This window comes from Xenorhabdus sp. SGI246 (assembly GCF_040838225.1).
Taxonomy (GTDB): domain Bacteria; phylum Pseudomonadota; class Gammaproteobacteria; order Enterobacterales; family Enterobacteriaceae; genus Xenorhabdus; species Xenorhabdus indica.
The window spans coordinates 1-57,671 of the sequence record NZ_JBFPEZ010000031.1 but is presented as its reverse complement, the minus strand read 5'-3'; the positions used below and the strand labels follow the sequence as shown (position 1 = coordinate 57,671).

The 57,671-nt window shown below is 41.8% G+C and carries 59 protein-coding genes (1 of these 59 running past the window's edge); 23 read left to right on the top strand and 36 right to left on the bottom strand.

Annotated features, from left to right (window positions below; translation table 11 throughout):
• A protein-coding gene (locus ABLA85_RS08100; protein ID WP_367962960.1) for a fimbria/pilus outer membrane usher protein crosses the window boundary here: on the top strand, positions 1-23 show its 3' portion. The gene continues 2,518 nt to the left of window position 1, outside the view; the window shows 23 of its 2,541 coding nt (coding positions 2,519-2,541); the start codon falls outside the window, past its left edge; the stop codon is at positions 21-23.
• Between the two features lie 48 nt (positions 24-71).
• The gene (locus tag ABLA85_RS08095) at positions 72-1,091 is read left to right on the top strand and encodes a fimbrial protein (RefSeq protein WP_367962958.1); all 1,020 of its coding nucleotides are present in this window, start codon (positions 72-74) and stop codon (positions 1,089-1,091) included.
• Positions 1,092-1,152: 61 nt separating this feature from the next.
• Here the strand turns inward: ABLA85_RS08095 and hrpA are convergent, their stop codons facing one another.
• A complete protein-coding gene (gene hrpA, locus ABLA85_RS08090; RefSeq protein ID WP_367962957.1) occupies positions 1,153-5,079 on the bottom strand; it encodes an ATP-dependent RNA helicase HrpA in 3,927 nt (1,308 codons plus the stop codon).
• Between the two features lie 219 nt (positions 5,080-5,298).
• Between hrpA and ABLA85_RS08085 the strand changes: the two genes are divergently transcribed.
• On the top strand, positions 5,299-5,937 hold the full coding sequence (locus tag ABLA85_RS08085; RefSeq protein ID WP_367962955.1) for an FMN-dependent NADH-azoreductase: 639 nt from the start codon (positions 5,299-5,301) through the stop codon (positions 5,935-5,937).
• Between the two features lie 35 nt (positions 5,938-5,972).
• Here the strand turns inward: ABLA85_RS08085 and ABLA85_RS08080 are convergent, their stop codons facing one another.
• The 3 genes from ABLA85_RS08080 to ABLA85_RS08070 form a co-directional block, all read right to left on the bottom strand.
• Positions 5,973-6,293 carry a YdbL family protein gene (locus ABLA85_RS08080; RefSeq protein ID WP_047682090.1) on the bottom strand — a complete coding sequence of 107 codons (321 nt, stop codon included), beginning with the start codon at positions 6,291-6,293 and terminating at the stop codon, positions 5,973-5,975.
• 11 nt (positions 6,294-6,304) lie between these two features.
• A complete protein-coding gene (locus ABLA85_RS08075; protein WP_367962953.1) occupies positions 6,305-6,514 on the bottom strand; it encodes a YnbE family lipoprotein in 210 nt (69 codons plus the stop codon).
• Between the two features lie 79 nt (positions 6,515-6,593).
• Complete coding sequence (locus ABLA85_RS08070; protein ID WP_367962951.1) at positions 6,594-7,100, bottom strand: DUF4334 domain-containing protein; 507 nt, start codon at positions 7,098-7,100, stop codon at positions 6,594-6,596.
• On the opposite strand from ABLA85_RS08070, the gene ABLA85_RS08065 reads away from it, so the two are divergent.
• Entirely contained in the window at positions 7,093-7,320 is a 228-nt protein-coding gene (locus tag ABLA85_RS08065; protein ID WP_367962949.1) for a His/Gly/Thr/Pro-type tRNA ligase C-terminal domain-containing protein, read from the top strand. The two genes, ABLA85_RS08070 and ABLA85_RS08065, sit on opposite strands and share 8 nt — an antisense overlap.
• Positions 7,321-7,395: 75 nt before the next feature.
• On the opposite strand, the gene ABLA85_RS08060 is transcribed toward ABLA85_RS08065, so the two are convergent.
• Positions 7,396-9,849 (bottom strand): YdbH family protein, encoded by a 2,454-nt coding sequence (locus ABLA85_RS08060; RefSeq protein WP_367962947.1) that lies wholly within the window; start codon positions 9,847-9,849, stop codon positions 7,396-7,398.
• 309 nt (positions 9,850-10,158) lie between these two features.
• Between ABLA85_RS08060 and ABLA85_RS08055 the strand changes: the two genes are divergently transcribed.
• Both ABLA85_RS08055 and ABLA85_RS08050 read left to right on the top strand, forming a co-directional pair.
• On the top strand, positions 10,159-11,154 hold the full coding sequence (locus ABLA85_RS08055) for a 2-hydroxyacid dehydrogenase (protein WP_367962945.1): 996 nt from the start codon (positions 10,159-10,161) through the stop codon (positions 11,152-11,154).
• Between the two features lie 23 nt (positions 11,155-11,177).
• The gene (locus ABLA85_RS08050; protein ID WP_367962943.1) at positions 11,178-11,612 is read left to right on the top strand and encodes an META domain-containing protein; all 435 of its coding nucleotides are present in this window, start codon (positions 11,178-11,180) and stop codon (positions 11,610-11,612) included.
• Between the two features lie 483 nt (positions 11,613-12,095).
• Here the strand turns inward: ABLA85_RS08050 and ghoS are convergent, their stop codons facing one another.
• The 5 genes from ghoS to ABLA85_RS08025 all read right to left on the bottom strand — a co-directional run bounded on the left by ghoS (position 12,096) and on the right by ABLA85_RS08025 (position 15,116).
• Complete coding sequence (gene ghoS / locus ABLA85_RS08045; RefSeq protein ID WP_367962941.1) at positions 12,096-12,395, bottom strand: type V toxin-antitoxin system endoribonuclease antitoxin GhoS; 300 nt, start codon at positions 12,393-12,395, stop codon at positions 12,096-12,098.
• A 158-nt stretch (positions 12,396-12,553) separates the two neighbouring features.
• Complete coding sequence (locus tag ABLA85_RS08040) at positions 12,554-12,991, bottom strand: YcgN family cysteine cluster protein (RefSeq protein WP_340620623.1); 438 nt, start codon at positions 12,989-12,991, stop codon at positions 12,554-12,556.
• Positions 12,992-13,009: 18 nt separating this feature from the next.
• Complete coding sequence (locus ABLA85_RS08035; protein ID WP_367962938.1) at positions 13,010-13,666, bottom strand: fumarylacetoacetate hydrolase family protein; 657 nt, start codon at positions 13,664-13,666, stop codon at positions 13,010-13,012.
• A gap of 47 nt (positions 13,667-13,713) precedes the next feature.
• On the bottom strand, positions 13,714-14,796 hold the full coding sequence (locus tag ABLA85_RS08030) for a lytic transglycosylase domain-containing protein (protein WP_367962936.1): 1,083 nt from the start codon (positions 14,794-14,796) through the stop codon (positions 13,714-13,716).
• 47 nt (positions 14,797-14,843) lie between these two features.
• Positions 14,844-15,116, bottom strand: coding sequence for a YcgL domain-containing protein (locus tag ABLA85_RS08025; protein ID WP_367962935.1), 273 nt, complete (start codon positions 15,114-15,116; stop codon positions 14,844-14,846).
• Positions 15,117-15,250: 134 nt separating this feature from the next.
• Between ABLA85_RS08025 and minC the strand changes: the two genes are divergently transcribed.
• From minC to minE, 3 genes are read left to right on the top strand one after another with little or no spacing between them, the layout of a single operon-like run.
• A complete protein-coding gene (gene minC / locus ABLA85_RS08020) occupies positions 15,251-15,934 on the top strand; it encodes a septum site-determining protein MinC (protein WP_367962933.1) in 684 nt (227 codons plus the stop codon).
• A gap of 23 nt (positions 15,935-15,957) precedes the next feature.
• A complete protein-coding gene (gene minD / locus ABLA85_RS08015; RefSeq protein ID WP_367962931.1) occupies positions 15,958-16,770 on the top strand; it encodes a septum site-determining protein MinD in 813 nt (270 codons plus the stop codon).
• A 3-nt stretch (positions 16,771-16,773) separates the two neighbouring features.
• On the top strand, positions 16,774-17,043 hold the full coding sequence (minE, locus tag ABLA85_RS08010) for a cell division topological specificity factor MinE (protein ID WP_038269249.1): 270 nt from the start codon (positions 16,774-16,776) through the stop codon (positions 17,041-17,043).
• A 191-nt stretch (positions 17,044-17,234) separates the two neighbouring features.
• Here the strand turns inward: minE and rnd are convergent, their stop codons facing one another.
• The 5 genes from rnd to ABLA85_RS07985 form a co-directional block, all read right to left on the bottom strand.
• The gene (rnd, locus tag ABLA85_RS08005; protein WP_367962929.1) at positions 17,235-18,365 is read right to left on the bottom strand and encodes a ribonuclease D; all 1,131 of its coding nucleotides are present in this window, start codon (positions 18,363-18,365) and stop codon (positions 17,235-17,237) included.
• A gap of 117 nt (positions 18,366-18,482) precedes the next feature.
• Positions 18,483-20,168 carry a long-chain-fatty-acid--CoA ligase FadD gene (gene fadD, locus ABLA85_RS08000; RefSeq protein WP_367962927.1) on the bottom strand — a complete coding sequence of 562 codons (1,686 nt, stop codon included), beginning with the start codon at positions 20,166-20,168 and terminating at the stop codon, positions 18,483-18,485.
• 885 nt (positions 20,169-21,053) lie between these two features.
• Positions 21,054-21,626, bottom strand: coding sequence for a Slp family lipoprotein (locus ABLA85_RS07995; protein ID WP_367962925.1), 573 nt, complete (start codon positions 21,624-21,626; stop codon positions 21,054-21,056).
• Positions 21,627-21,768: 142 nt separating this feature from the next.
• Positions 21,769-22,464 (bottom strand): tRNA (adenosine(37)-N6)-threonylcarbamoyltransferase complex dimerization subunit type 1 TsaB, encoded by a 696-nt coding sequence (tsaB, locus tag ABLA85_RS07990; protein WP_367962923.1) that lies wholly within the window; start codon positions 22,462-22,464, stop codon positions 21,769-21,771.
• Between the two features lie 63 nt (positions 22,465-22,527).
• Positions 22,528-24,444 (bottom strand): ATP-dependent DNA helicase, encoded by a 1,917-nt coding sequence (locus tag ABLA85_RS07985; RefSeq protein WP_367962922.1) that lies wholly within the window; start codon positions 24,442-24,444, stop codon positions 22,528-22,530.
• A gap of 101 nt (positions 24,445-24,545) precedes the next feature.
• Here ABLA85_RS07985 and ABLA85_RS07980 point away from each other — a divergent pair, with 101 nt between their 5' ends.
• Positions 24,546-24,890: a RidA family protein gene (locus tag ABLA85_RS07980; protein ID WP_367962919.1), complete on the top strand. Its 345-nt coding sequence runs from the start codon at positions 24,546-24,548 to the stop codon at positions 24,888-24,890.
• Positions 24,891-24,962: 72 nt separating this feature from the next.
• On the opposite strand, the gene mdtI is transcribed toward ABLA85_RS07980, so the two are convergent.
• From mdtI to zwf, 3 genes are all read right to left on the bottom strand, one after another.
• Complete coding sequence (gene mdtI, locus ABLA85_RS07975) at positions 24,963-25,295, bottom strand: multidrug/spermidine efflux SMR transporter subunit MdtI (protein WP_367962918.1); 333 nt, start codon at positions 25,293-25,295, stop codon at positions 24,963-24,965.
• 1 nt (position 25,296) lies between these two features.
• Complete coding sequence (mdtJ, locus tag ABLA85_RS07970; RefSeq protein ID WP_367962917.1) at positions 25,297-25,653, bottom strand: multidrug/spermidine efflux SMR transporter subunit MdtJ; 357 nt, start codon at positions 25,651-25,653, stop codon at positions 25,297-25,299.
• Positions 25,654-26,292: 639 nt separating this feature from the next.
• Entirely contained in the window at positions 26,293-27,768 is a 1,476-nt protein-coding gene (gene zwf, locus ABLA85_RS07965) for a glucose-6-phosphate dehydrogenase (protein ID WP_367962916.1), read from the bottom strand.
• A 393-nt stretch (positions 27,769-28,161) separates the two neighbouring features.
• On the opposite strand from zwf, the gene ABLA85_RS07960 reads away from it, so the two are divergent.
• Complete coding sequence (locus ABLA85_RS07960; protein WP_367962914.1) at positions 28,162-29,010, top strand: MurR/RpiR family transcriptional regulator; 849 nt, start codon at positions 28,162-28,164, stop codon at positions 29,008-29,010.
• 176 nt (positions 29,011-29,186) lie between these two features.
• A complete protein-coding gene (pyk, locus tag ABLA85_RS07955; RefSeq protein ID WP_367962911.1) occupies positions 29,187-30,629 on the top strand; it encodes a pyruvate kinase in 1,443 nt (480 codons plus the stop codon).
• A 64-nt stretch (positions 30,630-30,693) separates the two neighbouring features.
• Here the strand turns inward: pyk and ABLA85_RS07950 are convergent, their stop codons facing one another.
• Complete coding sequence (locus ABLA85_RS07950) at positions 30,694-31,242, bottom strand: helix-turn-helix domain-containing protein (protein ID WP_367962986.1); 549 nt, start codon at positions 31,240-31,242, stop codon at positions 30,694-30,696.
• A 102-nt stretch (positions 31,243-31,344) separates the two neighbouring features.
• On the opposite strand from ABLA85_RS07950, the gene ABLA85_RS07945 reads away from it, so the two are divergent.
• Together ABLA85_RS07945 and ABLA85_RS07940 are read left to right on the top strand one after the other, a co-directional pair.
• Complete coding sequence (locus tag ABLA85_RS07945; protein WP_367962909.1) at positions 31,345-32,010, top strand: AzlC family ABC transporter permease; 666 nt, start codon at positions 31,345-31,347, stop codon at positions 32,008-32,010.
• On the top strand, positions 32,010-32,333 hold the full coding sequence (locus ABLA85_RS07940) for an AzlD domain-containing protein (RefSeq protein ID WP_367962907.1): 324 nt from the start codon (positions 32,010-32,012) through the stop codon (positions 32,331-32,333). The genes ABLA85_RS07945 and ABLA85_RS07940 overlap by 1 nt, the downstream gene beginning before the upstream one ends.
• A gap of 67 nt (positions 32,334-32,400) precedes the next feature.
• On the opposite strand, the gene lpxM is transcribed toward ABLA85_RS07940, so the two are convergent.
• The 3 genes from lpxM to znuA form a co-directional block, all read right to left on the bottom strand.
• Positions 32,401-33,369, bottom strand: a complete 969-nt coding sequence (lpxM, locus tag ABLA85_RS07935; protein ID WP_367962905.1) for a lauroyl-Kdo(2)-lipid IV(A) myristoyltransferase — start codon at positions 33,367-33,369, stop codon at positions 32,401-32,403.
• A gap of 156 nt (positions 33,370-33,525) precedes the next feature.
• Positions 33,526-34,854, bottom strand: a complete 1,329-nt coding sequence (gene mepM / locus ABLA85_RS07930) for a murein DD-endopeptidase MepM (protein WP_367962903.1) — start codon at positions 34,852-34,854, stop codon at positions 33,526-33,528.
• A 20-nt stretch (positions 34,855-34,874) separates the two neighbouring features.
• Positions 34,875-35,831: a zinc ABC transporter substrate-binding protein ZnuA gene (znuA, locus tag ABLA85_RS07925; RefSeq protein WP_367962901.1), complete on the bottom strand. Its 957-nt coding sequence runs from the start codon at positions 35,829-35,831 to the stop codon at positions 34,875-34,877.
• Positions 35,832-35,923: 92 nt separating this feature from the next.
• On the opposite strand from znuA, the gene znuC reads away from it, so the two are divergent.
• From znuC to ABLA85_RS07910, 3 genes are all read left to right on the top strand, one after another.
• The gene (gene znuC, locus ABLA85_RS07920) at positions 35,924-36,679 is read left to right on the top strand and encodes a zinc ABC transporter ATP-binding protein ZnuC (protein ID WP_367962899.1); all 756 of its coding nucleotides are present in this window, start codon (positions 35,924-35,926) and stop codon (positions 36,677-36,679) included.
• A complete protein-coding gene (znuB, locus tag ABLA85_RS07915; protein WP_367962898.1) occupies positions 36,679-37,464 on the top strand; it encodes a zinc ABC transporter permease subunit ZnuB in 786 nt (261 codons plus the stop codon). Before znuC ends, znuB begins: the two co-directional genes overlap by 1 nt.
• Positions 37,465-37,990: 526 nt before the next feature.
• Positions 37,991-38,500, top strand: coding sequence for a hypothetical protein (locus tag ABLA85_RS07910; RefSeq protein ID WP_367962897.1), 510 nt, complete (start codon positions 37,991-37,993; stop codon positions 38,498-38,500).
• Positions 38,501-38,554: 54 nt separating this feature from the next.
• Here the strand turns inward: ABLA85_RS07910 and ABLA85_RS07905 are convergent, their stop codons facing one another.
• From ABLA85_RS07905 to aspS, 7 genes are all read right to left on the bottom strand, one after another.
• Complete coding sequence (locus ABLA85_RS07905) at positions 38,555-38,689, bottom strand: hypothetical protein (protein ID WP_367962895.1); 135 nt, start codon at positions 38,687-38,689, stop codon at positions 38,555-38,557.
• Positions 38,690-38,833: 144 nt separating this feature from the next.
• Complete coding sequence (gene ruvB, locus ABLA85_RS07900; protein WP_367962893.1) at positions 38,834-39,841, bottom strand: Holliday junction branch migration DNA helicase RuvB; 1,008 nt, start codon at positions 39,839-39,841, stop codon at positions 38,834-38,836.
• Positions 39,842-39,857: 16 nt separating this feature from the next.
• Positions 39,858-40,475, bottom strand: a complete 618-nt coding sequence (ruvA, locus tag ABLA85_RS07895) for a Holliday junction branch migration protein RuvA (protein ID WP_367962891.1) — start codon at positions 40,473-40,475, stop codon at positions 39,858-39,860.
• Between the two features lie 79 nt (positions 40,476-40,554).
• Positions 40,555-41,076, bottom strand: coding sequence for a crossover junction endodeoxyribonuclease RuvC (gene ruvC, locus ABLA85_RS07890; protein WP_367962889.1), 522 nt, complete (start codon positions 41,074-41,076; stop codon positions 40,555-40,557).
• A gap of 135 nt (positions 41,077-41,211) precedes the next feature.
• Positions 41,212-41,955, bottom strand: coding sequence for a YebC/PmpR family DNA-binding transcriptional regulator (locus ABLA85_RS07885; protein WP_367962887.1), 744 nt, complete (start codon positions 41,953-41,955; stop codon positions 41,212-41,214).
• Between the two features lie 91 nt (positions 41,956-42,046).
• Positions 42,047-42,481, bottom strand: a complete 435-nt coding sequence (gene nudB / locus ABLA85_RS07880) for a dihydroneopterin triphosphate diphosphatase (RefSeq protein ID WP_047682177.1) — start codon at positions 42,479-42,481, stop codon at positions 42,047-42,049.
• On the bottom strand, positions 42,481-44,250 hold the full coding sequence (gene aspS / locus ABLA85_RS07875; RefSeq protein WP_367962884.1) for an aspartate--tRNA ligase: 1,770 nt from the start codon (positions 44,248-44,250) through the stop codon (positions 42,481-42,483). Before aspS ends, nudB begins: the two co-directional genes overlap by 1 nt.
• A gap of 263 nt (positions 44,251-44,513) precedes the next feature.
• On the opposite strand from aspS, the gene ABLA85_RS07870 reads away from it, so the two are divergent.
• From ABLA85_RS07870 to cmoB, 3 genes are all read left to right on the top strand, one after another.
• Positions 44,514-44,912, top strand: a complete 399-nt coding sequence (locus ABLA85_RS07870; RefSeq protein ID WP_367962882.1) for an MAPEG family protein — start codon at positions 44,514-44,516, stop codon at positions 44,910-44,912.
• A 157-nt stretch (positions 44,913-45,069) separates the two neighbouring features.
• Positions 45,070-45,825: a carboxy-S-adenosyl-L-methionine synthase CmoA gene (gene cmoA / locus ABLA85_RS07865; protein WP_367962881.1), complete on the top strand. Its 756-nt coding sequence runs from the start codon at positions 45,070-45,072 to the stop codon at positions 45,823-45,825.
• Positions 45,825-46,796: a tRNA 5-methoxyuridine(34)/uridine 5-oxyacetic acid(34) synthase CmoB gene (gene cmoB / locus ABLA85_RS07860; protein ID WP_367962880.1), complete on the top strand. Its 972-nt coding sequence runs from the start codon at positions 45,825-45,827 to the stop codon at positions 46,794-46,796. The genes cmoA and cmoB overlap by 1 nt, the downstream gene beginning before the upstream one ends.
• 166 nt (positions 46,797-46,962) lie before the next feature.
• Here the strand turns inward: cmoB and cutC are convergent, their stop codons facing one another.
• Positions 46,963-47,709, bottom strand: a complete 747-nt coding sequence (cutC, locus tag ABLA85_RS07855; RefSeq protein WP_367962878.1) for a copper homeostasis protein CutC — start codon at positions 47,707-47,709, stop codon at positions 46,963-46,965.
• Between the two features lie 485 nt (positions 47,710-48,194).
• Between cutC and argS the strand changes: the two genes are divergently transcribed.
• Positions 48,195-49,925, top strand: coding sequence for an arginine--tRNA ligase (gene argS / locus ABLA85_RS07850; RefSeq protein WP_367962876.1), 1,731 nt, complete (start codon positions 48,195-48,197; stop codon positions 49,923-49,925).
• 63 nt (positions 49,926-49,988) lie between these two features.
• Here argS and murJ read toward each other — a convergent pair whose 3' ends face one another.
• Positions 49,989-51,527, bottom strand: a complete 1,539-nt coding sequence (murJ, locus tag ABLA85_RS07845) for a murein biosynthesis integral membrane protein MurJ (RefSeq protein ID WP_367962874.1) — start codon at positions 51,525-51,527, stop codon at positions 49,989-49,991.
• Between the two features lie 229 nt (positions 51,528-51,756).
• The gene (gene rimJ / locus ABLA85_RS07840; RefSeq protein ID WP_367962872.1) at positions 51,757-52,329 is read right to left on the bottom strand and encodes a ribosomal protein S5-alanine N-acetyltransferase; all 573 of its coding nucleotides are present in this window, start codon (positions 52,327-52,329) and stop codon (positions 51,757-51,759) included.
• A gap of 176 nt (positions 52,330-52,505) precedes the next feature.
• On the opposite strand from rimJ, the gene mdtH reads away from it, so the two are divergent.
• Together mdtH and ABLA85_RS07830 are read left to right on the top strand one after the other, a co-directional pair.
• Entirely contained in the window at positions 52,506-53,711 is a 1,206-nt protein-coding gene (gene mdtH, locus ABLA85_RS07835) for a multidrug efflux MFS transporter MdtH (RefSeq protein WP_367962870.1), read from the top strand.
• Between the two features lie 50 nt (positions 53,712-53,761).
• Positions 53,762-54,325: a lipoprotein gene (locus ABLA85_RS07830; protein ID WP_367962868.1), complete on the top strand. Its 564-nt coding sequence runs from the start codon at positions 53,762-53,764 to the stop codon at positions 54,323-54,325.
• Positions 54,326-54,437: 112 nt separating this feature from the next.
• Here ABLA85_RS07830 and ABLA85_RS07825 read toward each other — a convergent pair whose 3' ends face one another.
• The 4 genes from ABLA85_RS07825 to ABLA85_RS07810 all read right to left on the bottom strand — a co-directional run bounded on the left by ABLA85_RS07825 (position 54,438) and on the right by ABLA85_RS07810 (position 57,224).
• A complete protein-coding gene (locus tag ABLA85_RS07825) occupies positions 54,438-54,980 on the bottom strand; it encodes a molecular chaperone (RefSeq protein ID WP_367962866.1) in 543 nt (180 codons plus the stop codon).
• A 96-nt stretch (positions 54,981-55,076) separates the two neighbouring features.
• Complete coding sequence (ghrA, locus tag ABLA85_RS07820; protein ID WP_367962864.1) at positions 55,077-56,018, bottom strand: glyoxylate/hydroxypyruvate reductase GhrA; 942 nt, start codon at positions 56,016-56,018, stop codon at positions 55,077-55,079.
• Between the two features lie 325 nt (positions 56,019-56,343).
• Entirely contained in the window at positions 56,344-56,793 is a 450-nt protein-coding gene (locus tag ABLA85_RS07815) for a lysis protein (protein WP_367962862.1), read from the bottom strand.
• Positions 56,790-57,224: a lysozyme gene (locus tag ABLA85_RS07810; protein WP_367962860.1), complete on the bottom strand. Its 435-nt coding sequence runs from the start codon at positions 57,222-57,224 to the stop codon at positions 56,790-56,792. The genes ABLA85_RS07815 and ABLA85_RS07810 overlap by 4 nt, the downstream gene beginning before the upstream one ends.
• Positions 57,225-57,671: the final 447 nt, after the last annotated feature.

Below are 57,671 nucleotides of genomic sequence, written 5' to 3'. Positions count from 1 at the left end.
TACTGAACGCCACTTGTAAGTAACAGAAATTGAGCATTTATTTGATATTTTACATATTATGGAAACGAGTTATGGTTAATGGCTTAAAATTATTATTGGCGAACATATTTATCATCGGCATGATGAGCAGTTTTGCCAGCGAGGCCAATTATGAGAGTTATGATTGTCGATATTCGCCGGGTTTTCATTCCGGCACAACACGAGTCTCTTTTGGCTCTCAAATAGTCATACCCAAAAATCATCCCATTGGAACAACGATAAAGGAAATCCGTTTAGATCAATTGGATACAAAAGGTCATGTCGTTTATTGCAATAGATTAGTTCCTACATCATGGGATAAACCCGATTTTGCTCCTGCACATTATAATAATGATGCAATTTATGAATCCGGTGTACCGGGTGTCGGAATCCGTATCAATAACTGGGGGCCGACTAACTATGGTATTGATTGGTTTCCTCGAAAATCAACTACCCCATTCACCTGTTCTCCCCCTCCTCGGTGGCCTGATTACAAATATTATTGTGGCCAAACATGGGGGTATTTGACGGTTCAATTAATCAAAATTGCGCCCACTACAGGTTCAGGGGTAATTGAAGGACGGATCCTAACCAGAGCCAGATTTGGGTACGGCAGTATTGTTCACTCTTTTTATTTAGCAGAAACACGTGTTGTTACTCCGACTCCGAGTTGTTCCCTCGCTCGTAAAACAACACTAGTCAATATGGGAGAAATCAGAACGAGTGAATTTCGTGGTATAAACAGTACCGCAGGGACAAAAGATTTCCGCTTAGAATTTAGCTGTGATCCAAACGCCAAAGTCAACATAATACTGGATGGACGCCCGGCAAAAAGTGGCATCAATAATACCTGGGCATTGGATTATGGTAGTGACAACGTCACAGCAACAGGAATCGGTCTGCAAATTTTGTTTTATAATCAACTATTAGAGATACGTAAACCGATTAAAGCAAATGCTGAATACGTCACACACTTTTCATTTCCACTGCAAGCACGCTACATTCAAACTCACCCTCGGATCACACCCGGAAAAGCGGATGTAACAACAACAATTACGTTGACTTACGAATAAATAAGAAGTTAGAAATGGGGCTATAGCACTTTAACAATCAAAATGCTAAGCCCCAAAAACATTATGCAGCAATACTTTCCATTGCTTGCAAAATACGCTTATCAGATATCGGATACGCTGTACCCAATTGTTGAGCAAACAGGCTGATACGCAGTTCTTCGATCATCCAGCGTACTTCTTTCACTTCTGGCAATTGTTTTTGCTGGACAGAAAGTTTCGCTAACCACTGCTGCCATTGTTGCTGGATATTTTCAATCCGGCTCATGTGTGCCCTATCCTTGTTTGGATCAATCGCCAGTTTTTCCAACCGACGTTCGATACCATTCAGATAACGCAGAACATCCGCCAGACGTTTCCAACCGTGGGCTGTGACAAATCCTTTAAAGACCAAACCGGAAATTTGTTCTTTAATATCGGATAAAGCCAGTGCCAAAGCGATATCAACCCGCCCTTTCAAACGCTTATTAATAGCAAAAACCGTCGTCAAGATCTGTTCTACCTGTTTGGCTATTTCAACCACTGTGTCATTCAAATCGGCGCGAACTTTATTCTGTAAACTTGCAAACGCCTGTTCATTCCATGCCGGTCCGCCATTTTCTGCGATTAATCTGTCCACACCACAGGAAATACAGTCATCAATCAAATCCAACACTTTTCCATACGGGTTGAAATAGAGACCAAGTTTGGATTTATTCGGTAATTTTTCGTGCAGGTATTTAATCGGTGAGGGAATATTCAATAACAGTAATCGACGAGTTCCCTCCCACATGGCATTTTGCTGTTCAGATTCCGTTTCAAACAATTTAATACCAATACTGTCTTTCTCATCCACCAACGCAGGAAATGCTTTAACAGAATAACCACCACGTTTCTGCTCATAGCGTTCAGGCAGCTCACCAAAGCTCCAGATATGTAGCCCGCTTTGTTCGATACCATCATCTGCTACCGCCGAAAGTGTTTCCTGTACTTTATCTTTCAGTTTCAACTTCAATGCCGAAAGATCTTTTCCTTCCGCCAGGGTTTTATTTTTTTCACCAATAATGCGGAAAGTCATTTTCAAGTGGTCAGGAACCTGCTCCGGTTGCCATTCATCACGTGACACCGTCACACCTGTCATGCGACGAAGTTCTTTCTCAAGACTATCCAGCAAGGTCGCCTGTGGCTGCGTTACACGCTCCAAAAATGCCTGCGCATAATTAGGTGCGGGGACAAAATTACGCCGGGTTGGTTTCGGCAACGATTTAATCAATGCTACAACCAACTCACGACGAATTCCTGGAATTTGCCAGTCAAAACTTTCATCCCTGACCTGATTTAATACCGGTAACGGAATATGTACAGTGACACCATCCGCATCAGTTCCCGGTTCAAATTGATATGTTAAACGGAATTTCAAATTACCCTGATGCCAGTAATTCGGATAATCCAACGCACTGATTTTATTGGTATCGCCTTTAATCAACATGCTCTTTTCAAAATTGAGCAGTTCCGGCTGATCTTTACTTACCGTTTTCCACCAGCGATCGAAATGACGGGAAGAAACCACGTCTTTGCCAATTCGTTGATCGTAAAAACTAAATAAAGTCTCATCATCCACCATAATATCCCGGCGACGAGATTTATGTTCCAGCTCTTCAACTTCTTCACGTAACTTGAGATTAGCACGGAAGAATGAATGACGCGTCTGCCAATCCCCTTCCACCAGCGCATGGCGGATAAATAATTCACGGCACAGCATCGGATCAATCTGGCTGTAATTGACCAAACGACCAGTCACAATCGGTAAACCATATAATGTCACTTTTTCCGATGCCATGACCGCACCTTGAGATTTCTGCCAGTGCGGCTCACTATAGTGACGTTTGATTAAATGCGCCGCCAGAGGCTCTATCCATTCCGGTTCAATGCGCGCAGCAATACGCCCCCAAAGTCGACTGGTTTCTACCAATTCAGCGACCATCGCCCACTTAGGCGGTTTTTTAAATAATCCAGAGCCGGGAAATACAGAGAACCGGGCATTACGGGCACCAGTATATTCCTGTTTCTCCACATCTTTCTGACCTATGTGAGATAATAACCCTGTCAGTAACGCAACATGAATGCTGCGATAATCCGCTTCCTGACTATTGACTGGAATACCGATCTCTTTAACGACCTGCCGGAGCTGAGTGTAAACATCCTGCCACTCTCTGACCCGCAGATAATTCAGGTAATCCTGACGACAAAGTTTGCGAAATTGGGAACTGGAAAGTGCTTTTTGCTGTTCAACCAGAAAATCCCACAATTTTAGAAAAGCAATAAAGTCAGAGTCTTTATCAGCAAAACGACGATGTTTTTCATCCGAAGCCTGCTGTTTTTCCAGTGGCCTTTCCCGCGGATCCTGAATGGATAGTGCTGAAGTAATCACCATCACTTCCCGCACACAACCATGAGCTCTTGCTTCCAATACCATACGAGCTAGACGAGGATCGATAGGCAATTGTGCAAGCTGTCGTCCTATTTGTGTCAGCCGGTAAATCCCGCCAGATGAGGTTTCCGTATCAATGGCACCAAGTTCTTCCAACAAACGGACACCATCCTGGATATTGCGTTTATCCGGTGCTTCAACAAATGGAAAAGCACTGACATCACCTAAGCCAATCGACGTCATCTGCAAAATAACCGATGCCAGATTGGTACGCAAAATTTCAGGATCGGTAAACTCTGAGCGAGATAAGTAGTCTTCTTCTGAATAGAGTCGAATACAGATCCCATCAGAAACACGACCGCAGCGGCCTTTACGTTGATTCGCTGATGCTTGTGAAATTGGCTCTATTGGCAAACGTTGAACTTTAGTCCGATAGCTATAACGGCTAATACGTGCATACCCGGTATCGATGACATATTTAATTCCAGGAACAGTCAATGAGGTTTCTGCAACATTAGTTGCCAGTATAATGCGCCGCCCAACATGTGATTGGAAGATCCGGTTCTGCTCGCTATTGGACAGGCGGGCAAACAGCGGCAACACTTCAGTATGCGGAAAATTCTGTTTATTGAGTGCATCCGCAGTATCGCGGATTTCCCGTTCTCCACTCATAAAGACCAAAATATCACCAGAACTTTCCCGGCTTAACTCATTTACCGCATCAATAATAGCTTCCAACTGATCCCGATCACTGTCACTATCATCACCAGCCATCGGACGGTAACGGACTTCCACCGGATAAGTACGGCCTGACACTTCAATAACCGGAGCATTATTGAAATGGCGGGAGAATCGCTCAGGGTCGATAGTTGCGGAGGTAATAATGACTTTCAGATCAGGGCGTTTCGGCAATAACTGACGCAGATAACCTAATATAAAATCAATGTTCAGACTACGTTCATGTGCTTCATCGATAATCAGCGTATCGTATTGTAATAGCAAACGATCCTGCTGCAATTCGGCCAGCAAAATACCGTCAGTCATCAATTTGACCAACGTATTGTCGCTAACCTGATCATTAAAGCGAACTTTGTAACCCACTGTTGAACCCAGTGGTGTTTCCAGTTCGTCCGCAATACGGCTGGCAACCGAACGAGCCGCTAAACGACGGGGCTGAGTATGACCAATCAGCCCTTTAACTCCTCTGCCTAATTCAAGACATATTTTCGGGATCTGGGTGGTTTTACCGGAGCCTGTTTCCCCTGCAATAATGACAACCTGGTTATCCCTGATTACTTTATAAATATCGTTTTTCTTCTGGCTGACAGGCAGGTTTTCAGGGTATTTAATCGGAGGGCATGCAATTTGACGATTGGTAACTTTTTGTTTTGCCGTTGCAATATCCGCAGAAATAGATTGCGCTACAGCCTGTAAGGAGGCTTGATTTTTTATTTTTGCTGCTCCTTGCAGACGTTTTTTTAAACGGAACTGATCGCGCAACAGTGTGTGCTCAAGTTCAGCATATAATTCAGCAATGGGTGCTGTCAGAGGTGATTCCACTGTGATAAATCCTTGTGACATTCTTAATTGAATCGCGCTGTCTTTTTTCTTAACACCGCTTTTAGTTATGTTATTACATATTCGGCTGACAAATCTATTGTTCAATAATTTTGAACGCCAATCTCGAAATATTGAGCTATTGTCTGAATGATAACCTCACTAAAATAGCTAACACATAGAAACAATCGGCAATGTATTAGTGGCAATACATTAGTTACTGGTGTTATGAAGGAATTAAAAATGAGCAACGTATTGGTTCTAAAATCCAGCATTATGGCGCAAAATTCACAAAGCAACAAAATGGCTGACTCTTTTGTCAAAGCGTGGCAAGCCAATCATCCAAATAGTCATATTAGCACACGTGATCTGGCTGCAAATCCGGTTCCAGTATTGGATGGCGAATTAATTGGTGCGTTACGTCCAAATGGTACTGAGCTAACAGAGCGCCAGAAAGCAGCATTAGCCTTATCAGATGAACTAATCGCAGAATTAAAAGCGCATGATATTATTGTAATTACAGCCCCCATGTACAACTTCTCTATTCCAACTCAATTAAAAACCTATTTCGATTTGATTGCGCGTGCTGGTGTTACTTTCCGTTATACCGAAACAGGCCCGGAAGGTTTGCTACAAGGAAAACGTGTCATTGTGCTGAGTAGCCGTGGTGGTATTCATAAAAACAGCCCATCCGACTTGATAACCCCATACTTAAGTGTTTTCTTCGGATTTATTGGTATTACTGATGTGGAATTTGTGTTTACCGAAGGCCTGGCTATGGGTGAAGAGTTGGCAAATCAGGCACATCAGAATGCCCACGATGCGATAACTGAGATAGTCGAAAAAATAACACAAAAACAACCAGAAAAAATTGTTGCTTAATCAGGCTTAGCGCGTCAGACAAACCAATGGCGCGCTTATTTCTTCACCCAATTACCATTAATACCAAGCACAAACTCCCCGGCCTCTGCACGATTAACTAATTTTTCACCTGCTATTTTTGCCACCTGATCCGTTGTCATATTGTTCTGAGCGGCAATCTCAGCATATCTTTTTTCCCGCTCACTATTGATTTTTCTGACCACGGATAGTGCATCCTGAGAATGCTTGACCGCTGCCAGATAACCGCTAAATGTTTCTCCTACCAGACCTTGCTGTTTTGCTTCATTTAGCGTCATACCCATAGCAAAAGAGCTGAATAGCAGGCTTAACAAAAGTATTACTCCTGTTTTTTTCATATTCTAACTCCTTAGAATAAATCAGAGTTATTTTTGAGCATATCTTCAACTTGCCGATCAACTTTGATATGAATTTCATGCTCAATTTTGACATTCATATTGATATTGATAGGCTTATCTGGAGTTGCCACTTCCAACCTGACACATCCTGCCAAGCCTGAACAGATCAATACCATACCACTAATAACTATCGAAAATCTGAGTCCACTCTTTGTTATCATTTATCACTCCCGTTTTACATTAGCAGTTAACCCCGTCTGTTGACGAGGTTACAAGAATAAATGGAAACGACTTGTTTTTTTATTTCTCTTCAATGAATTCAACTGGAAAGTCGGATAGTCTTTCAAGATAGAAATAATAATATTTTCCATTAAAAACAATATCAGGAAATCCCTCAATGGACTTCCCATTCATCACACCAAGCAGGGTGTTATCATCAACTTTCCTGAAGTGATCAAAAATAGGTACACCATCATATACCATTGTTGCAGAACATTTTCCTCTAAACTCAACGTCCCAAAGAGATGCTTCACCTTTCATTAGATGATTGGAAAATAATTTCCCATCATCATTAAAACAAACCAGCGGAATTGCATCGAATTTGCTTTTAAACCATTTACCAAACCAATTTATTTTGATCAAGGATTCATGGCCCCAGTGGCCTGTGTTGAAGTCTCCACCCTTCCACTTGCTTAATATTTCATCAACCCGCGCTGCAGGGAGTGAATCAAAAAAATAAAGCAATTCGTTTTCATCTTCAATTTTTTCTCTGGAACGGAGTTCATCGAAAATCTGTTTGATGTTCATATTTAACCTCATGATTAAAAATGTATTAGCTGATCATAATAATCATTCCGTTGCTCATAAAATCAGGCGGTTCCATCAATTAAAGATCTCTAATATTCTCATCATCGGAGAGCAGGAGATGAAAGCACATCAAGTTACATTACGTCGCGGTAAGTCAGTCACGACTATAGATAAAGCCCAATTGCTTGATCTGCTAACTACATACCGAAATGTGTCATAACATGAAATATCTTCTCGGTTATTGATTTGTTCAATGACCGAGTGTTTGGTTTAGAGGTTTAATAAATGAATAATGTTAACTACCTACAAATATATTTTTTTCTAACCATTCTTCCAGATTACTGCCAAAGCGCAGACTGCGCCATAACTGGAATATATTCTCTTCATGGCGATAATTAAGTCTGACTTCTCGTTTTTTATCCACAACTGGATTGACCCCATTGATTTCTGATTGCAGTACCAAAATACCCAGATTATCAAGTGTCACATATGCCTTAGAACGACTAATTTCTAAATAACGCAACCAATCCATCGCCAAACCCGCAGTTAAGTCATTTTTCCCTATAGAATCAACCGTATCCTTGTCCAGCCTTAATGTTAGATCGCCATCATTGGCTACCCACCCTTGCTGAATAATCCACTGTTTATCATTTAATAGCACTGGCAATTCACCGCTAATTTTCCCTGACATGGCAAGTTGTTTAACTTTTAATACGTCGAATAATTTACTCACACTCAACTTGTTAAAGTTCAATACAGCGGCCTGTTTTTGGGGCAGTTGCAATTTATTTAACTTGAGTTTGCCATCCAACATATCAATATTCACATTAGACAAGGTCAGCGGCTGTATTTCAGTTGGAGGATAAAAACCTTGTAAATCCGCTGATACATTGCCCATATCAAACAACCCGTTAACAGACTTTATCCTGAGCTTAACAGATGATGTTACACCTAATTGCCAGATGTGTTCCTGTAAACGCCACGGTAACACAAAATCCACTCCATCAACGTTTCCATTCTTCAGCCACATACCCGCATTTTTTACTACCCAGTGCCCTCCGGCACGTAATCCTTGCCCTCTGACTACCGAAAATGCCGCTTGTGCATAGATATTCCCACCACGCACAGTGATCCCTAAATCAGCAGGGATCAAAGTTTGAAACGCCAGCAAAGATTGTCTCGGCCAACGCGCTTCTCCCCTTAATCTTGTACCATCCCAACGTCCATTAATGGGAATTGGCCCAATCCCCTTCCCGTGCAATTGACCGTTTAACATAAAATTATGGGGTGATTGGCCAGTCAAGGTTGCCCGGAATTCAACAGGAGGCAAAAAACCACCAGAACGAAAATCCGTTCTCAACGTCGAAAATTGCAGATCTCCCATCAATGCAGGTTTGGTGGCCGAACGTTCCCATACCAACGGTTTCATCAACTGTAAACGCGGAGCCTTCATCTGCACAAGGCCATAGTCGATAGTATCAAACCCTGTATTTAGTGCATTTACTGTTATCTGTGATTGTTTCCAGCTTCCTTTACCTGAAATATCCCATTTCGCCTTTAGTGGCGGTAAATCCCCATTTCCCCAATAGTGCCAATTCCAGTTTCCATTATCGGGTATAAAATCTTCGGCATAACCATCAAAATGCAGCCTGAAAGTTCCCCAATAACTCTCTTTTGCTGTGACTATCGCCTGTAAACGGCCAGTGAAACCATTACGGCTTAAATAAGCACCTGCCAAAGGTAAGCGGGCTTCCTTAACAGTAAAATTTTCACTGACTTTTCCCCAGATCCGGAATAGTGATCCGGGCTGGAATATAATTTTAGGTGTAGACAGTGAACCTGTAACAATTGCCGGTAACGACATCGTCATGATCATTTGCCCTCTGTTCATTTGCCCGGTTAACTGAAGAGGAATATGAGCATTCGTTAAGCTGATTGGTGTCGGTTTTATGGAAAGAACAACATTACCCTTACCAAATTTATTCTGAGTGAGCAGATTCATTCTCCCACTCACCTTCATACCATTGAATCCTTTCTCCCACTGTTCAAGGGTAAGATTCACTCCGCCGGATAATGGTTGGGACTCCGTTATCCAACGCCATTTACCATTGCGGATCACAAATTGAGATTGATTGAATGACCATGGTAATTCAGCCCATATCTGTGGTTCGTTTTTTTCATGTACGTTGAGTTGGGTAACTGTGAATTTTCCATTCTGGCCCTGCCATTCCAACGCTATCAGCAAAGGTTCAGAATACTGGCTGTCAGATAACTGAACTGCTATCCGATGTCCTTGAAGTGATGAGTCAAATTTGAGTTTTCCGGCAAATTCCTGCCATGGTGCAGGAACAAAATGATCAATGACCAATTTAATCGCCGGAATAGAAGACAATATTTCGTTAACAGATATGGATAGTGGCGCAGATTGTGTATTTGTCGCTGGTAATTGTGATAAACATGGGCCCTGACTATAAACTTCAGCAATATGTATATCCCAATAGCGCTCTGCGCCCTGCTCATTATGCGAGTATCCGGCAGACAAACCGGATATCCTGAGCAATTCACATTCTTGTATCTTCAACGATAACTGATTAATAAATAATATATTCTTTTCCAACTTTGGTTGAGTTAACGAAAGAGTCATCCCCTGTGGTAACCAATGACTGGCAATCAGTGGCAGCCAACGCGGAAGTGTGAACCAACCAATCAACACTGATAACACCAGCAGTATTATCATCACTGCGAACATTCTTAATATCCTGGTCATCTGTTCTTGAACTCTTCTTTTCAACCTGAACACAACTTCCTGTTATGATAGTCTCATATCAGACTAGTAAGTCAGTTTATTATACAGGTTAGGTATCATAGCTTAACAAGTGCTTTGTTCGAGTATAGCGAGAGATAGTGCTGAAAACCTATCTCAGCAGATGCCATTATTGCCAGCAGTTAACATTTATGTTTAGCAGAGATAAATAGTTAATACATAGCAAAGTGAATTCAACGAGTAGCTCGAATGAAATTAAGAATCACACAATCAATATATGGCGGAGATAATATTATGAAATTAGTCGTTTACAGTACAAAACAATACGATCGTAAACACTTTGAGTTACTCAACCAAAAACTTGGCCTTGATTACCATATTGAGTTCTTTGACTTTCCCCTCAGCCTACAAACCGCGAAAAATGCCGTCGGTGCAGATGCTGTTTGTATTTTCGTTAATGACGATGGTGGGCGCGAAGTCCTGGAAGAGCTGGCAGAAATGAACATTAAAATCCTGGCATTACGTTGTGCCGGTTTCAATAATGTCGATCTGGATGCTGCCAAAGAACTGGGTATTAACATTGTTCGTGTTCCGGCATATTCACCGGAATCCGTTGCCGAACATACCGTCGGGTTGATGCTATGTCTGAATAGACGTATCCACCGGGCTTATCAACGCACTCGGGATGCTAATTTCTCTCTCGAAGGGCTGACAGGCTTCAACATGTATCACCGCACCGCAGGTATTATCGGTACTGGAAAAATCGGCCTTGCAACCTTAAGGATCCTAAAAGGCTTTGGTATGCATTTATTGGCACATGACCCCTATCCAAATCAGGATGCATTAGACCTTGGTGTGAAATATGTGGATTTAGATACTTTGTATGCTGAATCTGATGTGATCTCACTACACTGTCCAATGACACCTGAAAACCATCACTTACTGGATGAAACAGCGTTCAGTAAAATGAAAGATGGTGTGATGATCATCAACACCAGCCGGGGTGCCTTAATTGATTCTATTGCCGCTATCAACGCATTAAAACAGCAAAAAATCGGGGCATTGGGGATGGATGTATATGAAAACGAGCGCGATTTATTCTTTGAAGATAAATCAAACGACGTTATTCAAGATGATATTTTTCGTCGTTTGTCTTCCTGCCATAATGTCTTGTTCACAGGCCATCAGGCATTTTTGACAGAAGAAGCATTAACCAGTATCAGTGAAACAACGTTACAAAATATCCAACAACTCACTTCAGGTGAATCTTGCCCGAATCTTGTTGGATGAAGTAATAAATATCAGGAGATCAAATGAACAGAGCGATTCTATTAGCGGTCGCCACCTTGCTACTTACAGCATGTCAATCTACAGGGGTCAGTGCCACAGGAAATATTACTGCTAAAGATTTACAACACCGTAATTTTGCTTTGGTTAGTGTAAATGGTGAGAATGTCTCCAATAAAGAAGATACAAAATTGTCCATTACGTTTGGTGATAAGATGTTTGTTTCCGGGACAATGTGTAACAACTTTATGGGGGTAGGAAAATTAAAGGATGATGTTTTAACAGTAAGCAAATTAAGCAGTTCTCAGATATTCTGTGTCAATGAAAAACTCAATAAATGGGATCAGGTTATGGTTGATATTCTGACCCAGGGTGCAAGAGTGAGTTTAAAAGACAAGCAATTAATGTTGATGAATAAAAGAAACAAGCTGGTTTATACTTTGAAGAAACCTGTTCAATAATCCAATTAATTAGAGCTATTTTACTTTTTGTTCTACATGCTTAGTCTAATCAAGATTACCCGGTATGCTGTCGGGTAATCTATTCTCTATGCCTTTCTAAGAGAAACCAGCTAATCCCTCATGTTCTTGAAATACGATTAGTTATATCTGGTGTTGGCTATTTTTATGACAATAGAATCCCAATTGTTAATGTTACAGCAACCCAAAATCCTAAAAACTTCATATAACACATCCAGTTACTGTTCATTTTTCTGACTCCCTTATTATCAAGTAACCCTTATTATCAAATAAATAGTAGCAGCAACACATAGACAACATCTTAATTATTTCATACTAAGATTTTACCAACCTTTTTCTATATATTTATTCAATGGTTCAAATACCATTCCATTATTTATTACTTGCGGAATAACCTGAAATGCAAGGAGCTTTATCCAAATAAATTTACTATTTAGGCCATCATGTTTTTATCTATCTGGGCAATTAATTTTCAGGGTGCTCCTTGTCAGGGTATAATGCTGCACTCCAGTTACTGTAAGTACAGACAAATACAGAGGGTTCTTTGCTTGAGTAAGACTTGGCAATGGATTTGATTTTTTCTGCCAGTTGAAGGGACCCTAACGAAGAATTGCCAACATAAGTTCCACTTGGAAGACGATGCCACTTTCCATTAGGGAAACGTATAGATCTACTGAAGTTATTTGCTGTCATTCTCTTATACAGCTTTTCATATCCTGTAGATCCCGTGCCATACAGTTCCACACGAATTAAATAACTTGCCATTTATCTTTCCTTGTCTTAACTGCCGAATAGACAAATTATCAGTTTTTCTTCACTGATAAAAGTGGGAAAAACGAGAAGAAAATCCGGCATTAATGACAATTTAAGCACTTGAGATATCCATTGATATAAAAAACAGTTTATATCAATGGATAAAATGGTTATTCAGGCCTGTTTAAAATATGATCTTCCCAGTCCACAACATCGGATTCACGCACAGCAATGTGCCTGACAGAAATACGCTCTGCGTGCATGGCTGACTTTGAACCACTGACTAACGGATGCCAGGGCAGAAGATTTTTTCCTTCTTCAATCAGACGGTAAGCGCACGTTTTCGGTAGCCATTCAAATGTCACCATATTTTCACGAGTCAATTTGATACAATCAGGTTCATAACTGAAACGATCTTCATAATTTTTGCATTGACAGGTTTTGATATTCAGTTGATTACAGGCGACATTAGTGAAATAAATTTCGTCAGTATCTTCATCCATTAACTTATGCAAACAGCACTGACCACAGCCATCACACAGTGTTTCCCACTCTTGATCAGTCATTTGTTCCAGGGTCTTCACCTGCCAGAAAGGTTGAGACATAATTTCTGTCATTCCTCATTACTAAATCACTCTGGTTGTTAAAACATGCTCATTAAGAGAGACGTTCAGAACATCACCAGATTTCAACTCCCCTACGCCTTCGGGTGTCCCCGTCAGGATAATGTCACCAGGGCGAAGAGTAAAAAATCGTGACATATAGCTAATCAATGGAATGATTGGCATTCGCATGTCACACGTATTGCCGTTTTGACGTAATTCACCATTTACTGCCAGAGAAAGCTGGATATTTTGTGGATCCTCAAAAGCATTAACAGGAATAAAGCCCGAAATCGGGCATGCACCATCAAATGCTTTACTCTTTTCCCAAGGCTGGCCTGACTGTTTAAATTCACGCTGTAAATCACGCAACGTCAGATCCAACGCGACAGCAAAACCTGCAATCGCCTGACTGACCCGCTCTTCGTTGGCATTTTTAAGTGTCGAACCGATTAAAACCGCCAATTCAACTTCATGGTGTACAGCACCCAGCTTCTCTGGAATTGATATGGGCTGACACAAATCACAAAGAGCTGTTTCAGGTTTTATGAATATCACCGGCTCTTCCATTATGTCTGAGCCCATCTCTTTGATATGTTTGTCATAATTACTACCGACACAAACGACCTTATTAGCAGGAAAATTCAGCAATACCCCTTGCCAGTCTTTATGCTGGTACATAGTCTTCTTCCTTAGCTGTTATCAACTAATTTTTCAAGATATGAAACTTAATCAGTAAGGTGATGAATTCTCTGTTCGATACCATCAGCCATCATACTAACACTGAGAGCAAAATAGTAAGAGCGATTCCAATGCATAATAGTACGGAAATTTTGTGTCACCCAAAACGCCCTCGGTTCAGCTCCGTCAGTGATTATAATCCAACCTTTTGTTTTATTAGGTAACTGTGCAAACTCAGGGAAAAAAACACCTAATGCTTGCCATTGTGAAATAGTTTTGCCCTGCTTTACTTTAATTCCTTCTAAAGTTTTATCGAAATTATCCGGTAATGAAACGGCATATCCCCACGGTAACCCTTCCCGCCATCCCTCTTTACGCAGATAATTAGCCGCAGAGGCAAAAACGTCTTCCTTATTGTTCCAGATATCAATTTTTCCATCACCATTGCCATCAGCAGCATAAGTCAAATAGGAAGTCGGCATGAACTGACTTTGTCCCATCGCACCTGCCCAGGAGCTTTTTAATGCCTGATCACCATCAATATATCTATTTTCTATGATATTAAGAGCCGCTATGAGTTGTTTTATAAAAAAAACTTCCCGACGACCTTCAAAGGCCAGTGTGGACAGTGCTGATACAATATCTTCCTTTCCCTGAATACGGCCAAAATCACTCTCCAACCCCCACAAAGCAACGATATAGGATTTTGGGATGTTATATTTACGACTGATCTTCTCTAATTCAGGGATATTTTTTTGATACTGCTCAACACCCTGCTTTATTTTCCATTCCGGCAGAACACGCTTTAGGTATTCATCCAGAGTCACTTTTTTCTCCGGCTGATTGCGATCCGATTTAATAACTCGTGGAATAAAATGAACATCGGCAAATGCACGCGTCAACGTCTTCTCACTGAAGCCTTGCTTTCGTGCCTGTTGCTTTAACAAAGCCACATAAGCAGGAAACTGAGACGGTTCACGGGAAGCAAGTGGGAATTGTTGATCCAACGCTTTGACCTGCATTTGTAATAAAACTGTTGACCCTGAATTCTGCAATATTTTTCCATCGGGTGAAGCACATCCAGTCAGTAATATTACACTCAATAAAGGTACATTGATGGTTAACTTCATGAACCTCTCCTCTTAATTCAGGATCAAGTCACTGCCAGTGACTCTTTTCATAGCCTGGTTGCAGCCAGATGTTCATTGATTAAATTTTCTACCGGAGGGGGAACCTGCAAATAAAATCCTTGCTCGTTCAATGCCACTTTCACTTTTTCAATATCCGCATTGGCTAATTTTTTTCTTTCTGCTAATGAGATCATCATAGAGAACTGTGGTTGACCAAAAGCTTTCAATAATGCTTCAGGAACGCGTGAAAAATCACCCTTTTTTTCAATGTAGAGATAAGTTTGTTCACGTTTTGGACTTCTGTAGATTACACAAATCATTGTCATAAACTCTTTTAAATTAACACTGCGACTTGCTTGAATAATTCAGTAACTATAACATGCTTATTATATTTAAGAATATCGTATCCTTGGGGCTGTTCCAGGGATCTTAACCTTGCTGAGTCTGAATATCGATGTCACAATCGCCAATTGAGCTAAAAGGCAGTAATTTTACGCTTTCGGTCGTTCATTTGCATGATGACCAGCCGGATATCATTCAAAAGGCCATACAAGAAAAAGTAGAGCAAGCGCCTGAATTCCTGAAAAATGCACCTGTCGTTATTAATATATCCCATCTGCCTGTAAGTGCAGATATTTTTGCTCTCCACCGGGTCATTGAGTCTACAGGATTGCGTGTTGTGGGTATCAGTGGTTGCCAGGATGAAGAACAACGGGAAATAGTGCTGAAATCCGGGCTTCCTTTATTAAAGGAAGGAAAAAGCCAGAAAGTTCCTAAAGAAGAAAATAAACCATCTGAACCTATTTTCAGAAAAACTCGTATAATTAATACGCCTGTCCGTTCAGGACAAAGAATTTATGCTCCAAATAGCGATCTTATTGTCACCAGCAATGTCAGCGCTGGTGCAGAATTAATCGCTGATGGAAATATTAATATATATGGTGTGCTACGTGGACGTGTATTAGCAGGCGCATCTGGTGATCAAGAAAGCCAGATTTTCTGCACTCATTTAAACGCTGAGCTAACCTCTATTGCAGGCCAATATTGGCTCAGTGAAGAAATTCCAGAAAATTTTGTCGGTAAAGCGGCAAAATTACGTCTGGTCAATAACGAATTAACTATTGAAACCTTAATCTAGCCCTTATAACAAGGAATCGCTTCATGGCACGCATTATTGTTGTTACATCTGGTAAAGGTGGAGTTGGCAAAACCACTTCAAGCGCGGCCATTGCTACCGGCCTCGCACAAAAAGGGAAAAAAACCGTAGTCATCGATTTTGATATTGGGCTGCGTAATCTCGATCTCATCATGGGATGTGAGCGTCGTGTGGTTTTTGACTTCGTCAACGTGATCCAAGGTGATGCCACGTTAAATCAAGCGCTTATAAAAGATAAGCGCACCGAAAATTTATATATTCTTCCTGCTTCTCAAACTCGGGATAAAGATGCCCTCACACGTGACGGTGTCGAAAAGATCCTGAATGAGTTAACTGAGCAAGGGTTCGAGTTTATTATCTGTGATTCACCAGCAGGTATTGAGAGTGGTGCATTAATGGCACTCTACTTTGCTGATGAAGCAATTATTACAACAAATCCAGAAGTTTCATCTGTACGCGACTCGGATCGAATTTTAGGTATTCTGGCCTCCAAATCACGTCGTGCTGAACGAGGTGAGGAACCTATTAAAGAGCATCTTTTGCTGACCCGCTATAACCCCGGTCGCGTGAACCGTGGTGATATGCTGAGTATGGAAGATGTCTTGGAAATTTTGTGCATCCCTTTACTTGGTGTTATTCCAGAAGATCAATCCGTTTTACGCTCTTCAAACCAGGGAGAACCTGTTATTCTGGATAAAGATTCTGATGCAGGTAAAGCATACGAAGATACTGTTTTACGTTTACTCGGTGAAGAACGGCCTTTCCGCTTCATTGAGGAAGAAAAAAAGGGTTTTTTGAAACGCCTGTTTGGAGGGTAACGCATGGCTTTGTTAGATTTCTTCCTGTCGAGAAAAAAGTCGACAGCCAATATTGCCAAGGAACGGCTGCAAATCATCGTGGCAGAGCGGCGCCGTGGTGATGCTGAGCCTGCCTATTTGCCCGAAATGAAACGCGATATTCTGGCGGTAATTTGTAAATATGTACAAATTGACCCGGAAATGCTTTCTGTACAGTTTGAGCAAAAAAATGATGACATCTCGGTACTGGAACTTAATGTAACATTACCGGAGGTTGAGGAATCGCCAAAATAACGCTATCAAATAGTGCTATTTAATTTATTGTCTTTTCTTTTTCATATTATTTACTATCAGTGAAGATGAAAACGACGCTGTTGCGAAAATAACGTGCCATAAAAATGGTACAGTAATACGTTTGCTTCCCTGCCTGTTTATTAGGCAGGGAAGCAGAGCCTCTATCTCTTAAAAGATATATATCTCAGAAGCTATGACATTGAATAATTTTCCAATATTTCAGCAATAGGCTCAGCCAGCCATTTACCACGCCAGCCCCTAATTAATTCAGGTTGCTGCTCCGGCGATTTCAATTTCCAATGCCAACAGAGCAGTTGATTAATTTGCCGACGAGAAGCTAACAATTCAGCATTAAAAGAATGAGATTCACTCACCTGAACAATCAGTGACTTAATTTCTTTAAACACTTTGCGATAGCCCGGATAATCTACCAGATTCATAATTTGAGCCGGACATTTTTCTTCTGGAATATCTCTGCTTTCTGCAACCATAGCCAGTAACCGGCGCCCATGACAACGGATTTCCTGTCCGCTTAAACCTAGAGCATCTAGCTCTCCCAGTGAGGTCGGCATATAACGGGCTACCTGCCATAAATTTTCTTCACGAATAACAAAATTAACAGCCAAATCTCGTTCACGGGCCTGATTCAAACGCCATGCAGCCAATTTTTTTAAGCAAGCCAATTGTCTTGGACGCAATTGCCAGGCGTTACTGATATCTTTGTAAGCACATTCCGGCATTAATACTTCTTTACGACGCTGGGCAATCAGAGCACTTTCATCTTTTGCCGCCCCCAAATACCCTAGCTGTTCTGTTTTCGCCATCAAAATATCAGCCAGCGGTAATAAGTAGTAAACATCTGCTGCCGCATATTCACACTGTTTTTCACTCAACGGACGAGCCAGCCAGTCAGTACGGGATTCACTTTTATCCAATTCCACATGCAGATATTCTGCAACCAGTGTTGCAAACCCACACGATAATGGATGACCCGTAAACGCGGCCAATACCTGAGTATCGATAATAGGTGCAGGCATACATTGAAAACTATTCCAGAAAACCTCTAAGTCTTCACTGCCAGCATGAATAAATTTTAATACATCCGGATCAGTCAATAATTCTCGCAAAGGTTGCCATTGCGAAATACCAAGGGGATCAATCAGAGAAAGTTGTTCACCATCAAACAGTTGTATCAAACCTAAGTGGGGATAATACGTCCTTGTGCGTACAAATTCTGTGTCCAGTGCAATTCTTGCATGTTGTTTTGCCCGATTGCAGATGGACTGCAACTGAGCATCGGAGGTAATCAACTGATAATTCAAAACATCATTCTCTTAGCCATTCATAGTATATGCACAACAACGCCGGTAAGAACCGGCGTTGTTGATGTGACAAGCAATTTAAAATATTTACCTTTTAAAAACCACTCTTCATGCTATTCACTTCGCGTTGCTTGCTTTCCTTAATTCTTCGTTGCGCAGTTCCTTACGAAGGATCTTACCAACATTCGACTTCGGCAGCTCATCGCGGAATTCAACAATTTTGGGTACTTTATACCCGGTCAGATAGCGACGGCAATGTGTCCTAAGTTCATCCTCTGTCAAACTGGGTTCCTTACGCACTACGAATACCTTGACGGATTCACCTGAGTTTTCGCTTGGAACACCTATTGCTGCCGACTCTAACACTTTAGGATGGGAAGAAACAATATCTTCCACTTCATTCGGATAGACATTAAAACCTGAAACCAGGATCATATCTTTTTTCCGATCAACAATATGTAAAAAGCCTTTTTCATCAATATTGGCAATATCCCCTGTTGCCAGCCAGCCGTCTTTTAACACCTCATCTGTTGCATCAGGACGATTCCAGTAACCTTCCATCACCTGAGGCCCACGCACCCACATCTCCCCCGACTCTCCCTGAAAGACTTCAATTCCTTCATCATCCACCAGCTTAATTTCCGTCGAAGGAACGGGGAAACCAATACTGCCACTATAGTGAGTCAAATTATAAGGATTACATGCAACCACAGGTGCACATTCAGTCAGTCCATAGCCTTCAAGCAGATGACAACCTGTCAGCTTTTCCCATTTATCGGCGACGGCACTCTGCACAGCCATACCACCACCCACAGCCATACGTAATGCAGAAAAGTCTATTTTTTGGAATTCAGGATTATTGAGCCACGCATTAAATAACGTGTTAACACCAGATAATGCTGTAAATTTATAGCGTGATAACTCTTTGATCGTTCCGTTCACATCTCGTGGGTTGGTAATCAGCAAATTTTGTCCGCCTAGCTCAATAAATAACAGGCAATTTATCGTAAGTGCAAAGATATGGTACAGCGGTAATGCCGTAACCACTAACTCCTGTCTGAGGCGTAATAAAGGGGAGAAGTTCGCTTTTATCTGTTCAAGGTTCGCCAACATATTCCGGTGGGTCAACATGGCACCTTTTGCCACGCCTGTTGTACCACCAGTATATTGCAGAAATGCCAAATCTTCGTTACTTAAATCCGGCTTGACATACTGCATGCGATAACCCTTGTGGATGACGCTGCGAAATGAAATGGCATCCGGTAAATGATATTTTGGAACCAGCCGCTTAATATATTTTACGACGAAATTTACAAGAGTCCCTTTTGGGCGAGATAATTGGTCTCCCATGCGTGTCAAAATGACATGTTTAACCGGAGTATTAAAAACTATCTTTTCTAAGGTATGTGCAAAATTAGAGACAAGAACTATGGCTGACGTACCACTATCAGTGAGCTGATGTTCCAGTTCACGCGGGGTATATAGAGGGTTGACATTAACAACCACCATTCCGGCACGTAAGACACCAAAAAGAGCAATAGGATATTGAAGCAAGTTTGGCATCATTAATGCCACACGATCCCCTTTTTTCAGTCCCAATCCATTCTGCAAGTAAGCCGCAAACGCGCGGCTACGTTCTTCCAGTTTACGGAAAGTGACTACTTCGCCCATATTAATAAATGCGACCTGATCGGCATAGCGTGCCACGGCATTTTCAAACATTTCAACTAATGATGAATAACGATCGGGATCGATTTCTGCCGGAACATCTGCCGGATAATGTTTTAGCCAGACTTTTTCCAAGTTGAGTACTCCTGAAATCTAATTGCTGTGCAACCATTGACCATGAAACAAAAACCAGACCTGTATATTTAACAAATTATTAACTCAGCTTACCAGTTTGAAAAGGAACATTGTTCAGGTTGGCGATACACGTCACTAATTTAATACTTCTTTATCGCTGCTAAAAAATAAGGCAGCCCATGCCGCCATATATTTTTGTTATTTATCAATCAGTTAATTATAAAATTAATATTTAGATGTCTAACCCCTTAATTATACACTGATTTAGCTATTTTTGACTAAAACTCACTTCATTATTCCAAATAGTTATAATAAAAATAATCCAATAAATGATAACTATTAAGGGGTATATTTACATACTACGAAGAATATTTGCGCAATACGACAAGTTGATATCATGTTTTCATGATCAAAAACGATTACATCTAGCTACAAAGAAGAGCACTATCTAACCAATTAAAACATGACAACTTTTATTACAAGAAACAAGTGTTATGAGAATAGAGAATATTTTTAACCAATAGAATCACCATAATAAATTATATTTTAATTCAAGGTATTTCGCATAAATGAACCAAGAGAATTATAATGAGTGAAAGAAAAACGATTCTGTTCTCCTGCTTTTTATTAGTCATGGTTTAATGACCGTAGATTTTTTCAATCCCTCTTTTACCTTTTATTTTAAAAGGACTCAGAACGTCACAAGAAGCTATTTATCCAGAGCAGTTACAGCATTTGGTGCGGCAAGTTTTACAATATATCTTTCCTTGGTATCGCTCTCCAGCGAGAAGTAAGTCACTCCTTAAGCAATAATATAAAAATGGCCTCATGATATTTTCAGGCACGAGACCATTTTTTCTTCAATTACTTAATTTAAGCCATTATTCAGTCAAAATCTTTCATATGAGATAGCAAAATTGGAGTATTTCCACCCCAACCCATAAAATAGGGGTTACCATAACCCCAGATATTACCTGTGGAGGGGGCTAAGGAAATACGCTGAACCTCATTCCAAAGTTTAAACCCATTAACATTCATCAAAACATAATCATACGGGCTATCCCCGACTTTTCCTTTCTCCAGCCCCGTAATCAATCCAACAACTGTAACATAATGATCCTGAAAATCACTCGGTTCTAAAAAAGAATTCACGTAAGCATAAAGCCGCCCAAGAGAAGGATTATCAATAAGTGGAGCTGCATCACTTGCCAATGGCAGTGTAGAGATTTCCAATCGTGTGCGTCCCTTCTCATTTAAGACGCTCAATACTTTTCCGCCGAATCTCCCTTCATGCCCTATGTATGAATCCGGCATTTTTTTGACATCAAGTAAGTTTTCTACAGGATTGTTAGTCGTTCCTTTTATTGAGTCAGGAACTGATACACAACCTGTAAGTATCACGGCTCCTATAAATGCAATTAATTGCAGTATGAATCGATAGTGTGTTCCATTGAGCATAAACCCCTCCAATACAGGAAAATCAGCCTGTTTTATATCTTCATCTCATGGACATCGTTTTCTGCCACAAGTTGCATTAACTTCTGTAACTTTCATAATGTCGTCTTTCTCAAATTACTTAAAAATGTATTACCTGAAAATGTTAACGACCTGGTAATTTTTTCCATGTTACCTCATTACGCAAATAAACAGGCTCCGCCGACTCAACAGCTATCGTTTCCCCTGCCTCCCACATCTGAACCGCCAACGGCAGCATATCTTCTGCATGAGGTAAGGTTATGCCACTTGATACCAGAGTTAAGTGACTATCCAATAATTGTGGGTAAGCCTCCCAACCCGTTCCAGCTATCGCCCACTCTCCTGTTAAGGAGTGCATAATGGACTGCACCTGTTCAGGCTTCAAAACTGCCTCTGTCTCATTCCCCAACCATTTGCCTTGTTCATTACGGGTATATTGTGCCCAGTAAACTTCACCCATACGAGCATCAATAGCAACCAATACATTAGGTGCATTTTTCAGACGAAATGCCCCCTGAGCCATCGTTTTCAGAGAAGAAATACCAATCATTGGTAATTCAGCCCCCAATGCCAGCCCCTGAGCAATCCCGACGCCAATGCGCACACCCGTAAAACTCCCCGGTCCCTGACCAAATGCCAGCGCATCCAGTTGTTGTAATTTTATATCGTTCTTGGACAATATTGTTTCTACCATAGGCAGAATACGTTGAGTGTGTTCCCGTGGGGAAATTTCAAACAGTGCCTCAATGCGGCCATCATTCCAAAATGCAACAGAACAAGCTTCGGTTGCTGTATCAATAGCTAAAATCCGTATGGACATGCCTTAACTCCGGCAAGAATAGAATGCGAGATAAGGGATTATACTATCATACCCCCAAAGATTTTACTCTGACTCTGATTGACGGGACTTAAGAAATGCCACGGCTTTCGACAAATCTCGTGTACGGGGAGATAAAGGCAGACTGTTGAGAAAAACTTCACCATACGGGCGCATTACCAATCGGTTATCGCAAATAACCACCACACCATAATCATCAACATCACGGATCAAACGACCAACACCCTGCTTCAGGCTGAGTACCGCATCAGGGATCTGAATTTCATTAAAAGCATCACCGCCCTTAAATTGACAATCTTCAATCCGCGCTTTAAGCAGTGGATCATCCGGTGCTGTAAAGGGTAATTTATCGATAATGACACAAGATAAAGCATCACCCCGCACATCTACCCCCTCCCAGAAACTGCCGGTCGCCACAAGCAAAGCATTACCCGCAGCAAGAAACTGAGATAATAATTGCCCCTTACTGGTTTCACCTTGTACTAATACTGGTAAGGTCATGTTTGCCCGGAACTCTTCTGCCAGACAACGCATCATTTGGTGGGAAGTACACAGGAAAAAACAACGTCCTTTATTGCTTTCGATTAATGGTTTTAGCATACGAGCCAACAATTTTGCTCCACCATGCTGATTAGGTAGTGGCAAATGGCGAGGAACACACAATAACATTTGGCGTTGATAGTCAAATGGACTGGGCAGGAGTAATGTCTGAGCCTGTTCTAATCCCAAACGTGCGGTGAAATGTTCAAGCTGCTCATTAACCGATAATGTTGCCGATGTGAAAACCCAACAACCAGTTTGTTCACGGATCATTTCACTGAATTTGTCGGATACGGACAAAGGCGTTAATGCTAATAAAAAATGCCGTCCATAGCTTTCAAACCAATAACTATAATTGGGTTCATCAACATTAATCAGCCTTTTCAGACGATTACGGTAGATTGTTGCCCGTTCAAAGACAGCATCCAGCATCGTTGAACGTCCCAAAGAGAGTTTCATTACGTCATAACAGAGCTCCAGTGCATCATCCAATCGCACCAATGCACGCTTTATATCCTGTTGTTGCAATGCTTCACGGAAATTACCCCGATAACTATTTTCTCCGAGTGATAAACGAAAATCCTGTGTACTTTGACTCAGACGATCTGCACTTTTTTGTAATTGAGCCTGATCCCTGACTTCAGTACGGTAAGCTATGATGATATCCCGTGATAAGTCCAGCAATTGGCGACTACTCAACTGCTGACCAAAGTATTGACTGGCAATATCAGGGATTTGATGGGCCTCATCAAAAATCATCACTTCTGCCCGTGGAATTAACTCACCAAACCCAGTATCTTTGACGACCGCATCCGCCATAAACAGATGATGGTTGACGATAACAATATCTGCCTCCATCGCTCTGCGGCGGGCTTTCAGAACGAAACACTCCTGATAACTTGGACAATCCCGGCCAAGACAATTGTCGTTAGTACTTGTTACCAACGCCCAGACAGCGCTGTCTTCGGCAATCTGATGACAATTGCTGGTATCTCCATCTTCAGTTTGAGATGACCAGCTTTTCAGCTTAATCACTTCTGACAGCATTTCAGGCTCAAGCTGAGATCCACCAATTGATTGTTGTTCAAGACGCTCAAGACATAAGTAATTTGAACGTCCTTTTAATAACGCCGAATGACCAGAATATTTCAACGCATCAGCGATAGTGGGTAAATCACGATTATAGAGCTGATCCTGTAATGCCTTGGAGCCTGTGGAAATAATCACTTTCTTGCCCGAACGCAATGCAGGCACCAGATAAGCAAAAGTTTTTCCCGTTCCAGTCCCCGCTTCTACCACTAATTGCTGTTGCTTTTGAATTGCTGCTGTAATGGCAGAAGACATTTCCCGCTGGGCATCACGGGGTTTGAAGCCTTGTATGGCTTTGGCAAGTACGCCATTTTTCGCAAAATCGTCTGACACAGATCGTCTCTTTTAATAAAATGAGGCAGAATTATGCCAAGACTGAATAGCAATAACCAGCCAATTCAGCATTAAAACTGTATAAATTAACAGGAGATTTAATGACTATTGAACGCATTGATCCGGATACCCGCTGGTCAGAAGCTGTTATCCACAATGACACCATTTATTATACTAGTGTGCCAGAAAATCTGGATGGAGACATTATTGAGCAAACTGCCGACACGCTAGCTGCAATTGATATCATGTTACAGCGTTTGGGTTCTGATAAGAGTAAAATCATTGATGCAACGATTTTTCTGGCAGACAAAGCCGATTTTAATGGGATGAATGCAGCCTGGGATGCCTGGGTAATTGCAGGCAGTGCCCCTGTACGCTGTACTGTTCAGGCTGAACTAATGAATCCAAAATACAAGGTGGAAATCAAAATCATCGCAGCCCTTTAAGCGGCCATATTTGGTTTATGGCATTGAAAAAGATCTGCTTATTCAATGCCATTTTGTAAAGATGGATTTAATTTATGCCATTTTGATCATAATCATACCGATCAACAATAACACAATTCCCCCCCAACCTTTAAAATTCAGACGTTGATTAAACATGATCCAGCCTGCCGCAACTGTGGCAATAATTCCGAACGCTCCCCAAAGTGCATACGCGATAGAAAGTTCAATACCTTTTACTGCTTGTGCCAATGCACTAAATGCGCCTAAAACTGCCACCAGCGATAAAACTCCAACCCAGAAGCGTTGAAAGCCATTGGAAATTTTCAATAAAATATTTGCCACAATTTCCAGAAAAACAGCCAAGATTAAGAAAGCAGCATGCCACCATTCAAAATGTGCCGACATATTATGCCTCCTTTTCTTTCATTTGTGGTTTTGGTGCCTTTTTAGCCCCGGCTTTAATCAGTGCTATTCCGACTATCAGTAGCGATAATCCTCCCACTTTCATGGGCGAGAGTGATTCGTCGAACCACATCACACTAAAGGCCGTAATAAAAAGAATACCGATCCCTTCCCATAAGGCATAGGCCACACCTAAAGCGACCTTTTTAACCGCAATTGCCAATAGAATATAAGACGTTGTGATCATGGTGTACATCACGATCATACCGGTAAAAACACCCGAAACACTGGCATGCTTCATGGACAACGTACCAATGACTTCTGTCACAATCGCTAATGCAAGAAATATCCAATAAATCATTTTTTCTCCTGAACATACCTTATATAAGTATGCCAAGACATCAAACCATTAATGCCAATAAAATCATCTAAGAACGCGATATCAAACAGCGCTTGATAGTTTGATGTCTTGGCAAGAAATTAATTGACTAATAGTTAACTGATATATAGTCAGAAATTAGAATTTTCCGGAGGAAACCGGATAACAGGAGAAACACCCTAAAGTGCACCGCACCAATAGTGTTCACTGGATAAGATTGCAGAGAGAAATAAGACGTGGGTATTACTTTGGATTTTAGTACTACGTTGAATTTTGACGCTTTTGGCGTTATTCATGATATTTTATTCTTTCATCACACGATAATCACTGTGTGATATACTACGAACCCTCATATAGGTGGTGTAATTAGTTGTGCCATATATCTAACATATACGTAATTGGCAAGCAAGTTTTTTTAAGCTAAACAACTAAACTGTTTCAGTTGGCTGAAACAGTTTGCGAGGCAAGACTTTCCACTACATTAAATTAAATCACCAAGCAATTAATAACACATGTTAATTATTTTAAAATAATTAGTTTCGAGAAGTCAAAAAAGAGTAGACCAAGATAGGATCTGACCGTGAATACGGTCAGATAATATAATAGTAAAAATACAATGTATTATTCGAATTCGTTCCATGAACGCCCATCGCGCGTGATCATAGCAATGGAAGCAACTGGCCCCCAGGTTCCTGCCTGATAAGGTTTTGGTGGTTCATTATCCGCTGCCCAAGCATCCATGATGGAATCAACCCATTTCCAGGCTTCTTCCACTTCATCCCTACGGACGAACAGCGCCTGAATACCGCGCATTGCTTCCAATAGCAAGCGTTCATAAGCATCGGCAAGATGGGTTTGATTGAATGTTTCAGAAAAACTCAAATCAAGTTTTGTCGTCTGCAAGCGATGTTTGTGCTCCAGCCCCGGCGCTTTATTCAGTACTTCAATATCAATACCTTCATCTGGCTGCAAACGGATCGTTAGTTTATTCTGCGGTAGTTGTTGGTAGGATTCAGCAAACAGATTCAATGGCGGCTTTTTGAAATAAACCACAACTTCAGAGCATTTTGCCGGTAAACGCTTACCTGTTCTCAGATAGAAAGGAACCCCTGACCAACGCCAGTCATCAATATCAACCCGAACTGAGACAAATGTTTCAGTTTTACTGGCCTTATTGGCACCCTCTTCTTCCAAATAACCCGACACTTTCTTGCCATGCACGAAACCAGCGGTATATTGCCCACGAACAGTTTTTTCCCGTACGTTGGTTTGATCAATCCGGCGTAATGAACGCAGTACCTTAACTTTTTCATCACGAATGCGATCTGCGGACAAATCAGACGGAGGTGACATAGCAATCATAGTCAAGATTTGCAGCAAATGATTCTGGATCATGTCACGCATCTGACCGGCCTGATCAAAATAACCCCAGCGCCCTTCGATACCTACCTCTTCGGCAACGGTGATTTGCACATGGTCTATCGTGCGATGATCCCAATTATTAACAAACAGAGAATTAGCAAAACGTAACGCCAGCAAGTTCAATACCGTTTCTTTACCTAAGTAGTGGTCAATCCGGTAGATCTGATTTTCATTAAAATACTTTGCTACTTCATCATTAATGGCACAGGAAGAGGCGAGATCTGTACCCAGTGGTTTTTCCATCACAACACGATTGGGTTCTTGATTCAATCCCGCAGCCCCCAATCCATGACATACTGCACCAAATGTACTGGGCGGCATAGCAAAGTAATGAATAGCCGGCAATTTATCCTGATTGAGAATTTTCGCCAGCCGGGTGAAATGTTCTGTTTCATTAACATCCAAATTGCAAAATTCCAGACGTGAACTGAGTTTCTTCCACAATTCCGCATCCAGTTTTTCGGACATAAATGTTGTTAACGCTTCCTCAACCACCTTTTTATAGGCTTTTTTATCCCAGTCAGCGCGACCGACCCCGATAATTCGGGTATCCGGATGGATATAACCCGCTTTTTCCAACTGGTAAAGGGAAGGCATCAATTTCCGGCGTGCTAAGTCTCCTTTCGCCCCAAAAATCACCAAATCACAAGCCTGAGCTGTAGACGTCACCGCCATGTTGCATCTCCTCAATTACGGGATATTGTAATTTTTTTACAGAACTCGCAGGTAATGTACTCTTTTGATTATATGCAGTAAACATCTCATTCTTCGATTATGATGACTTGCATAGATCTCATTTCCCTATTTTCTGTGTAAAAATTTTTATATTTCATATTGTATTATGAATGATATTTGTATCGGAAAGCGGCAATTAATTGAAAATTTACAACGTATAGGAAGTAATCTTACCAAGTTGAAAGTTAGATGTTTGTCATATTTTCATGAAAAATATCAAGTTATTCACTTTTCCCTCTGCCAGCTTTCAGTAACAAGTAGTATATTTTCACGAAAATTACATAGATTTCTCCTGTTAATGAAATCGTTAAAACCGAGGTTGAACTGCGTCTTATGAATACACTAGAACAGCTCCAAAATAGTCTTGATATTTTGAGTAAGTCTGAAAAAAAGGTTGCGCAGGTCATTCTTGATTCACCACATACTGCCATCCACTCCAGCATTGCCACTCTGGCAAAAATGGCGAATGTCAGTGAACCCACGGTTAATCGCTTTTGTCACCGCCTGAATACTAAAGGCTTTCCTGATTTTAAATTACATCTGGCACAAAGTCTGGCGAATGGCACACCTTATGTGAATCGCAATGTGGAAGAAAGTGACAGCGTCACATCTTATACCAATAAAATTTTTGAATCGGTAATGGCTAATCTGGAAACAGTTAAAAGTAATCTAGATATCACAGCCATTAACCGAGCCGTTGACTTACTGACACAGGCAAGAAAACTCTCTTTTTTTGGTTTAGGGGCATCTGCTGCTGTAGCACATGACGCCATGAACAAATTTTTCCGCTTTAATATCCCTGTCAGCTATTTTGATGATATCGTTATGCAGCGGATGAGCTGTATCAACAGTACTGAAGGTGACGTTGTTGTACTTATTTCCCATACAGGCCGTACTAAAAATCTGGTAGACCTTGCCAGACTGGCTCGTAAAAATGACGCAACTGTCATCGCCATCACTTCAACAGGCTCACTACTGGCACAAGAAGCCAGCCTCTCTATTCTGTTAGATGTTCCCGAAGATACTGATATTTATATGCCGATGGTTTCCCGAATTGCTCAACTTACCATCATTGATGTGCTGGCAACGGGTTTTACATTACGCCGAGGCTCAAAATTCCGAGATAACTTGAAGAAAGTCAAAGAAGCACTACGAGATTCGCGATTTGATAAGCATGACTAAGGCAGGAAAATAGACTGTGTTTTTGTTCACTATTTATCAACTCTCCAGCCTGATAGCATAATGGAAAGTTTATCCCCGTCAGTATCATTTATATTGTGGGGTTGATAATCAAAAAAGTTGCATGGTTATCTCACGGTAACCAAAAATCCATACTTCACAGGTAACGGAGTTAATACATGTCCAGACGGCTCAGAAGAACTAAAATCGTTACTACACTTGGCCCTGCTACAGATCGTGACAACAACTTAGAGAAAGTGATCAATGCGGGAGCCAATGTTGTCCGCCTTAATTTTTCTCATGGCACAGCAGAAGATCATGTCCAGCGCGCAAATAGAGTGCGGGAAATTGCAGCTCGTTTAGGTTGCCACGTAGCTATCCTTGGTGATCTCCAGGGGCCCAAAATACGAATTTCTACCTTTAAAGAAGGAAAAATATTTCTGAATGTCGGAGATAAGTTCCTGCTTGATGCTAATCTGAGCAAAGGAGAAGGGGATAAAGAAAAAGTCGGAATTGATTATAAAGGATTACCATCCGATGTGACGCCCGGTAATATCCTGTTACTGGATGATGGCCGGGTTCAATTAAAAGTCCTGAATGTTCAGGGAATGAAAGTTTTTACAGAAGTTACTGTGGGTGGCCCTCTTTCCAATAATAAAGGCATCAATAAACAGGGTGGTGGTTTATCCGCCGAAGCACTGACAGAAAAAGATAAAGCAGATATCCTCACTGCCGCAAAAATTGGGGTTGATTATCTTGCTGTTTCTTTCCCTCGTTCTGCTGAAGATCTGAATTATGCCCGACGCCTGGCACGTGATGCCGGTTGCGAAACACAAATTGTTGCCAAAGTTGAGCGCGCTGAGGCTGTCAGCAACGATGAAATCATTGACGAAATCATTCTGGCATCAGATGTTGTCATGGTAGCTCGTGGCGATTTAGGGGTTGAAATTGGTGATCCTGAGTTAGTCGGTGTTCAGAAAAAACTGATTCGTCGTGCCCGTCAACTGAATCGTGTCGTAATCACAGCAACCCAGATGATGGAATCCATGATCACTAACCCGATGCCAACACGCGCAGAAGTTATGGACGTCGCCAATGCTGTACTTGATGGTACTGATGCGGTGATGCTGTCTGCGGAAACGGCTTCTGGTCAATATCCGGCAGAGACTGTCGCAGCCATGGCTCAAGTCTGCCTGGGAGCAGAAAAAATGCCGGGGATCAATGTATCCAAACACCGTATGGATATTACATTCGACAGCATTGAAGAAGCTATTTCGATGTCTGCCATGTATGCAGCCAATCACCTAAAAGGCGTCAAAGCGATTATTGCCATGACCGAATCAGGCCGTACAGCACGCATGATGTCTCGTATCAGTTCCGGCTTACCTATTTTCTCCATGTCACGCCATGAATCCACCCTGAATCGCACAGCATTATACCGTGGGGTTACTCCGGTTTATTGTAGCGACCACATTGATGGTATCGCCGCAGCAAGTGAAGCTGTCAGCCGCCTGCGTGATAGAGGTTATTTATCTTCCGGGGATTTGGTGCTGGTTACTCAAGGGGATCAAATGGGAACTATTGGCAGCACCAATACCTGCCGGGTGCTTGAAGTAGAATAAAAAAGTGAATTAAATAGTTAAGAAAATTATTCTGCGCGCTACTTTCAGAAGCGCGCAGAATGTATTAATTTTGTTCAGCTACCAGAATTGCCTGTGTATCTGGCTCCAGCGCTTCGAACACATGCTCCTGATCTGCCGGATAGCAGATGTAATCACCTTCATTTAATTCTTCTGGTGCTGCTGTTGGCCCGACGAATGCCCGGCCTTTAGTAATGATAATATGCTCCACCGAACCCAGTGGATGTGGTTTAGAAATACGATCTGCTCCCGGCTGAGTCATCAACAAATAAATGTCACGACGCGCCCCCGGTGGGCAAGTTGCCAGTAAAACTACCTGATAGTTCGCCTGCTCTGCTGTTATTTTAGTGCCCTCACCACGTCTGATCACCTGCGTTTTATTACTTTGTGGCTCCAGCAAACGGGCAAAAGGAATATTCAACGCTACACACAATGCCCAGAGTGTTTCAAGACTGGGGTTCCCGTTACCTGCTTCCAATTGTGACAACGTAGATTTTGCAATATCTGCACGCCGGGCAACCTCTGCCAGAGAAAGGCCAATGCGTGCACGCTCACGAGCTAAACTCTTCGCTATTATGCTGATTGGCTTTGTCATATTATGGCTCCAATGTTCATTAAAACGAACAATATGTTCGTCTTGATTTGCATTTTCATTTTGTTCATTATAATGAAATTTAGTTCGGTATGGGAAAAATAGATGTTCACTCACCATTTCTTCTCCTGTTTGAAAGGGGACATTAAAAAAGCGATATTTCTAGTTTGTCTGGCTGTAGGTGTGGTTGGTGTTTCTTACGGTTCATTGGCTACTGCTTATGGTTTTCCGTTATGGGTTCCTATTGCCTTATCTATATTAGTGCTGGCAGGAGCATCCGAATTTATGTTTATTGGTATTGTTGCCAGCGGTGGTAATCCAATTGCAGCGGCCGCAGCGGGTTTATTGGTGAATGCCCGCCATTTACCCTTTGGGGTGGCTGTGCGCGAATTAGTCGGAAATCGCATGGCAAAGTTCTTAGGCTGCCATATTATGAACGATGAAAGTGTGGTATTCGGAATGTCACAAGCAACTCCCGAACAACGTAAGGCCGCATACTGGTTATGTGGTATCGGTGTCGCCATATTCTGGCCACTCGGTACTCTAATTGGCAGTACCGTTGGCAAATTTATGCCTGCGCCAGAGACTATCGGTCTGGACGCTGTTTTCCCGACAATTTTACTGGCAATGGTGATCCCTTCATTCAAAAATAAAACCTCGCTTATTCGCGCTTCTAGTGGCGCGGCAATTTCGCTCTCTGCCACACCTTTTGCACCCGTGGGGTTACCGGTATTACTGTCACTACTGGGTTTACTGGCGAGGAAAAAATAATGGCAAACTATGTCCTGATTATTATTGGCATTGCGATTCTGTCGCTAGGTACTTATTTAATGCGCTTCGGTGGGGCGAAACTGGGGAACAGGCTTGCATTATCTGAACGTTCTCAGGCCCTTCTTTCCGATGCTGCAACCACGTTGTTGTTCTCTGTAGCACTTGCTGCCACTTTCTACGAAGGTGAACATTTTGCTGGTATGGCACGCGTAATAGGCGTTGCTATTGCAATATTTCTTGCCTGGAAAAAAGTACCACTGATTGTAGTGATTCTGGCAGCCGCACTCATAACGGCACTACTACGCTATATGGGAATAAACTAAAAAGTGGATGTGCATGAAGCAGATGCAAAAATTCAGGGGCAATACACTGCCCCTTTCAATGACCAGATCAGAGATCATTCCTTTTATAAGGCTCAATATCCCCTTCTTTCCGTGTCTTGAGTAGTTTCAATATCCAGGTATATTGTTCAGGGTTAGGCTTTACCAATTCTTCCAACTCCTGATTCATACGACGGGCAATATAAGCATCATTCTGTCCTGCGATATCATCCATAGGTGGGCGAATATAAATATCCAACTGGTGAGTTTCACAATTATAAACCGGGAACAGAGGAACAATGGCAGCCTTACAAACTTTCATCAAACGACCGACAGCAGGCAACGTTGCTTTATAAGTCGCGAAAAAATCAACGAACTCGCTGTGCTCTTCGCCATGATCTTGATCAGGCAGATAATACCCCCAGAATCCCTGACGTACTGATGCAATAAAAGGCTTTATTCCCGCATCACGAGAATGAAGACGTCCACCAAAATGGTAGCGAGCCTTGTTCCACAGATAATCTGCTACCAAATTGCTCTGATGATGAAACATGGCTGATACTGTCTGTCCACGAGCGGCCAATAACATAGCAGGCATATCCACCGCCCAACCATGCGGAACCATAAAAATCACATTCTTACCCTGCTCTTTTAAAGCGTGAATGATCTCCTCACCATGCCACTGAGTTCGCTTAAGCGTAGACTCTGCACCTCTCAAATAAAGTTCCGCCAGCATGACAAAAGATTGTGGTGCGGTGGCAAACATCTTATCGATCAATATTTCACGCTGCCGTTCCGACAGTTCAGGAAAACAATACAGGAGATTAATTTTCGCTCTTCGCCGGGCACTTTTTGCCTTTCTGCCTGCCCAGATACCCATTCTGGCCAGAAAGGGATCACGCCATTTAACCGGGATATAAGCCAACCCCGCTAATATCCCTACACCAGCCCAAAGCCCCCAATAACGAGGATGCAAATAAGATAAATGAAACGTTGGGATGTAACCCAATTTACTATCTGTATCTTTCTCTTTATTCATGAGCTAACTCTGATGGTTCCAACATAGACTTCCAATACCCGCTTTCAATATATTTTTTCCTAATATATTTGTTCCCAATTATGTTCTTTTTCAGCAAAAATAACATAAAGCGGATGATACCAATCATCCGCTTTATGTGTTAGTAACCTGAACGCTTTAATTCAACGACAGTTTCGGTTTAACCTCTTTAACCATCGCAATATATTCCGAACGTTCTTTACCACTTAATCCGCCCGAACGCGGCAGTTTTGCAGTAAGTGGATTAACGGGTTGCTGATTATCCCAAAACTCAAAGTGTAAGTGAGGACCCGTTGAACGACCCGTATTACCTGATAAACCGATACGTTCCCCACGCTTCACTTTCTGACCAGGTCTCACCAACAGTTTTCTCATATGCATATATCGGGTTGTATATTGACGACCATGCCTAATAGCAACGAAGTTACCTGCGGCACCATCAAACTTGGCAACAATAACTTCTCCGTCACCAACAGCCAGAACAGGCGTTCCTACAGGCATAGCAAAATCAACCCCTTTATGGGCTGTAACCCGTCCTGTAACAGGATTTAAGCGACGAGGATTAAAAGGAGAAGATACCCTGAATTGTTTTGTTGTTGGAAAACGTAAAAATCCCCGTTCCAAACCTGATGCATTACTATCGTAGAAGCGACCATCTTCTGCACGGAACGCGTAATAATCATTACCGCCACTTTGCAAACGAACACCCAACAGTTGGCTCTGTTCACTTTTCCCATCGAGCATTTCACGGGACATCAATACAGAAAACCGATCACCTTTACGTAATCGACGGAAATCTATCTGCCATTGTAATGCTTTGGTCACTTCCCTGATTTCACTACTGGTTAAACCCGCCGATAAAGCACTACCCGTGAAACTGCCATCCACAGCACCGGCAATGACATTATTAATCCATTCTCCCTTCTGATATTCCTTTGTCTCTTTGAAAACATCACCCTCACGGGTATAAATGCGCGTTTCACGACGCGATACTCCCCAAGTTAACGTTTTCAGACTGCCATTATCGTCAATAGTCCATGATAATGACTGACCAATACTTAAATCACGCAGGGCCTTATTTTGATTTGCCAACAAAGCGACATCAGCCGAATCTATACCAAACTGGTTTAAAATAGAACTTAAAGTATCACCACGAGAAACAACATACTGGTGGGGAATATTTGCCGTTGTATCAGCGCCACTCTCCTCATCCCTAATTCCCTCATCCGAGAATTGTTCATTACCATCATCTATCGTGTCATCTGTCGCATCAGAGATACTATTACTATCGGGAGTTGTGAGGATAATGTTCCCCGTTCTTTCCATTCTTTCTTCTTGTTCGTGATAAACAACCGGCCGCCACACAGCTATAGCCAAAGTAACCAAAGTCAGAGAACCAAGCATAATCTTGTGTGGTTTAGGCAGGTTGTTATATACCAGAACGATAGTTTTAACTATCTGCTGCACTAATAAAATTCCTTATTATTCTAATTCAGGCAGCCAAGGTATTGCTCCGACAGTTGAGTTATAAATTTCATGTAACTGTCTTTATTCAATACGATGCCACTTCCCAATGGGTCAAGTGTTCCAATACGCACATTAGTACCTTTTGCTACGGCATGAATGACGGCTGGCCTGAATTGAGGTTCAGCAAAAATACACTTTGCTTTTTGCTCAACCAATTGTGTTCGTATGTAATGTAGTCTTTGCGCACCAGGTTGTATTTCAGGGTTCACAGTAAAAACACCCAATGGTGACAACTGATAGTGTGTTTCAAAGTAACCATAAGCGTCATGAAAAACGAAATATCCCTGTCCTAGCACGGGTTTCAGAATATGGGTAATATTCTTGTTAGTTTGTACAAGCTGTCCATTGAATTTACGTAGGTTTACTTCTAGTTGTTGTTTCTGTTGAGGATACAGCTCAACAAGCCGGGAATATATCGCCTGAGCGGCTTTCTCCGCAATTTCTGGTGATAGCCAAATATGCATATTATATTGGCCGTGGTGGTGATGTTCGTGATCGGTTTCATGTTTATGCTGATTCGATTCATTTGAATCATGTTCACCTTCGCTATTTTTCAGTAATAGAGGTTTAATAGTAGGTAAATCCGCCAATTCCAATTGTTTATTCTGTGCAATTTTTTCTATTGGCTTTGCTAAAAATATTTCCATATCTGGGCCAATCCAGACAACCAAATCCGCCTGATTAAGTTTGCGGATATCTGAAGGTCTCAAAGCGTAATCATGTGGAGAAGCTCCATCAGGTAAAAGCACCTGAGTATCTGTTACACCGTCAGCAATCGCGGCAGCAATAAAACCTAATGGTCGTATAGATGTGACGACATCTGCCTGAACAGAGTAATTAATGCCCATTGTTAATACAGTAACCAATACTACCTGACGAAAAAATGTATGCGCGTATTTTTGTGGTTTGTGTAACATAATATGAATATTCCATGCATTGAATCTAAAAATGTTATATTATAACATTCCAATGATTCTGCAAGACACTTTTAACATGTCTGTTATGTAACATGTCAACTATGATTACCCTAAAAAACATTACGGTTAAATTTGGTAGCCGCAAGGTATTAAACAATATCTCTTTCAACCTTACACAAGGTAAGATCTTAACGTTAATCGGCCCCAATGGAGCAGGTAAATCAACGTTAGTACGCATCGTTCTGGGTTTAATTCGCCCAACTTCCGGTACTATTGAACACAACCATACGTTAAGGATAGGATATGTCCCGCAAAAACTTAATCTTGATCCCACCTTACCTTTGACCGTTAAACGTTTCATGATGCTAAAACCGGGGGTAAAATCAGCAGATATCATCCCTGTTTTGGAACGAGTCAACGCTACACATTTATTGCAATACCCCATGCAGAAGCTATCGGGTGGAGAAACCCAACGGGTTTTACTTGCCAGAGCATTACTCAATCATCCTCAACTTCTGGTTCTTGACGAACCGACACAGGGTGTGGATGTGAATGGTCAGTTAGCACTTTATGATTTAATCAATCAAATCAGAACAGAACTTAATTGCGCTGTCCTTATGGTATCTCATGACCTGCACTTAGTGATGGCGAAAACAGACGAGGTTTTATGCCTTAATCAACACATTTGCTGTTCGGGTACTCCTGAAGTGGTATCCATGCATCCAGAATTTATTGCAATGTTTGGTCGTCATGGTGCAGAACAACTGGCAGTTTATCGCCATCATCACAATCATCATCATGATCTAAGAGGAAAAATCATTTTGAAAAAGGGTGGAGAGCCACGTTAATGATCGAACTACTACTTCCGGGTTGGCTGGCCGGAATTTTATTGGCAATTGCCGCAGGGCCTCTTGGATCTTTTGTCGTTTGGCGCAAAATGTCCTATTTTGGCGATACATTGGCACATGCATCATTGCTCGGTGTAGCATTCGGATTTTTATTAAGTATTAATCCATTTTATGCTGTTATTGCTGTTACGCTAATATTGGCCGTTGTTTTAGTCTGGCTGGAAAAACGCCCACAACTCGCTGTTGATACCCTGCTAGGGATCATGGCCCATAGCGCCTTGTCATTAGGCTTAGTGGTTGTCAGCTTTATGACCAGTATTCGGGTTGATCTGATGGCTTATCTATTCGGTGATTTACTCTCTGTGACTTATGAAGATCTCTGGATGATTTCAGCAGGTGTTACAACTGTTGCAGGGTTATTAATATGGCAATGGCGGGCTTTACTGTCGATGACGGTCAGTCAGGATCTGGCTTTCGTGGATGGCATTAAAATTCAACGGCTGCGAGTACTGTTGATGCTGGTGACAGCTCTGACTATTGGGCTGGCAATGAAATTTGTCGGTGCACTGATTATCACCTCTCTGTTAATTATTCCCGCCGCTACCGCCCGCCGTTTCGCCCGTACACCTGAACAAATGGCAATTTTCGCCATTGGTATAGGTATACTCTCTGTTACTGGCGGACTGACTTTATCCGCATTTTATAACACACCAGCAGGGCCTTCTGTTGTCCTTTGTGCTGCCGTGTTATTTGCATTGAGTTTAACGTGTAAAGCAAGAAGTTAATCATTCAAGTTAATAGAAAAATCTCGATTCTCTGATTAGATAAACACGAGGGTTATGATCTTAATGATGATGACCCTTTTTCTTTAAGACCAAATTTCAAGATAAAAAATAAATTTTATGCCACTCTAACATCACAAATATGTAATCCAATGAATCCATAAAGCAAATATTCAACACTAAGCCAATACTGATAATGACTAAACCTCTATTCGACAATGAGCCATGTAATTTTTGGTAATTGTAAAATTAATTTCAGGCAAAAGAGATTTCCCTTTCAAGGAAGTCTCTAAACCCGCACTATAAAAACAATATCAGTGAGTTAAATATGATAGATCTCATCTTTATGCATTAATGTCTTCATTTTCTTCATCTTTTGGAATTACCTTGTGAATATTGACATCAAGGTCAATATGTGAGTATATAAATATATTCACCAATATTTTCTATCACTGTTTACACCCAAGTCCTGAAATATATCCACTAATTGAATAGAATATAAGAGGAAGATCTATTTAAGGAGTTTATTATGAGTGATGAAGACGATGAAATGTCATTTGAAGAGCTATTTGATATTCTTCTATCAAATAAGCTTAATATGACAAAACCAGAAAATTTACTTCCAGTACAGAAAAATAAATTATTGCAGCGCCCTGCCAAGCCTGAAGCACTTTATTATCTGGAAAAAACTGAAAAATATTTTCTAATAAATTATATAACTAAAAAGCCCAAATTGGCTGATGGGCGATACATTTTTATCATTTCCGCTGACGATCCTCATACCATATGCTGTGCACGAAATGCGCGAGATCCTGATTACCATTGGCATGATGTAGTTGATGGACATACGTCGATAGGCTACAGAAAGCCAGTACGTTATGCGGGAACCTTATTATTTCGTCAAGGTGATTTGATAATCTGGTCAAATTCTAGTGGACATTACCGACCTTCTTTAGAGCTGAGGTACATGCTGACTCCTTATGTTAGACGTTTACTGCCTGATGAAAAATTTAGCCACACATTATTCGCTAAACATTAAATTAATATTGTTCTTTTGCTACCTCTCAGCAAAATTGGCAATCCTAATAGTTCATTATTCAACCCGAGACTTCTGCCTACAAAGGTCTTGCTGATATTCCATCACCCGTATGCGTTGGGTACGCAGTGGCTGTGCCAGAGCATTAAAAGAAAGAATGCTGAAAATAATAACGCTCAGTGTTTTTTTCATGTTTTTCTCTTTGATTGTGTGTGCAAATAAAAAACCCCGCAATCGCGAGGCTTGATAAGTCAAAAAACTGTGTGACATTACCATCACTTTCTCGTCACGGTAGCATGATTTTTGCCTATACGTTAGTTATTTTTCAAGTAATTTTTACTCGCTTTCTTTGCTTAAACCAAAGTGTCGATAGGCATGATTGGTTGCAATACGGCCTCGAGGTGTGCGCTGAATGAAACCTTGCTGAATTAAAAACGGCTCCAAAACATCCTCTATAGTTTCCCGCTCTTCACCAATTGCTGCCGCAAGGTTATCCAAGCCAACCGGCCCACCCATAAATTTATCAATAATGGCAACCAGTAATTTACGATCGAGGTAATCAAAGCCCGCTGAATCCACATTCAGCATATCAAGGGCTTTCGCAGCAATGTCGCCGTTAACGGAACCATCACCTTTTACCTGAGCAAAATCACGTACCCGGCGCAGTAAACGGTTTGTAATACGGGGCGTTCCACGAGAGCGCATCGCAATTTGTCTTGCTCCGTCATCTGAAATGCTCAACCCTATATAACGAGCACTGCGGGAAACGATGCTTTGTAAGTCATCTACATTATAAAATTCAAGGCGTTGTACAATACCAAACCGATCGCGCAAGGGAGAAGTCAAAGATCCTGCACGGGTTGTTGCCCCGACTAAAGTAAACGGAGGCAGATCAATTTTGATTGAACGAGCGGCAGGACCTTCCCCAATCATGATATCCAGTTGATAATCCTCCATTGCCGGATAGAGAATTTCTTCTACAACCGGAGACAACCGATGGATTTCATCAATAAACAGAACATCATGAGGTTCAAGGTTTGTCAGCATGGCGGCGAGATCGCCAGCTTTTTCTAATACTGGCCCTGAAGTTGTGCGGAGATTAACCCCCATTTCGTTGGCAACAATATTTGCCAGCGTGGTTTTACCCAATCCAGGCGGACCGAAAATCAGCAGATGATCCAGCGCGTCCCCCCGTTGCCGCGCAGCCTGAATAAAGATCTCCATCTGTTCACAAACATGAGGTTGACCAACATATTCAGACAGCAATTTGGGCCTGATAGCACGATCAATAGCTTCATCATCTTGCAGAACTTCTGCTGAGACCAAACGGTCAGCTTCAATCATCACTTAACTCCTGCAATTACAGAGCCGCACGAAGCGCTTCTCGGATAAGCGTTTCACAATCTGTACCCGGTTTAGCAACTTTGCTAACCATCCGGCTGGCTTCCTGCGGCTTATATCCCAATGAAACTAATGCGGCCGCTGCTTCTGCTTCAATATCAGCATCAGAATTAACCGCTTGAGTTGCCGCTGGTAAATTAATGTCACTATTTTGGTTAAACAGATCGCCCTTAAGCCCTTTAAAGCGGTCTTTCATTTCTACCACTAACCTTTCCGCTGTTTTTTTACCGACTCCGGGCAGCTTAACCAGAGAAGTAATGGCTTCCTGCTCAATGGCTGTCACGAATTGTTGGGCAGACATGCCAGAAAGGATCGCCAGTGCCAGTTTCGGCCCGACGCCATTGACTTTAATCAGTTCGCGGAAAAGTGCACGCTCTTGCTTATCATTAAAACCATATAATAATTGAGCATCTTCACGCACAATAAATTGAGTAAATAAAATAGCTTCTTGGCCAATTTCAGGTAGTTCATAGAAACAGGTCATTGGCATATGAACTTCATAACCGACACCATTCGTTTCTAATAAAACCAATGGTGGCTGTTTTTCCAATACAGTTCCTCTCAAACGCCCTATCACTACTTACCCCCTGAAAATAAAATAAATGATTTGATACAGCTTATAGCATAAAAAAAACTGGACGTATATCCAGGCAAAATTATTTCAGACGCCCTCGCGTCAAATTTAATCGTGGATTACCTACACGGAGTAAATTTTGGCTCAGATGACAATGTGTAATTGCAATCGCTAAGGCATCTGCCGCATCAGCCTGTGGATTAGCTGATAGTTTCAGCATCGAACGTACCATATGCTGAACCTGGCTCTTATCTGCTGCACCAGTCCCAACAACCGTCTGTTTAACTTGACGCGCCGCATACTCAAATACAGGAATAGACTCATTAACCGCAGCCACAATCGCTACACCACGAGCCTGTCCCAGTTTCAAAGCGGAGTCTGCATTTTTTGCCATAAAAACTTGCTCTATTGCAAAAGCATCAGGTTGGAACTGGGTAATAATTTCGGTAATACCTGCATAGATCCGCTGCAAACGGCCAGGAAGATCATCAACTTTTGTTCGAATACAACCACTACCAAGATAAATAAGTTGTCGTCCCTGCTGGCGGATAACACCATACCCTGTCACTCTGGAACCAGGGTCAATACCAAGAATAACCGCCATATCTATTTATTCACCTGTAGTATGGAATAAAAAAATGGAATAAAAAAAGTGGAACAAAAAAACATGGAATAAAACGTTAGAGAAAGTGCCCTGACACGAGGTGCACTTTCTCTACGCTGTGAATCCTGATGTTGATTACAGCAGAGCTGCAACTTCATCAGAGATTTCACCATTATGGTAAACCTCTTGAACGTCGTCAGAATCTTCAAGCATATCAATCAGACGAAGCAATTTAGGCGCAGTTTCCGCATCCAGTTCCGCTTTGGTAGATGGGATCATAGAAACTTCAGCAGAATCCGCTTTGAAACCTGCTGCATCCAGCACATCTTTAACATCACCAAAAGTCTCTGGTGTAGTGTAGACGTCGATCGCACCATCATCATAAGTTTCAACATCATCAGCACCTGCTTCCAAAGCCGCTTCCATTACAGCATCTTCATCCAGGCCCGGTGCATAAGAAATCACGCCCTTTTTGGTGAACAGATAAGCAACAGAGCCATCAGTACCCAGGTTACCTCCCGTTTTGGTAAATGCGTGACGAACATCAGAAACTGTACGGTTGCGGTTATCGCTCAGGCACTCGACCATTACAGCAGTCCCCCCCGGTCCATAACCTTCATAAATGATAGTTTCCATATTATCTGACTCATCATTACCAACCCCACGGGCAATGGCGCGGTTTAAAGTATCACGAGTCATGTTGTTGGACAGTGCCTTATCGATTGCAGCACGAAGACGTGGGTTAGAAGCAGGATCACCTCCGCCCAAACGTGCAGCGGTTACCAATTCGCGGATAATTTTGGTGAAAATTTTACCGCGTTTTGCATCCTGCGCAGCTTTACGATGTTTCGTATTGGCCCACTTACTATGACCTGCCATGAAAATATCTCCGATAAAACGTTTATTACCCTACACATCCCAATCTGCTTGCTTTGTTCACTGCAAATTGAAATCCATCAGGCTTGATAGACTAAATAACAAATTCTTCAATTGCCTGCCGATTGCTCCATGACTTAGTCAACTTAGCAGCCTCTTTCGCGACCAGCCATTGATAAGTCAGGTGTTCTGTCAGCAAAATTTCACGCTCTTCAGGTAACGCTAACAAAAACCAATGTTCTTTGTTTCGCGTCACACCGGGAGCATATCGATAACGTAAATGTGAAAAAATCTCATAATAAAGACAGCGCTGACAATCTATCAGTTCAAAATCCGCTCTGGCAATATCAATACCGATCTCTTCCTGTACTTCACGCAATGCTGCCTGATAAGGCGTTTCGTCCTCTTCCAAACTACCAGTAACAGATTGCCAGAAATCAGGATCGTCCCGCCTTTGTAACATTAGCACCCTTTTGCTGTCGGCAGCATAGATAACAACCAGTACAGATTCAGGGCGCTTATAGTTCATTATTCGCTCTCTTTTTTAGTCACTGAAATGGCTAACTCTTCCAGTGCCGCCGGATTGGCGTAGCTTGGTGCTTCAGTCATCAAACATGCTGCCGCTGTTGTTTTCGGGAATGCGATAACATCACGGATATTATCAGTATCCGTCAATAACATAACGAGGCGATCCAGACCAAAAGCCAGCCCGGCATGAGGAGGAGTACCGTATTTCAGTGCATTCAGAAGGAAACCAAATTTTTCCTGCTGTTCTTCTTCATTGATACCCAGAATGCGGAATACCGCCTGCTGCATGTCATTACGATGGATACGGACAGAGCCGCCACCCACTTCATAACCATTGATAACCATATCATAAGCATTGGCGATGGCAGATTCCGGTTTGCTTTCCAGAGCTTCGGCTGACATATCACGTGGAGAAGTAAATGGATGATGCATTGCAGCCAACCCACCTTCCCCGTCGTCTTCAAACATCGGGAAGTCAACGACCCAAAGTGGTTTCCAGCTTGCCAGATCAGTCAGATTCAGATCACGGCCTAATTTCAAACGCAGTGCACCCATTGCATCAGTGACCCTATTTTTCTGACCTGCGCCGAAGAACAGAATATCGCCATTCTGTGCATTAGTGCGGGACAACAGACCCTCAACCACTTCTGCAGACAAAAACTTAGCAATCGGGCTTTGGACACCTTCCAGACCTGCTGCACGATTGTTGACTTTCATCCATGCCAACCCTTTCGCACCATAGATGCCAACAAATTTACCGTATTCGTCAATTTGCTTACGGCTCAGTTCAGCACCACCCGGTACACAAATTGTTGCTACGCGCCCTTTTGAATCGTTTGCAGGTTCTGCGAAAACGGAAAATTCCACTTCTTTGACCAGATCAGCTACATCAACTAATTCCAGCGGGTTACGCAGATCCGGTTTATCAGAACCAAAGCGACGCATAGCTTCAGCAAACGTCATGATTGGGAACGTTCCTAAATCGACACTACGGACTTCCAGCCATAACTCACGGATCATTCTTTCCATGATTTCACGAACCTGCTCAGAAGTCATAAATGAGGTTTCGACGTCAATCTGAGTAAATTCAGGCTGACGATCTGCACGCAGGTCTTCATCACGGAAACATTTTACAATCTGATAATAACGGTCAAAACCGGACATCATCAGTAATTGTTTAAATAACTGTGGAGACTGAGGCAATGCATAAAATTTGCCTTTATGAACACGGCTTGGTACTAGATAATCCCGCGCACCTTCTGGTGTTGCTTTAGTCAGCATTGGTGTTTCCACATCCAGAAAACCAGCATCATCCATAAAACGACGAACAAAGCTGGTAATTTTTGCACGGGATTTTAAGCGTTGTGACATTTCAGGACGACGCAGATCAAGGTAACGATATTTCAGACGCTGTTCTTCACTGTTATTTTGATTGCTGTCCAGTGGCAATGGTTCTGAACGGTTGAAAATTTCAAGGCTTTCAGCGAAGACTTCAATTTCTCCTGTCGCCATATCTTTATTGATCTGGCTGTCAGGACGGGCACGTACAGTCCCCGTAATTTGAATACAAAACTCATTACGCAGTTCAGAAGCCTGAGCAAATGCGTCTTTTTTATCCGGATCAAAGAATACCTGAACGATACCTTCGCGATCTCGCATATCAATAAAAATCAGGCCACCCAAATCACGACGACGGTTTACCCAACCACAAAGAGTCACTTTTTGGCCTTCATGGGCCCGGCTCAACTGCCCACAATAATTAGTACGCATACAATATCCTTTTACTCAGCTCGTTATGCATTCTGCTGCGGAAATTTTGGCATTGTTCTTTTAGGAAGAATTGTCAAAAAAGAGGTCATTATACTGGAAATTCCATCCAGAGATAAGGCTATAACACGGTTCCTGCCAAGACAATTTTTTCTATCGGATAAATCAAATAGGATTTATCATTAAGTATTATGATTTATAGCGACAGTTTTACTTTTGAGGTTTATCATCAGTTAGCCGTTTTTGGTTAGGCAATGGAGTTATAAATGGTTAGCTCACTTTATATCGTATTGGGCGCATTACTGGTAATTAAACTGTCTTTTGATGTGATTAAATTAAGAACACAGTATCGGGTTACATATGGTGATGGTGGTTTTTACGAATTACAGACAGCCATTCGCATTCATGGTAATGCTGTTGAATATATCCCTATTTCTCTACTTTTATTATTGATAATGGAGATGAATGGCGCAGCAGTATGGATGCTGCATATCTGTGGCATATTGTTACTTGCAGGCAGGTTATTACACTACTATGGCTTGTACCATCGTGAGTTCCGCTGGCGGCGAATGGGCATGGGAGCAACATTTATGTCAATGATAATAATGATTGTGGCTAATATATACTATTTGCCCTGGGAACAGATATTTTCTCCTTATTCGTAATTCGTCACCTATATTTAACTGACAAAGAAGCCAATTATTGATTCGAATTGGCATCTTTTTAGCTGCTTAAAAGGTTCTGTTGGATTAGCACTTTCTGCCTTTTCTTGCATTCTGTTAGAATAGCCAATTCTTAATTGTTTCCAAAACCAATGTTGTTATGTCAAATCAAGATCCTCACAATCAACGGGACAGTCTGTTATCTACTCCAATCGCTAAATTAGGAGACTGGAGTTTCGACGAACGTGTCGCCGAAGTCTTTCCAGACATGGTGAAACGTTCCATTCCTGGTTACTCAAATATCATTTCTATGATTGGTATGCTGGCAAGCCGCTTTGTGACTCCGGGCAGCCAGATTTACGATCTCGGTTGTTCTCTCGGTGCAGCAACCTTATCCATTCGCCGCAATATCAATGCTGATGGCTGCCGCATTATCGCTATTGATAATTCACCCGCCATGATCGAACGCTGTCGCCGTCATATTGACGCTTTCAAAGCAAAAACTCCCGTTGAGGTGATCGAGCAGGATATTCTTGATACCGACATTCAAAACGCGTCAATGGTGGTACTAAATTTCACATTACAATTCCTTCATCCAGAGGATCGCCAGAAAATATTAAACAAAATCCATGCCGGGATGAAACCCGGTGGTGTTTTGGTACTGTCTGAAAAATTCAATTTTGAAGATCAGAATATTGGTGAATTATTATTCAACATGCACCACGACTTCAAACGAGCCAATGGTTATAGCGAACTAGAAATCAGTCAAAAACGTAGCATGCTGGAAAATGTCATGCGGACAGATTCTATTGAAACCCACAAAACTCGCCTGAAAAAATCTGGTTTTCAACATACAGAAGTGTGGTTCCAGTGTTTCAATTTCGGCTCACTATTAGCTATAAAAGGAGCTGAATAATGATCGATTTCGGTAACTTTTATCAGCTAATTGCTAAAAACCATCTGAGCCATTGGCTAAATTACCTGCCCGCCCAATTAAGTGACTGGCAGAAAACATCATTGCATGGTCAGTTTGGTTCGTGGATAAAAATTCTGGAAAATTTGCCTGTTATCAAACCCACTCATGTTGACCTGAAAAATGGGGTTATTACTACACATGAACCCGATCTATCAGAAGGGGAAAAAACGCGTATCCACAATATCCTGAAACTTCTGATGCCATGGCGCAAAGGGCCTTTTTCATTTTACGGTATTGAAATTAATACCGAATGGCGTTCTGACTGGAAATGGGATCGTGTTCTGCCTCATATTTCTTCTTTAGAAGGTAAAACTGTACTTGATGTCGGTTGTGGTAGCGGTTATCACATGTGGCGCATGGTAGGTGAAGGCGCTGAATTAGCGGTAGGTATCGATCCTACCCAACTTTTCCTTTGCCAATTTGAAGCAGTCAGAAAACTATTGGGTAATGACCAACGTGCGCATCTTCTTCCACTAGGTATTGAACAATTACCTGAGCTGAAAGCTTTCGATACCGTATTCTCTATGGGGGTACTTTACCATCGCCGCTCTCCCCTTGATCATCTGTGGCAACTAAAAAATCAACTGGTTTCTGGTGGTGAACTGGTACTGGAAAGTTTGGTGATCGACGGTGATGAAAACCACTGCCTCATTCCAGGTGAGCGTTACGCGCAAATGCGAAATGTTTACTTTATTCCTTCAGCTAAGATGTTAAAAACATGGCTAGAAAAATGTGGTTTTGTTGATGTCAGAATTGTTGATCATGCAATTACAACAATCGATGAACAACGCCGAACAGCGTGGATGAAAACAGAATCTTTGGCAGATTTCCTTGATCCATCAGATCAAAGTAAAACAATAGAAGGATACCCAGCACCATTGCGTGCTGTTCTCATTGCCCGCAAGCCTTAATCCTGCAAAAAATATATAAATAACATATTGATGTGTGAATTGCCCCATTATGGCAGTTCACACTTTCAATCAATATTCAGATGCGACTAGTTGTTCAGATAATACTAATTGCTTAGATACTACTCATTGTTTAGATACTACCCTAGTAAAGCCAATCATAGCGGGACTAGCGATCGATCAAACTCATCACACCCTTCATGGATTCCACTAATTCAGGATCGACACTGTAATGAGAATATTCCCCCATTTCACTATTTTCGGAGCTCATACTCACCCCCGCCTTACGGTAATTCATCTTAGAAGATACAATTTTGCCTGCTGAGCTATGAACCTCCGTCACCCCAATCTCTAAAAACTTACTGATATTACTGGCCCGGACACCCGCTCCTGGCATAATGCTTGGCCCACGGCTCGCTTGCGATAACTCTTTTAACAAATGTAAACCCAGTTCAGCACTATTTTGCTGACCAGATGTCAAGATACGCTTTACTCCAAGATCGGTAAGTCTTTCCAATGCGTTGAGAGGGTCACAACACATATCAAAAGCACGGTGAAAAGTGACAGCCATATTCCCTGCTAATGCCATGAGTTGCCTCATACGCAACATATCAACCTTTCCTTCTTCGTCCAAGACGCCGAAGGAAACACCGGGAAACCCCATGTCACGAACAAGGGAAACATCATTTTTCATGGCCTCAAAATCAAGTTTATCGTAACAGAAATCTCCACCTCTGGGCCGAACAATTGGATGAACAGGAATAGATAAACATTGTAACGACTGTTGTAATGCGCCTGCACTGGGTGTTAAGCCACCTTCTAACGGGCCTGCACTCAGTTCAATTCGATCAGCCCCTGCTTCTTGTGCAATCAGAGCACAATTTATGCTATAACAGCAAATTTCTAGCTTTAACATTAAAAGCCCCTTGAATATCAATCTGCCTACACGTCATAAATAGATCCGAAATATTTCATTACCGAATTTATTAACTATGACAACTATATTTTTAAAATGGCATGTCAGAAATCACAAGATCAGAGTTTTTTACTGAAATAACACAATAAAAAGTCACTTTTGCCAAGCACTCCGCATTTCTGTCAATACTTCTTGATAGAAAGAGAATAATACTTGATCGAGATTACATTCTCATTTAAGGACAGTTTCACTTTAAATTATTTATCTTGGCAAAGGTCGACCAACACATTTACCTCAACTATCCCGACGAAGAATCCACCGAAAGAAAGTTGAAAAACAAAAAGTAACCCTGCCAACACAGGCTGGCAGTAGCATGCAGGGTGTTGAATATGGTATAAACCCGGTTATTTTCTCATAACCCACACGCTTGAAAATACTGCATTATAGAAATGTGTGATTTTCAGCGCGTAACTTAAGGTAACACTGTGAATATACAGGCTATTCTTTCAGAAAAAATCAGTAATGCGCTGATTGCAGCTGGTGCTCCAACCGATAGTGAAGCTCACGTTCGCCAATCTGCAAAGGCACAATTTGGTGACTATCAGGCAAATGGTGTCATGGCGGCGGCTAAAAAAGTAGGTATGCCTCCCCGACAACTAGCAGAAAAAGTCGTCAATTTGCTGGATCTGCAAGGAATTGCCAGCAAAATCGAAATCGCTGGCCCCGGTTTTATCAACATTTTTCTTGATAAAGAGTGGGTTGCCACAAATACAGAAAACGCGCTGAAAGCTGAAAAACTGGGTATTTCTCCTGTAGAGCCACAAACTATCGTTATCGATTATTCTGCTCCTAATGTTGCTAAACAGATGCACATTGGTCATATCCGCTCTACTATCATTGGCGATGCTGCCGCACGTACTCTTGAATTCCTCGGCCATAAAGTTATTCGCGCCAACCATCTTGGTGATTGGGGAACCCAATTCGGGATGCTGATCGCTTACCTGGAAAAAGTACAGAATGAAAATGCCAGCGATATGGCATTGGCTGATCTGGAAGAGTTCTACCGCGCCGCCAAGAAAAACTATGATGAAGATGAAGAATTTGCCGTTCGTGCTCGTAACTATGTAGTGAAACTGCAAGGCGGTGACGAATATTGTCGCAACATGTGGCGTAAGTTGGTTGAGATAACCATGTCACAAAATCAGGCAACCTATAATCGTCTGAATGTCACTCTGACAGAAAAAGATGTTATGGGTGAAAGCCTGTATAACAACATGCTGCCGGGGATCGTTACTGATCTGAAACAACGAGGCATTGCTGTTGAAAGTGATGGCGCGACTGTGGTTTACCTTGATGAATTCAAGAATAAAGAAGGTGAACCAATGGGGGTTATCATCCAGAAGAAAGATGGTGGTTATCTTTATACCACTACAGATATTGCCTGTGCCAAATACCGCCATGAAGTGCTGAATGCTGATCGGGTTCTCTACTATATTGATTCACGTCAGCATCAACATCTGATGCAAGCCTGGTCAATCGTACGTAAAGCTGGCTACGTCCCTGATTCCATGTCACTGGAACACCATATGTTCGGCATGATGCTAGGTAAAGATGGAAAACCATTCAAAACCCGTGCAGGTGGTACAGTGAAATTGTCTGATTTACTGGATGAAGCCATTGAACGTGCGGGTGTGCTTATCCGTGAGAAAAACCCGGATATGCCAGAAGATGAACTGAAAAAAGTCGTCGAAGCAGTAGGCATTGGCGCAGTGAAATACGCCGATCTTTCCAAGAGTCGCACCACAGACTATGTATTTGATTGGGATAATATGCTGGCCTTTGATGGCAACACTGCGCCTTATATGCAATATGCTTATACCCGCGTCTCTTCTATCTTCAAACGCGCTGAAATCGATGAAAGTAGCCTGACATTACCAGTCGTTCTGAACGAAGAGCGTGAACAAGTATTAGCTACCCGTCTGTTACAGTTTGAAGAAACTATCACTACTGTAGCCCGTGAAGGGACACCGCATGTGATGTGTGCTTATCTGTATGATCTGGCAGGCTTGTTCTCCGGTTTCTATGAACATTGCCCGATCCTGAATGCTGAAAGTGAAGAATTGCGTCAAAGCCGCCTGAAATTAGCGCTGTTGACAGCGAAGACCTTAAAACAAGGTCTTGATACTTTAGGTATCCAGACCGTAGAACGGATGTAATCGCACCTTATAAAAACGGGCGTAAAATGATTTTTACGCCCGTTTTTTAGCAATGTCAGATAATCACTGCAATCCTCGATGGGCAAAATCCTTTAATCGGAACCCCATCAAAGCTAATGCTACAAAATAGCTACCAGCACCAGCGATGACAACGCCCATCAATCGTAGCAAGCGCAAAGCCATATTTCCTTGTTCCCAGGCAGGCATAATCCACAACATTGCCAGTAATACCCCTACCATCACTCCAATCGCCATTAACAACTTAAGCAAAAATACTCCCCATCCTGCTAATGGCTTAAATATTTCACGTTTACGCAATTGCCAGTAGAGCATAGCTGCATTAAAACAAGCTGCTAAACCAATGGAAAGTGCTAACCCCGCATGTTTCAGGGGGCCGATAAAGGCAAGGTTCATAAGCTGAGTCAGAACCAAAGTAGCAATCGCAATCTTGACCGGCGTTTTAATATCCTGACGAGAATAAAAACCAGGGGCCAAAACCTTAACCACAATCAACCCCATTAACCCGAAACAATAGGCAATCAATGCCCGTTGCGTCATTTCTGCATCAAATGCGGAAAAATTACCATACTGGAAAAGTGAAACTGTCAAGGGTTCTGCCAGAATACCCAACGCTACCGCGCAAGGGAGTGCTAAAAGAAAACAGAGACGTAATCCCCAGTCCATTAATTTACGATACTCTTCATGGTTTCCACTGGAAAAACTTTTCGCCAGAGAAGGCAACAAAATCGTTCCCAATGCCACTCCTAATACTCCAGAAGGTAATTCCATTAAACGATCAGCGTAATACATCCATGAAACAGAGCCTGAAACCAGAAACGAGGCAAAAATCGTATTAATGATCAGAGAAATTTGGCTGACTGAAACTCCCAGAATGGCAGGTCCCATCTGACGGATAACCCGCCATACGCGACTGTCGCGGAAAGAAACACGCGGCAATACTAACATGCCTATTTTTTTCAGATGAGGAAGTTGGTATGCCAGTTGCAAAATGCCACCAGCAACAACAGCCCATCCCAGAGCCATGACTGGTGGATCACAATAAGGTGCCACAAACAGTGAAAAGACGATCATGCTGACATTCAGCAGTGTTGGTGCAAAAGCGGGAACAGAAAAACGATTCCAGGTATTGAGGATTGCCCCTGCCAAAGATGCTAAAGAAATTAAAAAGATATACGGAAATGTGATTCTGAGTAAGTCACGAGTCAAAACAAATTTGTCAGGTGTATCGGTAAACCCCGGCGCAGTAACGTAAATCACCCAGGGTGCTGCGATCACACCAATCACTGTGACAATCGCCAGAATCAACGTCAACATACCTGAAACATAGGCAATAAACGTCCGTGTTGCTTCATCCCCCTGCTGATTTTTGTATTCAGCAAGAATGGGAACAAAAGCCTGCGAAAAAGCGCCTTCAGCAAAAATACGGCGTAATAGATTAGGCAATTTAAAAGCAACAAAAAAGGCGTCTGTTGCTACTCCTGCACCAAATATACGAGCAATAATGGCATCACGAATGAAGCCTAGCACGCGTGAAAACATCGTCATTGAACTGACTGCTGCCAGTGATTTTAATAAGTTCATGATATTATTTTAAAAGTGTATTTTTATGACATGAGAATGAAAGCGAAAAGTCATTCCACCAGACATGCTCGACATGACAAAGCACAACGATCTATGACAAAGAATATGATCTGATGAGATAGCTCTGATAGGCAAAGTTTAACAGACAAAAACTCTGTCTACATTGGCTATCTCTTTTTTATTAATTATTTTTAACCCTGCAAACTCAGCAAATAATCTGGCACCTTTTTCACCAGTTATCATCAGTTAATGCGGTCAAGACATGATCTTGCCAGGTTCCATCTATCATGAGGTATTTCCGGGCATATCCCTCCCGCTCAAAATTCAGCTTCTTAAGCAAGTTTCCACTTCTATGATTATGTGGCATATAGTTGGCCATAATTCGGTGCATTTTTTGATGGCGCTGCATATAGCGGATAGCAGGTTGTAACGCTTCATACATTAACCCCTGCCCTTGTTGTTTTTCCGCCAAAGAGTAGCCAAGATAACAAGAATGAAATGCACCACGTACAACATTGGTGAAATTTGCCACGCCGATAATTTCGCATTCATCAGGGTCTAATAACACAAAATTGAATGTCGTATTTTGCCGTTGCAATTCCGCAATATAACTCAGTCTGTTTGTCCAACCTGAAGGCTGATAAAAACTGCTATCTCTTGTTGGCTCCCACGGTTTAAGAAAATCTTTATTTTCTGAATAATATTCAGCCAAACGATAAGCATCACGCTCATATACCAGACGAACAACCATCCTATCTGTCATCAAACGAACTTTAGGCGATGTAGACCGATAACCAAACATGCCTTCTCCTGATATTTATTTTGCAAAAACTCTCAATAATTTATCGCTAATAAAAAATAATATCATTGTCTCACGATAAAAAAATATCATCTATAAACCCTCTATCCTAAAGATAAGATTACGTCCAGAATGATAGAAATCTCATTCTTTATTCCCTCATATCTCAGTGGTGCGAAATGTCATCGGTTTCACAAGCCCGTAGTTTAGGAAAATATTTTCTGTTATTTGATAATTTACTGGTCGTTTTAGGATTTTTCGTTGTTTTTCCATTAATTTCTATTCGTTTTGTTGAACAATTGGGTTGGGCGGCTGTCATTGTTGGTCTCGCATTGGGGCTTCGCCAACTCATTCAGCAAGGATTAGGGATCTTTGGTGGCGCTATTGCTGATAAGTTTGGTGCCAAGCCGATGATTGTCATCGGTATGTTATTGCGTGCATCAGGTTTTGCCTTGATGGCAATGGCTTCTGAACCGTGGATACTAATACTTTCCTGCGCATTGTCTGCTCTGGGTGGAACCCTGTTTGATCCACCCAGATCTGCGCTGGTGATAAAACTAACCCGCCCTCATGAGCGTGGGCGTTTCTATTCACTATTGCTGATGCAAGATAGCGCTGGCGCTGTGATTGGTGCACTAATAGGAAGCTGGTTATTGCAATACAATTTCAATATTGTGTGCTGGATCGGAGCTGGAATTTTTGTTTTAGCCGCAATAGCTAATGCCTGGTTATTGCCAGCATATCGTATTTCGACAATTCGTTCTCCTATCAAAGAAGGCATGATAAGGGTCATTAAAGATCGACGATTCTTTTATTATGTACTGACCCTAACAGGCTACTTTATTTTGTCGGTACAAGTCATGTTGATGTTCCCGATTGTTATCCATGAAATTTCTGGTAGCCATACAGCCGTTAAGTGGATGTATGCCATTGAAGCCGCCATTTCCCTGACATTGCTTTACCCTATCGCACGTTGGAGCGAAAAATATTTCCGGCTGGAACAACGCCTGATGATGGGGTTATTTTTAATGAGTTTCTGCATGTTTCCAATCGGTTGGATCGACCAATTACATCTTCTGTTTGCCCTGATTGCCTTGTTTTATTTAGGTACAGTAACGGCAGAGCCTGCCCGTGAAATACTTAGCGCAGGGCTGGCTGATCCCAGAGCACGAGGCAGCTATATGGGGTTCAGCCGCTTAGGACTGGCTCTAGGTGGCGTATTCGGTTACACCGGTGGGGGCTGGCTTTATGATACAGGCCATGCTTTGGACATGCCTCAATTACCCTGGATCTTTTTAGGATTGATCGGCTTACTCACCATTTATGCTCTTCATCGCCAATTTAATCAGAAAAAAATTGAGCCAGTCACCATTAGCAGACATTAATGATGTAAGTAATGGTGTAAAATCTGCCCATTGAAAATAAAGGAGACAATATGAAAAAATTTTTATTCGGGGCAGCATTAGTGCTGGTTGGTTTACTCAGTGGCTGTGATCAATTCAGGGATATCAGTATCAATGAAGGTCTGCTCAATGATTATCTTTTAAAAAAAGTACATTATCAGAAAGAAATCAGTATTCCTGGAATATCAAGCGCCAATATTAGTCTGGGAAATTTAACCAGCCAGATAGGCCGTCAGGATCCGGAGAAAATTGAACTGACCAGTCAGGCAAAAGTTGAAATTGCAACAATATTTGGATCTATACAAGCTGATATGAAATTAACGCTCAGAGCTAAGCCCGTATTTGATGCAGAAAAAGGCGCCATTTTTGTTAAGGAACTGGAAATCGTGGACTATCAGACAACACCTGAAAAAGCAGCGAGACCTATCAAGGCACTGATGCCTTCTCTGAATATTTCGTTAAGTGAATTTTTTAATACTCATCCGGTTTATGTTTTGAATCCAGAAAAAAGTAAGGCTGAAGCTGCTGCGATAAAATTTGCCAAAGGACTGGAAATTAAACCAGGTAAACTGGTTATCGGGCTAACTGATAAATAATTTTAATTGTCGTTGAAATAATAAGAGGCAAATTATTTATTATAATTTGCCTCTTAATTTTAGCGATAATTCACTCAATTATCGCCTCAAATGGAATCAACAAAGTGACAATTCACTCAGACTCTAATTCTTCACGTAATTCCTGTAATGCCTCACGGCTAATAATAGCCAGAGTTCGATAAAAACCACTGATGGCATGTGCTTCAACTTTTCCAAGAAATTGCCCGCACCACGGCAAGAGATATTCATCAAACAATGTTATCTGAGCCTGAACTTCATCTTCTGCCGCCTGCTCTTCTAACCATGATGCTGCCAGTAATAAAGAACCAAACTGATCTGCCGCAGTATCCGATAATGGCATTCCCCGCGCTATCAGGAATTGACGCACTTCATTTTCTGTTCCGTCAGTATAGTCAGATCGACAAATAGCCACTTTAGCTGACTTTCCTACAAACAAAGCCTGATAGTCAGACGCTATCACGGACAATTCGCAATTCTGTTGTAAACGATCCAACAGCTCATTCTGCTCTAAAGGCCATGCTTGTTTTAATTTTCCTTCAGCAACCATAGTCATCAAAGGTTGTAACAATGGATCCTGTGGTGCTCGATTAAACAGCGTACCCAGTATGCGGCAAATAATAGAAAACTCGTTCATGACTTAATTTAATCCCAACAACTTAAAATAAAACGACAACTTGAAAGATAATGGGGATATTGTCCCTAATCCTCAGCTATGCTGTAAAGCTGCTTATTAATATCCAAGTGACATATCCACAAGGCCAGTTGGTGTTTCCCCTTGTTCTACTCGTTGGATATTTTCACTAATGATATCCATCGCCAATTCAGGAATAGTCGTCGCGGCAATATGCGGTGTAATATTGATACGAGGATGAGTCCAGAATGGGTGCATATTTGATAAAGGCTCTTCTGCAAATACATCAAGCGTTGCACCTGCGATATATCCTTTATCAATGGCAATCAGGAGATCTTGCTCAACAAGATGAGAACCTCTCGCTATATTAATAATATACGCTGCCTTTTTTAACTGACTGAATGACGACAGATTTAAAATCCCACGGGTTTCAGGTGTATTAGGAAGAAGGTTAATCAACACCTTACAGTCAGAAAGAAATTCACCTAATTGTTCTTTTCCATAAAAACTTTCAACATTATCAAACTCTTTTGCTGTCTTACTCCAGCAACGTACAGTGAAATCAAACTCCATCAACTTCCCGATCACACTACTCCCCAATACTCCTGCACCTAATACCCCAATAACGAAATCTTTCCGGTTGTGAGGAAGTAATGGCTGCCAAATGCGCTGCTCTTGATACCGTCTATACTCATCCATTCGACGGAAATAGTATAAAACTGAACTAATGGCATATTCCTGCATCTGACGACCCATGCCAGTATCTTCGAGACGAATCAATGGAACCTTAGCGGGTAACATGCCGGGATTGTCTAATTCTTGCTGGAGAATGGAATCAACACCAGCACCTAGCGCAAATATACCTTTGAGATTTTTACGATTCGCTAACATTTCATAAGGAGGGTGCCAAACAAGAGCATAATCAGCCGGAGCATGATCTCCACTGACCCAGTTTCTCACTTTGGCATTAGGCAAACGTTTTTCTATTCCTTGGATCCACTCATCGGCATCAAATGAAGGGCTAAAAAAAATGATGTTCATATGATCTCATTCCTTTATTGTTTTTTTTGATAGACTTAACCGATTGCTGAAAAGTGATATAAAAAGAAAAAATACCCAAATTTCACGCCAATTTTCCATAATTATTCACTATCACGTTGAATTTCCTGAATTGATATTTTTACTTATTTTCGTGCAATTAAAGTTATTTTTAAATTAACAGAACCCCTGATAAGCCCCCAAAATTAGGGAGCCCATATAGGAGAACTTCAATTATGACCTATCTCAGCTAATAGCGATAGACGACGATAACTCGATGCAAATAAAAATTCCACCCATCGGTGTGCGTTGGGTATGATTTCCTCATTCAGTTGCATTGTGTTTTAACGTAGTCTTGCAAATATCTTAATTTTTCCCGGTCGCTGATAATTCCGGCTCGGATATCGATAGCAGTTGATCCAGTTTCTCCAGTGAGTTCGACGGTGGTTGCATCGCCCACGCCGCTGGAGGCGGTGGTTTCAGACACGGGACAGGTGGCCTTGATACGCAGCTTGCGACGACCAGCGGCAACATCAGCCCGAAGTGTGTCAATTTCAGTCTTGGCATTGGCGAGTTCCTGTGTGTATTTATTATCCAGTTCGGCAAAGTGCTTTATTCGCTCTTGCTGCTTATTTATCGCAATGGACTGCGCATCATACTGTCGCTTTAACCTAGCGTATTCTCTGGCCTTATCCTGATATTCACTGTAATAGAACCCCAGTAGACCAGAGACAATCACCAGAGCGCCAAGTGTGAGATATTGGCTATTGAGTTTCATGATAAAAACATCTGGCGTTCAGATGCCCGGCGATTATTCAACCCCCGCAATACCTTACCCGCGGCTTTATTCCATCTTAAGAATTCATCTGCCGCACCTTTGTAGTCACTGGCATTAAGCTTCTTAAGCAAGGTAGAACGAACAAAGTTACCGACGCCACAATTGAACGTGAACGAACACAACGCATCAAACTGACCTTGAGTTAGTGACACCTTAACAGACGATTCAATGGTGATGTAAATAGGTTCGAGGTCATCATGTAAGAATGCTTCGGCCTGTTGTTCAGTTATCTCTTGTCCTGGTTTGACGCCTTTCGTGTGCCCATAACCCATTGTCCACGGAAAGCCACCTGTTGCCGGGTCAGGGTAGGCTTTTAGTTTCAGACCTTCCCATTGTTGAATAAAGCGTAATCCGTTCTCGCTGATTTTCATCAGATTTTTCCCCGTTGTTATTCACACTCTGCCTTTAGCCTGAAAAACCGGTAACGTTTGTAAAAATTGAAATGATTACTCATCCATTTGTATTGAGGTTGACGAGCGAGTTTTAGAAGGAACTGATCATCACACCAATGGATTCTGAGTTTATGCAGCGCCCACCAGCGACTAACCTGATATAACATTACAACCAGGGGAAGCTCATTCACATCACATATTCCCTTAATCATCTGTGGACACCTGTCAGTCTGTTCCAGAAATACATTAGAACTCCCCATGTACCGCACATACGCATATCCACCCCATTGAGATAATGGGCGTCCGTGGGGTGAACTATAGTTACCCTCCTGTGAGTTCAGCCACTCAACCAAAACCGAATATTGATACATTAAGCGAAATTAACGTAATTATGGATATTTCCATAGGAATGTAATGAACGCATCC

Bases quoted from the DNA above. Each gene is read 5' to 3' on its own strand.
- ABLA85_RS08050 (WP_367962943.1), top strand. From the start codon at position 11,178: ATGAACAGAGCGATTCTATTAGCGGTCGCCACCTTGCTACTTACAGCA.
- ABLA85_RS08055 (WP_367962945.1), top strand. From the start codon at position 10,159: ATGAAATTAGTCGTTTACAGTACAAAACAATACGATCGTAAACACTTT.
- mdtI (WP_367962918.1), bottom strand. From the start codon at position 25,295: ATGTCGGCACATTTTGAATGGTGGCATGCTGCTTTCTTAATCTTGGCT.
- rimJ (WP_367962872.1), bottom strand. From the start codon at position 52,329: ATGTTTGGTTATCGGTCTACATCGCCTAAAGTTCGTTTGATGACAGAT.
- minE (WP_038269249.1), top strand. From the start codon at position 16,774: ATGGCTTTGTTAGATTTCTTCCTGTCGAGAAAAAAGTCGACAGCCAAT.
- ABLA85_RS08025 (WP_367962935.1), bottom strand. From the start codon at position 15,116: ATGATTTGTGTAATCTACAGAAGTCCAAAACGTGAACAAACTTATCTC.
- ABLA85_RS07960 (WP_367962914.1), top strand. From the start codon at position 28,162: ATGAATACACTAGAACAGCTCCAAAATAGTCTTGATATTTTGAGTAAG.
- ruvC (WP_367962889.1), bottom strand. From the start codon at position 41,076: ATGGCGGTTATTCTTGGTATTGACCCTGGTTCCAGAGTGACAGGGTAT.
- pyk (WP_367962911.1), top strand. From the start codon at position 29,187: ATGTCCAGACGGCTCAGAAGAACTAAAATCGTTACTACACTTGGCCCT.
- cmoA (WP_367962881.1), top strand. From the start codon at position 45,070: ATGTCAAATCAAGATCCTCACAATCAACGGGACAGTCTGTTATCTACT.
- mdtJ (WP_367962917.1), bottom strand. From the start codon at position 25,653: ATGATTTATTGGATATTTCTTGCATTAGCGATTGTGACAGAAGTCATT.
- ABLA85_RS08065 (WP_367962949.1), top strand. From the start codon at position 7,093: ATGTTCATATTTAACCTCATGATTAAAAATGTATTAGCTGATCATAAT.
- ABLA85_RS07815 (WP_367962862.1), bottom strand. From the start codon at position 56,793: ATGAAACTCAATAGCCAATATCTCACACTTGGCGCTCTGGTGATTGTC.
- ABLA85_RS07980 (WP_367962919.1), top strand. From the start codon at position 24,546: ATGACTATTGAACGCATTGATCCGGATACCCGCTGGTCAGAAGCTGTT.
- ghrA (WP_367962864.1), bottom strand. From the start codon at position 56,018: ATGAACATCATTTTTTTTAGCCCTTCATTTGATGCCGATGAGTGGATC.
- hrpA (WP_367962957.1), bottom strand. From the start codon at position 5,079: ATGTCACAAGGATTTATCACAGTGGAATCACCTCTGACAGCACCCATT.
- ABLA85_RS07830 (WP_367962868.1), top strand. From the start codon at position 53,762: ATGAAAAAATTTTTATTCGGGGCAGCATTAGTGCTGGTTGGTTTACTC.
- tsaB (WP_367962923.1), bottom strand. From the start codon at position 22,464: ATGTCCATACGGATTTTAGCTATTGATACAGCAACCGAAGCTTGTTCT.
- minD (WP_367962931.1), top strand. From the start codon at position 15,958: ATGGCACGCATTATTGTTGTTACATCTGGTAAAGGTGGAGTTGGCAAA.
- ABLA85_RS07910 (WP_367962897.1), top strand. From the start codon at position 37,991: ATGAGTGATGAAGACGATGAAATGTCATTTGAAGAGCTATTTGATATT.
- ABLA85_RS08035 (WP_367962938.1), bottom strand. From the start codon at position 13,666: ATGTACCAGCATAAAGACTGGCAAGGGGTATTGCTGAATTTTCCTGCT.
- ABLA85_RS08030 (WP_367962936.1), bottom strand. From the start codon at position 14,796: ATGAAGTTAACCATCAATGTACCTTTATTGAGTGTAATATTACTGACT.
- ABLA85_RS07905 (WP_367962895.1), bottom strand. From the start codon at position 38,689: ATGAAAAAAACACTGAGCGTTATTATTTTCAGCATTCTTTCTTTTAAT.
- ruvB (WP_367962893.1), bottom strand. From the start codon at position 39,841: ATGATTGAAGCTGACCGTTTGGTCTCAGCAGAAGTTCTGCAAGATGAT.
- ABLA85_RS08060 (WP_367962947.1), bottom strand. From the start codon at position 9,849: ATGTTCGCAGTGATGATAATACTGCTGGTGTTATCAGTGTTGATTGGT.
- ABLA85_RS07870 (WP_367962882.1), top strand. From the start codon at position 44,514: ATGGTTAGCTCACTTTATATCGTATTGGGCGCATTACTGGTAATTAAA.
- znuC (WP_367962899.1), top strand. From the start codon at position 35,924: ATGTCAACTATGATTACCCTAAAAAACATTACGGTTAAATTTGGTAGC.
- cutC (WP_367962878.1), bottom strand. From the start codon at position 47,709: ATGTTAAAGCTAGAAATTTGCTGTTATAGCATAAATTGTGCTCTGATT.
- ABLA85_RS08095 (WP_367962958.1), top strand. From the start codon at position 72: ATGGTTAATGGCTTAAAATTATTATTGGCGAACATATTTATCATCGGC.
- mdtH (WP_367962870.1), top strand. From the start codon at position 52,506: ATGTCATCGGTTTCACAAGCCCGTAGTTTAGGAAAATATTTTCTGTTA.
- ABLA85_RS08085 (WP_367962955.1), top strand. From the start codon at position 5,299: ATGAGCAACGTATTGGTTCTAAAATCCAGCATTATGGCGCAAAATTCA.
- ABLA85_RS07825 (WP_367962866.1), bottom strand. From the start codon at position 54,980: ATGAACGAGTTTTCTATTATTTGCCGCATACTGGGTACGCTGTTTAAT.
- ABLA85_RS07945 (WP_367962909.1), top strand. From the start codon at position 31,345: ATGTTCACTCACCATTTCTTCTCCTGTTTGAAAGGGGACATTAAAAAA.
- ABLA85_RS07950 (WP_367962986.1), bottom strand. From the start codon at position 31,242: ATGACAAAGCCAATCAGCATAATAGCGAAGAGTTTAGCTCGTGAGCGT.
- ghoS (WP_367962941.1), bottom strand. From the start codon at position 12,395: ATGGCAAGTTATTTAATTCGTGTGGAACTGTATGGCACGGGATCTACA.
- ABLA85_RS07940 (WP_367962907.1), top strand. From the start codon at position 32,010: ATGGCAAACTATGTCCTGATTATTATTGGCATTGCGATTCTGTCGCTA.
- znuA (WP_367962901.1), bottom strand. From the start codon at position 35,831: ATGTTACACAAACCACAAAAATACGCGCATACATTTTTTCGTCAGGTA.
- ABLA85_RS07885 (WP_367962887.1), bottom strand. From the start codon at position 41,955: ATGGCAGGTCATAGTAAGTGGGCCAATACGAAACATCGTAAAGCTGCG.
- ABLA85_RS08070 (WP_367962951.1), bottom strand. From the start codon at position 7,100: ATGAACATCAAACAGATTTTCGATGAACTCCGTTCCAGAGAAAAAATT.
- cmoB (WP_367962880.1), top strand. From the start codon at position 45,825: ATGATCGATTTCGGTAACTTTTATCAGCTAATTGCTAAAAACCATCTG.
- aspS (WP_367962884.1), bottom strand. From the start codon at position 44,250: ATGCGTACTAATTATTGTGGGCAGTTGAGCCGGGCCCATGAAGGCCAA.
- murJ (WP_367962874.1), bottom strand. From the start codon at position 51,527: ATGAACTTATTAAAATCACTGGCAGCAGTCAGTTCAATGACGATGTTT.
- zwf (WP_367962916.1), bottom strand. From the start codon at position 27,768: ATGGCGGTGACGTCTACAGCTCAGGCTTGTGATTTGGTGATTTTTGGG.
- lpxM (WP_367962905.1), bottom strand. From the start codon at position 33,369: ATGAATAAAGAGAAAGATACAGATAGTAAATTGGGTTACATCCCAACG.
- nudB (WP_047682177.1), bottom strand. From the start codon at position 42,481: ATGAACTATAAGCGCCCTGAATCTGTACTGGTTGTTATCTATGCTGCC.
- ABLA85_RS08080 (WP_047682090.1), bottom strand. From the start codon at position 6,293: ATGAAAAAAACAGGAGTAATACTTTTGTTAAGCCTGCTATTCAGCTCT.
- minC (WP_367962933.1), top strand. From the start codon at position 15,251: ATGTCACAATCGCCAATTGAGCTAAAAGGCAGTAATTTTACGCTTTCG.
- znuB (WP_367962898.1), top strand. From the start codon at position 36,679: ATGATCGAACTACTACTTCCGGGTTGGCTGGCCGGAATTTTATTGGCA.
- ABLA85_RS07810 (WP_367962860.1), bottom strand. From the start codon at position 57,224: ATGAAAATCAGCGAGAACGGATTACGCTTTATTCAACAATGGGAAGGT.
- ABLA85_RS07995 (WP_367962925.1), bottom strand. From the start codon at position 21,626: ATGCTCAATGGAACACACTATCGATTCATACTGCAATTAATTGCATTT.
- ABLA85_RS08075 (WP_367962953.1), bottom strand. From the start codon at position 6,514: ATGATAACAAAGAGTGGACTCAGATTTTCGATAGTTATTAGTGGTATG.